Raw genomic sequence first — 57,671 nt, 5'->3', positions numbered from 1 at the left:
TATTGATAACTCACTAAGTTTACAAGCTAAAGGTTCACAGGGTGAATTGCTTAAAATGGTTGCCCAACAATTGTATAAAAACCAAAACCTACCAGATGAAATAAGTTGGTTTAGTAACAATAACAGTAGCATAAAATCAAAAAGTGAAGAGTTAAAAAGTACTATTTTAGAAATCGACTACAGTCCAAATACATTGTCTTATAGTGAAGCACTATTAAAAGCACAATCACTTTTTTCAAACAACCAAAACTCTCAAAAAAACCTGATTTGGATTTCTGATTTTCAGGGACAACAAAACTTCCCTGAAAATAATCCCGAAAACATAAATATTACAACAGTTCAGCTAACCCCTTCAAACACTAACAACCTTTCCGTTGACAGCGTGTATGTTTCTGCAATCAACTCGACAACTCTTGAACTTACAGTTTCTTTGTCAAATTTTGGAGAACCGGTCGAAAATGTACCGATTGCTCTTTTTGAAAATGAAGAACTAATTGCACGAACCTCAGTTGAGCTCAAAAAAAATCAGTCAGAAACGGCTACATTTGAAATAGAAGACATCAATTTTAACGGAAGAATTGACATTACAGACCAGTCGGTTTTATTTGACAACCAACTTTTTTTCAACATCAACAAAAAGAACAACATCAAAGTTCTTTCAATTAATCAGGAAAATGACGCTTTTTTAAATAAAATTTATACTTCAGACGAGTTTGACTTTCAATCTCAAAATATTAATTCACTTGATTTCAATGCCATTCAAGAGCAAAACACTATTATTTTAAATGGTTTGAGTGAATTGAATCCACCGCTGCAAAATGCCTTGCTTTCTTTCTCTGAAAATGGAGGTACATTAGTGATTATTCCAGCTTTAGAAATTGATAAATCTTCTTACAACCAATTTCTAAACTCCTTGAATATTGGTGCAATTAATACTGATATAACAAATAAAAAACAAATAACCACTATCCACTTTTCACATCCAATTTATCAAAATGTGTTTGAAAATAGTGTGACAAACTTTCAATATCCACAAGTCGAAAACAGCATTTCCATTTTGCAAAGACATACTCCGGTGCTTACTTTTGAAGATAACAATGATTTTTTAATGCAAAAGGTAAACACCTTCTTGTTTACGGCCTCATTACAATCTGAAAATTCAAATTTCACAAATTCACCATTAGTGGTTCCCACATTTTATCGCATTGCAAAACAAAGCTTGCCATTGCCTAATTTATATTATAGCATAGGTAAATTCAATGAATTTGCCGTTGCTGCCTCACTGCCTCAAGACCATATTCTCAATATTAAAAATAAAACAACCAATTTCATTCCCCTACAGCAAAACACGTCAAATAAAGTTTTAATTACCACTACAGACCAACCAGAAATAGCGGGTATTTATGGGGTTTTTGACAAAGACAGTTTATTGCAAAATGTTAGTTATAATTACTCCCGAGAAGAAAGTAAATTAAATTATATGAATGCCGAAAACTGGACAAACACAGCAACATCAAATTCAATTGAAGCCGCTTTTGAAAAATTAGCTGCCAGTGATAATATCAGTGAATATTGGAAATGGTTTGTTATTTTTGCTTTGTTCTTTTTTATTGTTGAATTGATTCTTCTAAAAGTTTTAAAATGAACATCCTTCTAAAATCAGTTACAATAGTAGATAAAACCAGTAAACATCACCTCAAAAAACGTGATGTTCTTATCACAAATGGAGTTTTTGAAAAAATTGCACCAAACATTAAAAACCCAGACTCCAGAAAAGAACTAAAAATAAAAGGATTGCACATCTCACAAGGATGGTTTGACAGCAGTGTGAGCTTTGGAGAGCCCGGTTTTGAAGAAAGAGAAACCATCGAAAACGGATTGAAAACTGCAGCAAAAAGTGGTTTTACTGCAGTGGCTGTAAACGCAAATACAAACCCGGTCACCGATAGTAAATCTGATATTTTATACATCACTTCAAAAGCAACCAATCATCCGGTTTCTTTATACCCTATTGGGGCACTTACACACCAGGGCAATGGCGAAGACCTGGCTGAACTTTATGATATGAAAAATGCCGGAGCCATTGCATTTTACGATTATCAAAATCCGGTCAAAAATCCTAATCTGCTTAAAATTGCCCTTCAATACACTCAAAGTTTTGATGGACTCGTCATCGCTTACTGTAACGAAAATCAATTGTCTAACAATGGCGTGGTAAATGAGGAAGTAAGCAGCACTAAATTAGGACTTAAAGGCATTCCGGCTTTAGCTGAAGAACTACATATCAATAGAAACCTGTTTTTGCTGGAATATGCAGGTGGTAAATTACACATCCCTACTGTTTCAACAAAAAAGAGTGTCGAGCTCATCAAAGCTGCAAAAGAAAAAGGACTCAACGTGAGTTGTAGTGTATCTATCAACAATCTCATGCTCAATGATAATGCATTGATTCACTTCAACACCAATTTAAAACTCAAACCACCACTGAGAACTGATATTGATAAATCTGCACTCATCAACGCACTCAAAGAAGGGATTATTGACGGAATAACTTCAGACCACAACCCTATTGACATTGAGCACAAAAAGGTAGAGTTTGATAATGCCCTTTTCGGTAGTATTGGACTAGAAAGTTGTTTTGGAGCTTTAAATACAATCTTTTCCATTGAGGATAGTATTCAGTTTTTAACTGGCTTAAAACCAATTTTTGGAATCGAAAACACACCGATTTCTGAAGGAGAAAAAGCAAACATCAGTCTTTTTAACCCTCAAGAAGATTGGGTTTTTCAAGAAAAGGATATTGTTTCAAGTTCAAAAAATTCAGCCCTGCTAGGACAATATCTTAAAGGAAAAGCAGTGGGTATTTACGCCAACAAGAAATTAATATTAAATTAGATTTAATATGGAAGCACTTTCATCTAAGGAAAAAAACTATGCCATTATAAATTATATCACGTTTATTGGCATGATTGTAGCTTATTTTTTCAATAAAGATTTACGCTCAGACTATGTCACTTATCATATCAAGGTTATGTTTGGATTGGTCGTTATGCTTTTTATTTCGCAAGTTTCTCATCAATACATTAATATAATATTGGGGGATATTATCTGGTTAATTTCTTTTGTTTTGTGGATAATTTCATTTGTATATGCTTTTCAAGGAAAACGTCCGGTAATTCCTTATTTAAGTGAAAACTTTCAAAAGTGGTTTACCTTTTTAGATTAATTCATTAATTTTAAATTCAAACAATTAAAAATTATGGAAAATACAACAGATACTGATGGAAAAACAATCGGAATAATAGCTTACATCACACTTATTGGTTGGGTAGTTGCAATTTTAATGAATTCTAATAAAAAAAATGACTACGCTTCTTTTCACATTCGGCAAATGTTGGGACTCATTTTACTTTCAATATTAGTTTCTGTTCTTTCAATGTATGTTAACTTAGGAGTGTTTGGAACGATTTTAAGTGTTTTGATTCTTGTTTTATGGATAATTGGCTTTGTTGGGGCTATTCAGGGTGAAAGAAAACTAGTCCCTATAATAGGAGAAAATTTTCAAGAATGGTTCAAAGGAATCAAGTAAAGTTTTTAAAGAATTAAATTATATACCGGAAAAAAATAGGCGGTATTTTTATTGAATTGTATGACTACACAAAACCTATCTCTATACCATCTTACAAGACCTTCAAAAAAATCTGATAAAAAAGCACCCTTGCTTATTATGTTGCACGGCTATGGCAGTGATGAGAATGATTTATTTTCTTTTGCCTCAGAATTGCCGGAGGAATTATTTATTATTTCTGCAAGGGCACCATTTAAGATGGAACCATTTGGAAACGCCTGGTATACCATACATTGGGATACTACTTCAGGAAAATTTAGTGATACAGAACAAGCTTCAAAATCTAGGGATCTTATTGCTAATTTTATTGACGAGGCAGTTGAAACGTATGATGTTGACCCCGCGAATGTAACCTTACTGGGCTTTAGTCAGGGCACTATTTTAAGTTATGCTGTGGCACTCAATTATCCTGAGAAGTTAAAAAACATCATTGCACTCAGCGGCTATATCAATGAAGATCTTTTACCTGAAAATATCATTGATAAAGACTTTACAAACCTTGATTTTTACTGTTCACACGGAAGTGCAGATCAGGTTATCCCTGTAGAATGGGCACGTAAAGTAAAACCTTTTTTAGATGCTCATAAAATATCAAATACTTACAGCGAATTCCCGGTGGGTCACGGTGTGGCACCACAAAACTTTTTTGAGTTTAAAAAATGGTTGAAAAATCGTTTATGAATAAATTTATTATGTATAGTTATCCTGGCGGATACATCAATGAAGCAATTGTTTTTAAGGTAAGGTCTTGATTTTCATCTAAATTATATTCTAGGATTAATTCACCCCAGTTTCTGCCATCGGTAAAATCGACAATAATCCATCGATGGTTTAAAAACCTCACTTTATTGATTTTCATAACCCCTTCAGTTCCAACATAAGGCACAAGCGGATTATCATCGCTTCCCTCATTCTGAGCATACAAATGCTGAGTTACCAACTCTTCCATAAAGCCGGCTTCCAGTCCGAAATTTTCAAAGTAGGTCATAGCGTTATCATTCCCTAAAAGAGTAAAATAATTTAAATCAAAATTTACATTTTTTATAGAATCCAGTTTGCTTTCCAAGGCTACTGATTTTTCAGTTAAATATTCTATTTTTGATTCCTGGTCTTCATAAATTCGTTTCTGATTCATGTACATATAAAGTAACATCAGGACAGAAAAGATAAATAAGTATAAAATAATCTTGTTTTTCATTTTCAATAGTTAAATTGTTATTTGAAGTCCGTCATAAGCGAGAAAAACATTTTTAGGCAAGGATTTCTGAACTTCTTCGTGAAAACCCATTAAATGGCTTATATGTGTTAAATAAGCTCGATCTGGAGCAATGGTTTTAATTAAGTCAAGTGCTTCTTCCAGGTTAAAATGAGAATAATGGGCTTCCTGCCTCAATGCATTTAATACTAAAACTTTTGTTCCTTTTATTTTTGCAAGCTCTTCTTTTGTAATTGTTTTAGCATCAGTAATATAAGTAAAGTCTTCAATACGAAATCCAAGAACAGGCATACGGTTATGCATTACCTCTATTGGAATCACAAGTTTATCAGAAATTTTAAAGGGTGTTGATTTATCAATTTCAATTTCCTTTAAAGTGGGTGCTCCTGGATATTTGTTTTCTGTGACAAAAATATAATCAAAGCGATTTTTTAAAGAATCAAACACTCGCTTGTGTGCAAATGCCCTAATATCTCCCTGTCTAAAAAAGTAGGGTCTAATATCATCCAAACCGGCTATGTGATCATTATGCTCGTGAGTGAATAAAATTCCATCAAGCTTTGTACACTTTGCTTCTAACATTTGAGCTCTAAAGTCAGGGCCGGTATCGATAACATAATTAAATTGACCCCACGATATCAATACCGATACTCGCAAGCGTTTATCTTTTGGGTCTTCACTTTTACATACTGGATGTTCACTTCCAATCACAGGAATTCCTTGGGATGTTCCGGTACCTAAAAAAGTTACGGTAAGTGGTTTTGACATAGCCACAAAATTAAATATATTTTTTTGTTTAACACTTGTATTTATAAGCTATTTACTACCTTTGTAGTATATAATTTTTCATTTTTTTAGCTATGCCGGAGACATTAAAAGGAGACAAAGAATTTGAACATATTCCCTCCATTAAAGATAAAACTTTAAGAATAAATCTTAACGAAAATATATATGGAACCTTTGCTGAAATAGGTGCCGGGCAGGAAACAGTTAGAAATTTCTTCAGAGCCGGCGGCGCTTCCGGAACTATAGCAAAAGCAATGTCTGCCTATGATAAAGACTTTAGTGATTCCATTTATGGCATTGAAGAAGATGGCCGTTATGTGACAGAACCTCGTTTAAAAAGGATGCTGAAACACGAAATGAAGCTAATGGAAGAACGCATTTCAAGAGAAAAACATCCCAATAAAATATTTTTTGCTTATGCCAATACAGTTGCAACTATCGATTTTGCAAAAAAATTTAAAGGCCATGGCTGGGTTGGTATTCGTTTTCAGGTAGACCCTAATGAAGACTATAATGAAATAATCCTTCATATTCGTTTTAAAGAAAATGATGCCAAACTGCAGCAACTCACATTGGGTGTATTAGGAGTGAATTTGATTTACGGCGCTTTCTATAAATATGATCAACCCAGAAAACTCTTACGTTACTTATATGATCATATCGATAAAGATCAAATCGAAATTGATATGATAAACTTTTCCGGGCCACAATTTGAAACCGTTGACAACCGATTGATGAGTTTACAACTTATTAAAAACGGGATGACCGAAGCGGTTATGTTTGGTCCAGATGGAAACAACATACTACCCGCAGCTATTTTATACAAAAAAAACATACTCACTTTAAGAGGAAGTTTTAGACCAGTAACTAAAGTAAACATCGATATGTTTGAACGTTCTTATGAAATGTTCATCAATGAAAATAAAGTAGAAAAAGATAATACCATTCCAATTTTTGAAATTACACTTTCAAACCTTAGAGCTGAAGGAGAAATAGATGAAGAAGATTTTATGGATCGTGCAAGATTACTCTGTAACCTTGGTCATACTGTGCTCATTTCAAACTTCCAGGAATATTATAAGNATAAGTTTTTTAAATACAATGGAAAAGTGGTTGACATTACAGATTATAACCCTAAAATATTACAAATCTTTTCAAGGGAAGTCTTGCAAAAAATCGCAAACAATGAAGAAGGTTGGGAATCTACCTTACCTAATGGTGTAGCAAATATTATTAAGGATAAACACCTATTTAGCTATCGCATTACAGAAAAAGCCTCAAATTAATGAGGCTTTTTTTAACTTTCTAAAATTTGAGCTGCGTGTTCTTTGGTTTTGACTTTATCAATTACCCGATCTACTTTGCCCTTTTCATTAATAATGAATGTCATTCTGTGAATGCCATCATATTCTTTCCCCATAAATTTTTTGGGGCCCCAAACACCAAAAGTATCAATGACACTTTTCTCTTCATCAGCCAATAAAGGAAAAGGAAAGTCATATTTTTCTTTGAAGTTCTTTTGCCGTTTTTCACTGTCTGCACTTACTCCTAAAAGTTCATACCCTTTGTTTTGCAATTCTTGATAATGATCTCTTAAATCACAAGCCTCTGCAGTACAGCCCGGAGTGCTGGCCTTGGGGTAGAAAAATACAACCAACTTTTTTCCTTTATAATCATTAAGTGAAATAGTATTTCCATCTTGATCAGTGGCTTTAAAATTGGGAACCACATCCCCTTTTTGTAGTGTCTTCATTTCATAGCAATTTTAATGTTAGTATTTGAAAAACCAATGCCTTTAAACTTGTTTGAACAAAGGTTTCTTTTAAATTTACATTCTTAAATATACATAAAATGAATAAGCAAGAAAAGGTAAATTTTGTTATTGAAACGTTAAATGAACTCTATACCGAAATCCCCATCCCGCTTGATCATAAAGACCCATATACCCTTTTGATTGCTGTTTTGCTTTCTGCTCAAAGTACAGACGTGAGAGTCAATCAAATAACACCCATACTTTTTGAAGTTGCTGACAACCCCTATGACATGATTAAACTCTCTGAAGAAGAAATCAGAGAAATTATTAAACCTGTTGGACTGTCTCCTATGAAAGCAAAAGGAATTTACCACCTCTCACATATTTTAATTGACAAACATAACGGTCGGGTTCCTGCTGACTTTGAATCACTCGAAGAATTGCCAGCTGTTGGGCATAAAACAGCGAGTGTGGTGATGGCCCAAGCATTTAACATTCCAGCATTTCCGGTGGATACTCACATTCACAGGTTGATGTATCGCTGGGGATTTTCAAATGGTAAAAATGTGGTTCAAACTGAAAAAGACGCCAAGCGTTTGTTTCCAAAAGATTTATGGAACAAACTGCACCTTCAGATAATATGGTATGGAAGGCAATATTCACCAGCTAGAGGCTGGGACCTAGAAAAAGACATCATCACTAGAACAATTGGAAGAAAATCAGTGATTAAAGAGTATTACAAAAAAAAGTCCCGTTAGCTACGGGACTTTTCCAAAGTTTAGTTTAGAAGTGCTTCAAACTTCCATTTATAACAATCTATAACACTTAAAGCCTGCGAATAATCAAGAAGAAACCTGATGGTTTCATCTTTTGGGGTTAAATTACTCACCATATCAGGTGAGGTTTTTGAGTAAGTTTTTTCCATAAAAAATCCATTTTGTTGTTAGTGTCTAAAATCTAACGAGCCAAAAAAGATTTTATTGTATCAATTTACCAAAACAATATTATGCTTATCAATTACTTTACGTAAATTAATCAGTGCATAACGCATTCTTCCCAGAGCGGTATTAATACTAACCCCTGTTTGCTCTGAAATTTCTTTAAAACTCATATCCTTATACAAACGCATTATCAGCACCTCTTTTTGGTCATCTGGAAGCTCCTGAATCAGTCGTCTTAAATCATCTTCAACCTGTCCTTTAATAATCTTTTTCTCTGCATTCAAATCATCATCACTCAATACAGAAAAAATATTGAAGTCGCCATTATTTTCAAATTTTGGCATTCGGTTGTTTTTTCGGAAATGATCGATGACTAAATTGTGAGAAATGCGCATTACCCAAGGTAAGAATTTACCTTCTTCATTGTATGCTCCTCTTTTTAGGGTTTTGATAACTTTGATGAATGTATCCTGAAAAATATCTTCAGTAACATCTCTATCAGTCACTTTAGAGTATATAAAACTATAAACACGTTGTTTATGTCTTTCAATAAGTTCTCCAAGGGCTTTTTCATTGCCATTTATATATGCGTTTACCAAAAACGCATCAGATGAAGTAGTTTTCATATCATTACAGTTTTAAAAAGGCGAAATTCCATAAGGAATCTCTGAAATGGTTATTTTAAAAAGTAATGGTATGCAATAGGCAATGGTTTATTTAGTTTGTTATCTTGACGTAAATATAACAACAATTATTTTTCTTATCCAAATTAAGTTAATTTTTTTAACATTTTATTTTTATCCGAACACCATATATTTATCTGATTTTGTGATATTTACAATAGATAATTATAAAGCATATTTCTTCTTTTAGATTTAAAAACAGGCTTTAAAAATGTATCTTTGTAAGCAAAAAACTGCAATTACCTTGAAGATAGAAGATGTAAATCCCAAACACAACATTATTATTAAAGGAGCAAAACTCCACAATCTTAAAAATATAGATGTTGTCATACCCAGAAATAAATTGGTTGTCATTACAGGACTCTCCGGTTCAGGTAAATCAAGCCTCGCCTTTGACACCCTTTATGCAGAAGGTCAACGGCGCTATGTAGAAAGCCTCTCTTCATATGCAAGGCAGTTTTTAGGCCGACTCAACAAACCTAAAGTCGATTCAATAAAAGGAATTGCCCCTGCCATTGCGATCGAGCAAAAGGTAAATACCACAAACCCACGCTCAACTGTGGGTACCTCTACTGAAATTTACGATTATTTGAAACTATTGTTTGCCCGAATTGGAAAAACCTACTCTCCAATATCTGGAAATCAGGTTAAAAAAGATACAGTAACTGATGTACTTAACTACATCAAATCCCTCGAGGAAGACCAAAAGTTACACTTGCTGGCGCCTGTAATTTTGGAAGAAGGCCGAACTCTTGAAAACAAAATTAAAGCTTTGGCACAACAAGGCTACGCAAGGATTAAAGTTGGAAAAGAAGTCATTCGGATTGATGATATTGATTTCAAAACCACAAAGAAAAAGGTTTTTATTGTTATTGACCGTATCATAACAAAGAATGAAGAAGACTTTTACAACAGGCTTGCAGATGCTGTTGAAATTGCCTTTTTTGAGGGTAAAGGCACCTTGTTCATAGAACATCTTGAAAATAATAATATCAAAGAATTTAACAACAGGTTTGAACTTGATGGAATGGCCTTTTTGGAACCCAACGCACACCTTTTTAGCTTCAACAACCCTTATGGCGCCTGCCCTGTTTGTGAAGGCTATGGTGATGTAATTGGTATCGATGAAGAATTGGTGATTCCAAATACCGCACTCTCTGTGTATGAAAATGCTGTGTATCCCTGGCGTGGAGAAAGTATGAGTTGGTACAGAGACCAGTTGGTCAATAATGCCTACAAATTTGATTTCCCCATCCATCGCCCCTGGTTTGAACTCACAGATGAAGAAAAACAGCTTGTGTGGGACGGAAACAAATATTTTGAAGGACTGCACTCATTTTTTAAATTTCTGGAAGAAAAAAGCTATAAAATTCAAAACAGAGTGATGCTTTCGCGTTACCGCGGCAAAACAAAATGCTCCAATTGCAAAGGCAAGCGTCTGAGACCGGAAGTATCCTATGTTAAAGTCAACGACAAATCCATCACTGATTTGGTGGAAATCTCTATCGAAAAGCTTCAGGAGTTTTTTAGTTTAATCCAACTGGATGAACATGATGCACAAGTGGCGAAACGGCTTTTAACAGAAATCAACAACCGCCTGCAGTTTTTAAATAACGTGGGACTTTCATACCTCACACTCAACAGAAAGTCCAACACTCTTTCAGGAGGTGAATCGCAGCGCATCAACCTTGCAACCTCTCTAGGCAGTAGTCTTGTAGGGTCTATGTACATACTTGATGAACCCAGCATTGGCTTACACCCTAAAGATACTGAACAACTCATTGGTGTGTTGAAATCACTTCGTGATCTGGGCAATACAGTGATCGTCGTAGAGCACGATGAAGACATCATGAAAGCCGCCGATGAAATCATTGACATTGGTCCTGAAGCCGGAACTTTTGGCGGTGAAGTGGTAGCAACCGGAAACTATAACAAGATTCTTAAAAGCAACTCCTTAACTGCAAAATACCTCAATCACACCTTAACGATTGAAATTCCAAAAAAACGAAGAACTTCTAAATACCAAATCAACATAAAAGGTGCCCGACATCACAACCTTAAAAACATTGATGTTAGTTTTCCTTTAGCATCTTTTGTAGCAGTAAGTGGTGTTTCAGGGAGTGGTAAAAGCACCCTCGTTAAAAAAATACTGTATCCGGCTTTGCAACGCCATTTAACAGGCGTGGGTGATAAACCCGGTCAATACAGCTCAATGGATGGTGATTTTGGAAGTCTAAAACATGTAGAGTTTATCGATCAAAACCCCATTGGCCGCTCCAGTCGCTCCAATCCGGTGACCTATATCAAAGCCTATGATGATATTCGAAGCCTTTTTTCCTCACAAAAATTATCCAAGATTCGCAACTTTCAACCAAAACACTTTTCCTTTAATGTGGATGGAGGTCGCTGTGAAGTATGTAAAGGAGAAGGCGAAGTGACAATCGAAATGCAGTTTATGGCCGATGTGCATTTAGAATGTGAAGCTTGCAATGGCAAACGATTTAAAAAAGAGGTGCTCGAAGTTCAGTTTAAGGGAAAAAATATTGACGACATTTTAACGATGACCATCGATGAGGCCATCAGTTTCTTTCAACTGCACGATGAAAAGAAAGTATATTCCAAATTAAAACCTTTACAGGACGTTGGTCTGGGCTATGTGCAATTAGGTCAAAGTTCCTCGACCCTCTCAGGTGGTGAAGCACAACGCATCAAGCTGGCCTCATTTCTAGTGAAAGGTGAAACCAAGGATAAGGTCCTTTTCATTTTTGACGAACCCACAACGGGACTCCATTTTCACGATATTAAAAAATTGCTCAAATCTTTTGATGCGCTCATTGAAAAAGGTCACTCAGTAATTGTAGTTGAGCACAATATCGATCTGATTAAGTGTGCAGATTATGTAATTGATTTAGGTCCCAATGGTGGAGAAAAAGGAGGCGAATTAATTACTTCAGGCACCCCTGAAGTTGTGGCTAAAAACACTCATTCATTTACAGGCGGCTACTTAAAAGAGAAGTTATAAATATAAAAACATCACAATAAGTACCCGTGATATCAAATAGATTAACCAAGATAATTAATAAAACCAAGAAGAATCAATTCAATCGATAACATTTTTTTTAACCCTACCGGATTAAATTTTCAATAAGATACTAAATCAATTAGAATTTTTCCGGTTGTTACCAGCTGTTTCTTGTGGTACGTTGTCAGAACGAAATAGATGGATAAAGCCATCACCCAAAAAGTCAATAAGATCACCTGCTATCAATGAATTATAGCCTGTTTGCTGTGCTGCAAGGTCTCCGGTACTTCCGTGCAAATAAACCCCAAAAACTGCTGCAGTTAAAACATCGTAGCCTTGCACAATCAATCCGGTAATTATCCCAGTAAGTACATCTCCACTGCCTGCTGTGGCCATTCCAGGGTTTCCTGTCGAATTGATGTAATATTGATCATGATATACCGTGATAGTGTAGGCTCCTTTTATAACCACAACTCCATCAATAGATTTTGAAAGTGATACTGTTTTTTTAAGCTTGTCAAAATCGTTTTTCCATTTCCCCACTAGTCGTTCCAACTCACCCGGGTGTGGCGTTAACACGCAGTTTTTGGGAAGTAATTTAAGTAGTTCTTTGTCTTGAGCTAAAAGGTTGAGGGCGTCAGCATCCAAAACTAATTGAGTTTTGTTTGTTTCTAAAAACTTTTTAAACCCCTTCATTGTTTTCACATCAGTCCCTAAACCTACTCCAATGGCAATGGCTTCATATTCGTTTGAAACAGAAAAATCAACTAAATGTTTACTTTCTTGCGCTGCAATCACCATCGCTTCAGGCACTGCAGTTTGTAGAATTGTATATCCACTTTCTGGAATATAGGTTGTTGTTTTACCTGCTCCTGCCCTTAAACACGCTTTAACAGCCAGAGTAACAGCTCCCATTTTACCATAGCTGCCACCAACAATAAGTGCGTGACCAAACGTGCCTTTATGCGAAAATTTATCACGGGGCTGATACATTTTCTGAACATCCGGTTTGGTAATAAGTTTGGCTTTTGTGGGTGTTTCTGCCAAATAGTTTCCGTCCAAACCAATGTTCAGTACTTGAATACTGTTTGAAAAACGGGCAGTTTCTGGCAAAAAAAACGGAAGTTTTGGCGCCTGAAAAGTCAAAGTTACTGAGGCTTCAATTACCGCCTCCAAATCTGGAGTCGCGCTATCAACAAACATTCCGCTGGGAACATCGATGGCTATGGTGAATGTCTTTGATTGATTGATATGAATGACCAATTGTTTTACCCATTGATCAAGGGGTCTGTTCAAGCCAATACCAAATATAGCGTCCACAACAAGAGCATTGGCAGGTATATCGGGGAAATCATCTACAGACTTTAACAGTTTTGGCCACTCTTTAGATGTATTTTTATAACGGTCATAATTGATTAAAAAACATTTTGAACGATTCTCGCTGTAATTGACCACAAAACTATGTACGTCATATTTTTTATTGAGCAACAATCGACCCAGCGCGAGTCCGTCACCCCCATTGTTACCAATTCCACAAAAGATATAAATGGGTACTTGCTGACCTTTCAACTGTGCATCTATCCACTCAAAAGCCTGACCGGCGGCTCGCTCCATTAAATCAATGGAGGTAATCCCTTCATTTTTCTCTGTGGCTTGATCAGCTTCTTTTAATTGTTTTGCTGAAAATAGTTTCATATATGATAGAACCAAATGTTGAATCTTAAAGGTACTAATTTTTAAGGGCCAAAAAAAAATCAGAGTATTTTTTACTCTGATCTTTCTTTTAACTTATAAAAATTAAGTTTTTATTCCTTCATCGCCTCATTCACTGCTGCAGAAAGCCGTTTATAGGTTCCGTTTTGTAATCGATCTCTAATCGCTGAAAAGGCATCAAGAGTTTCCTGGATATCTTCCATTGTATGAGAAGCAGTTGGTATCATGCGTAATAGTATTAATCCTTTTGGAATGACAGGATATACTACTATTGAACAGAATATTTTATAGTTTTCTCGTAAATCTTTCACAAGCGCCATTGCTTCAGGAATACTTCCTTGTAAATATACCGGAGTCACACAGCTTTGCGTGGTTCCGATGTCAAACCCTCTTTTTCGTAATCCTCCTTGCAATGCATTGACATTATCCCATAGTTTTTGTTTTAACTCGGGCATTGTACGTAACATATCCAGTCGTTTCAACGCTCCTTCAACCAACACCATTTGCAAAGATTTTGCAAACATTTGTGAACGTAGGTTGTATTTCAAATAGTTAATAATTTCTTCATCGGCAGCAATAAAGGCTCCTGTACTTGCCATCGACTTGGCAAACGTGGCAAAATAAACATCTATACCGTCCTGCACACCCTGCTCCTCACCTGCTCCGGCACCGGTTTTACCAAGTGTTCCAAAACCATGTGCATCATCAACAAAAAAACGAAAGTTATATTTTTCTTTTAAAGCTACTATTTCTCTCAGTTTACCTTGTTCACCACGCATCCCAAAAACCCCTTCAGAAATCAAAAGGATTCCTCCGCCTGTTTTCTCAGCAACTTTGGTTGCACGTTGCAGGTTTTTTTCGATGCTTTCCATATCGTTGTGCTTGTAAGTAAAGCGCTGTCCTAAATGAAGACGTACACCGTCAATAATACAAGCGTGGGCATCTACGTCATATACAATGACATCATCTTTTGAGACAAGGGCATCAATGGTTGACACCATGCCCTGATAACCAAAGTTCAAGAGGTAAGCGGCTTCTTTTTTAACAAAAGCAGCCAGTTCATTTTGTAGTTTTTCGTGTAAATCTGTATGGCCACTCATCATCCGGGCACCCATAGGATAGGCCGAACCCCACTTTGCAGCGGCTTCAGCATCTACTTTTCTAATTTCGGGGTGGTTAGCAAGACCGAGGTAATCATTGATACTCCAGGTAATGACTTCTTCACCTTTAAACTTCATTTTGTTTGAAATAGGCCCTTCTAGTTTTGGGAATACAAAATAGCCTTCTGCTTGTTCAGCCCATTTTCCTAAAGGCCCTTTGTCTTTGTAGATTTTATCGAATAAATCTCTCATATAGTGGTAGTGAATTTATAGCGCAAAAATAATTAAATTAATTGGCTTTACAATTTTTAGTCAAACCATTCATTGATTGGAAATAAAAAAACCATCACAATTTACGTGATGGTTTTCAATTAAAAAAATTGTTTTTAGCTTATTTGATATATTCAATTGTTTCCTTGGCCTCAATATTCTGACTGTCAAAAAACCCTTGTTCATTCATCCAGTCGTCACTGAACACTTTACTCATATAGCGTGAGCCGTGATCAGGAAAAATGATTACAACTTTACTGTTTTCATCAAACTCTCCGTCTTCAGCAAGTTGTTTAACACCCTGCATAGCCGCACCACTGGTGTAACCTACAAACAAACCTTCTGATCTGGCAAGTTCTCGGGCAGTATGGGCACTTGATTCGTCAGTAACCTTTACAAACTTATCAATTACATCAAAATCAGTAGCTGTTGGAATCAGGTTTTTCCCAAGACCTTCAATGCGGTATGGATAAATTTCTTCAGCATCAAACTCTCTGGTTTCGTGATATTTTTGAAGTACAGAGCCATAAGCATCAATACCAATAATTTTGATGTCAGCATTTTTGGTTTTTAAAAACCTTGCTGCTCCAGAAATGGTTCCTCCGGTACCGCTACAAGCAATCAGGTGTGTAATTTGTCCTCCGGTTTGTTCCCAGATTTCTGGACCGGTGGTTTTGAAATGCGCATCAATATTGAGTTCGTTAAAGTATTGATTGATATAAACCGAACCTTTAATCTCTTCGTGTAAACGTTTTGCTACCTGATAATAAGAACGGGAATCGTCTGCTGAAACATTTGCGGGACACACATACACTTTTGCTCCCATGGATTTTAACATGTCAATTTTGTCTTTGGAAGACTTTGAACTTACTGCCAAAATACACTCATAGCCCTTAATTACACTTACCATAGCTATACTGAAACCGGTATTACCACTGGTAGTCTCAATAATAGTATCTCCGGGCTTTAAAATACCTTTTCTTTCAGCTTCTTCAATAATATAAAGTGCAATTCTGTCTTTTGTGGAGTGTCCGGGATTGAAAGCTTCAACTTTTGCAAGAAACTCTCCCTTCAGAGGTTTTGTAATGTTGTTTAAACGAATCAACGGTGTATTGCCGATAAGCTCTAAAACACTACTGTAGGCTTTTATCTCTTGTTTCATCTATTAAAAATTATAAAGCCACTGATTATGCATAAAAAATGCATACAGACAATGGCTTTTTTTTATTAAATGCACATTTTGTGCTTTCATAAATCAGTGTTTGATTAAGAAACAAATGGGGCTAATAAATTTTAAAAAGAACCCCATTACTATTGCAAAACTCTGCAAATTTAAGTTTTTTTTTTGAATTACTCTGAAATTCCCTCCAGGTCCAATAAAAACGCATAGTCCATAGCGACTTCCTTAAGTGCTTCAAACCTGCCTGAAGCACCCCCATGTCCAGCATCCATATTGGTTTTAAACAAGAGAATATTACTGTCTGTTTTCATCTCTCTTAATTTGGCAACCCATTTTGCCGGCTCCCAGTATTGCACTTGTGAATCGTGAAGCCCTGTGGTCACCAATGTATTGGGATAAGCTTTCGCTTCCACATTGTCATACGGTGAATAGGATTTCATATATAAATATGATTCTTCTTCATTGGGGTTCCCCCATTCGTCATATTCCCCGGTGGTTAAAGGTATAGAATCGTCTAGCATAGTGGTTACAACGTCCACAAAAGGAACCGCAGCAACCACTCCATTATATAGTTCAGGAGCCATATTCATAACAGCACCCACGAGCAAACCTCCTGCTGATCCTCCCATAGCATATAAGTGCTCTGAGGAGGTATAGCCTTCTTCAATAAGATGTTTTGAAACATCAATAAAATCGGTGAATGTATTTTTCTTCTTTAATAGTTTTCCGTCTTCATACCATTGTCTTCCCAAATATTCTCCACCCCTTATATGTGCAATGGCAAAAATAAAACCTCTGTCAAGCAAACTCAATCGAGTGGTTGAAAAATAAGGGTCAATCGTTGAGCCATAAGAGCCATAGCCGTATTGCAATAATGGATTACTACCGTCTTTTTGGATTCCTTTTCTATAAACTATGGATACCGGTATCTTAGTACCATCGGCTGCAGTTGCCCAAATACGTTCAGACTCATAATTATCTTTATTAAACTCGCCTCCCAATACTTCCTGCTCTTTCATAATGGTTTCCTCTTTGGTTTCCATATTAAAATCAATTACTGCAGCGGGTTGCGTCAGTCCATTGTAGCCATACCGCAGGATATTTGTGTTAAACTCGAGGTTTTGAGTGGTATATGCAGTATAAGTTTCGTTGTCGAAAGGCAAATAATAAGCATCACTACCATCCCAGCGTTGAATGTGAATTTTGTTCAAGCCGTTATTTCGCTCACTTACTACCAAATAATCTTTAAAGATTTCAAAGTCTTCCAGCAATACATCTGATCTGTGAGGAATTACTTCTTCCCAGTTATCAGAACCTGTTGCCGAAACAGCCGTTTTCATCAATTTAAAGTTACTGGCATCGTCCTTATTGGTTAAAATATAAAAGTGATCCTCAAAATGAGCAATGTTGTATTCTACACCTCGATCCCGAGGGCTAAATATTTCAAATTCTGCAGTGGGGGTATTGGCATTTACCGTGCGATATTCGGTGGTGAGTGTGCTGGCTGAGCCAATCACTATAAAGCGATCTGATTTTGTTTTATATACAAAACTTCTGAAGGTTTCGTCTTCTTCGTGAAAGACAAGGACATCTTTTTCCGGATTGGACCCAAACGTATGTCTATAAATTTTATCAGAACGTAAGGTCTGTGGGTCTTTTCGGGTATAGAAAAGTGTTTCATTATCATTTGCCCAGGTGGAACCTCCTGTAGTGAGTTCTATTTTTTGTGGGTAAATCTCACCGGTTTCCAGATTTTTAATCTGAATGGTATAATTTCTTCTACTAACTGTGTCTATGGCAAAAGCTGCCAGTTTATTATCAGGACTTACATTGATGCCGGCCAAATGAAAATATGAATGACCTTTAGCCATTTCATTTCCGTCAAACATAATTTCTTCTTCGGCATCCAACGAACCTTTTTTACGTGTGAATATAGGATAGTCTTTTCCCGTTTCATAGCGTGTAATGTAATAATAACCATTGTAAAGATAAGGCACAGAGGAGTCATCTTCTTTAATCCTTGCCTTCATTTCTTCAAAAAGATCATTTTGAAAATCTTTGGTGTGCGCGGTCATTTTTTCGTAATAATCATTTTCGCGCTCCAGGTAATCGATTACTTCAGGGTTTTCTCTGTCATTCATCCAGTAGTAATCGTCAATTCTAACGTCTCCGTGGATTTCTAGATGCTTTTCAATTTTTTGAGCGGTTGGGGGAGTAGGATTCATTTGTTCGTCTTGCGGTTTTTCTTTTTTACACGAGGTGGCAAAAATAACACATAACAAACAAAGGGAAGAGTAAAATTTCATGAGTTTTTAGTTAGTTAGTAACAAGCGAATTTAATAATTTTGTGCTTTACTTTTTAAAAAAATATAAATTATGTTTGGAGACCTAATGGGAATGATGGGTAAATTGAAAGATACCCAAAAGAAAGTTGAAGAAACCAAAAAACGTTTAGACACGGTATTGGTAGACGAAAAAAGCAATGATGGTCTGCTTCAGGTGACCCTGACTGCCAATCGCAAAATAAAAAACATTCAAATAGACGAACGTCTTTTAAACGATAAAGAACAACTGGAAGACTACCTTGTGCTGACTCTCAACAAAGCAATTGCTAAAGCGACATCTGTTCACGAAGCCGAAATCGCTGCAGTAGCCAAAGATGGCATGCCCAATATTCCCGGAATGGAGGGAATGTTTAAATAGTCTGTATGTTAAAGTCACAACTTTCAAAATACAACATCATACTCGCTTCGGGTTCACCGCGGCGACAACAGTTTTTCAAAGAATTGGACATTCCATTTACAACTCAGGTTAAACCGGTTGAAGAAGTGTTTCCGGAGCATTTAAAAGAAAAAGAAATTGCTGAATATCTCGCAGTATTAAAAGCATCAGTTTTCAATGAGCTCAAAAAGAATGACATCCTGATAACCGGTGACACCATCGTTCTCAGAGAGGGAATTTGCCTTGGCAAACCTAAAGATGAAAATGAGGCCACTGATATGCTCCGTTCTCTTTCAGGCACACACCACGATGTGATTACTTCTGTTTGTTTTACAACATCCAAAACCCAACTTGTAATGAGTGACCTAACCAAAGTGTATTTTAAAAAACTTAGTGACGCAGAAATTAAATTTTATATTCAAAACTATCAACCATTTGATAAAGCCGGCGGCTATGGAATTCAGGAATGGATTGGAGCTGTTGGTGTCACAAAAATTGAAGGGTCATACAACACCGTGATGGGACTTCCCACACACCTTGTTTATAAAACGTTAATAGAATTTGCTACTCAGTGAAATAATAGTATTTTTAGCTAAATTTTTTTTGAGTTATGACAATTCGTTACAAGGCACTCATTGCAATTACGGCTATTATTATCTCTGCTTGCCAAAATACAAAAAACCCATCACCTGCTCAGGAAGAGCTTTCTACAAGAACTTTAACCGAAGAATTTAAAGCCTATTGGTACAACGGTCAAGCCGAAATAACCTCTTACAACCTCGAGCAGGAACGTTATGGTGAAATTAGAGAAGCCGAAGCAGTGCTGATTTTTGTTACCGAAGATTTTCTTCCTGAGATTCAGGTAAAAGCTGATCACTCGTCTGACACCAACCAAAGTGTATTGAAACTTAATAAAACAAAAAAGTTCTTCACAGGTATCTACCCCTATTCTATAATGACAAGTGTTTTCTATCCTTTACAGGAAAAAAATCACGCGTTGAAGGTTTCCACTTCTGTTCAGGAATGGTGTGGTCAGGTTTATGCACAACTCAACAATCGCAAGAGTTTTGAAATTAAATCACATTCCTATTTTGAAAGCGAAGCAGATCAGGTTTTTGACTTTCAAAAAACACATCTGGAAGACGAACTTTGGACACAATTGAGAGTCAACCCAGCAGAATTGCCATCCGGCGAAATTCAAATGATACCCTCGTTTGAGTTTATCAGATTAAGGCATCAAGAATTAAAACCCTATAAAGCTATTGCAACCACTGAAACCATCGATGCCTTGCATGTTTTTAGAGTTGAGTTTCCTGAATTAAACCGGTCGCTCAGTATTTGGTTTGAACCCGCCTTTCCATATAAAATTTTAAAATGGGAGGAGCAAATTGGTGAACTCAGAACTAAAGCCACCTATAAAAAGCAATTGAAAACCAACTATTGGTCAAAAAACAAAAACCAAGATAGTCATTTAAGAGACTCATTACAACTAAAAAACAGCCTATGACATTTGAACAACTGTTGCCCAATATCATATATTCGGCAATAAGTATTTTTATCATTATATTATTAAGGGGTTTGGTCATACGTTTGATAAAACGCTATGCTAAAATCCATGAAAAAATGCAACAACGCACCAAGTTGATTATTAAGCATTTTGACTTTGCTTTTGTGTTTATATTTATCTTTTGGAATATCCTGATTTGGGGGGTAAAGTTTAGTGATGTAGGACTGGTGTTTTCATCTATGTTTGCAGTTATTGGAGTAGCACTCTTTGCTCAATGGTCAATTCTTAGCAATGTAACAAGTGGAATTATTATGTTTTTCACTTTTTCTTATAAAATTGGCGATAAGATTAAGATTCACGATAAAGACTTTATTGCGGAAGCACTTTTTATTGAAGACATCAAAGCCTTTCACATTATTTTAAAAAGTGATTCTGGTGAGATACATTCTTATCCTAACAATCTAATATTACAAAAAGGTATTTCTATGGTTTCGACTTCTGATTCTGAAGAAATTACCCGTGATAAAGACGACAAAAACCTTACACAAACCCACGATTAAAAACGGCATTATGAGCAAATTTCTTTCTGTTTTCCTTTTATTCTTCATCAGTCTATCAACACTTCAAGCTCAACAGCCTAAAAAACCCACCGCATCAGAAATTTACGAATCAATCAAAAAATTAAACTTTCTAGGTTCAGTACTATATGTAGCAGCACATCCCGACGATGAAAATACACGGCTTATTTCACATTTAGCCAATGATGTAAAAGCCCGCACAGCCTATATTTCTATCACAAGAGGTGATGGTGGACAAAATTTGATTGGGAAGGAATTAGGTCCTTTACTAGGTGTAATCAGAACCAACGAACTTCAGGAAGCAAGAAAAATTGATGGAGGAGAACAATTTTTTACCAGAGCCATTGATTTTGGGTATTCAAAAAATCCAGATGAAACCTTTTCAATTTGGCAAAAAAATCAGGTGCTGAGTGATTTAGTATTCACAATCAGAAAGTTTAAACCCGATGTGATTATAAACCGGTTCAACCACCGCACACCGGGCACCACACACGGTCATCACACTGCATCAGCAATACTAAGCCTGGAAGCTTTTGAAATGGCCTCAAATATAAATTCATTCCCACAGCAATTAAACAAGCTTGAACCCTGGCAACCCACACGACTTTTTTTTAATACCTCTTGGTGGTTTTACGGAAGTCAGGAAAAATTTGAAAAAGCTGATAAATCAAATCTCATATCCTTAAACACCGGACAGTTTTTTCCATCACTTGGATTATCAAATGGAGAAATTGCAGCATTGAGCCGAAGCCAACATCAATCACAAGGCTTTGGAAACACAGGTTCACGAGGTGACCAGACAGAATATCTCGAAATAATTAAAGGCAACTTACCAAAAGACCCTGACAATCTTTTTGACGGAATTAACACCAATTGGACGCGCATAGAAGGCGGAAAAGAAATTGGTGAAATTCTTCACAAGGTAGAACGTGATTTTAACTTCAAAAAACCCGCTGCTAGCATTCCTCAGTTAATTGTTGCCTATAAATTACTCAAAAGCCGAACAGACTACTGGGGTATTCAGAAAACAAAAGAAATTAAAAATATTATAGCAGCTTGTAGCGGTCTCTTTTTAGAAGCCGTGACCGAAAGTCAATATACAGCTCCAAACTCCACAATTTCAATTAATGTGGAAGCTATCAACAGAGCACATGCTTCAATGAGCTTGAACAAAATTTCCTATGGTGACCACGCTCTATTGACAAACAATGAACCATTATTTAAAAACACACCATTTGAGAAAGAATATACAATTACAATCCCAAGTGATGCTGAATATTCCTCCCCTTATTGGCTAAAAGAAAAAAGTACTTTAGGTCTCTATGCCGTTTCAAATCTTGAAAAAATTGGCCTTCCTACTATCAATGAAAATCAACCACTCCAATTTAATCTAACCATTGAAGGGGAAGAATTCATAATTGAAAAACACTTGGTTTATAAATTTAATAGTCCCGTTACCGGTGAGGTGTACCAACCGTTTCAAATTTTACCTGAAATTACCGGAAAAATCAATCAAAAAGTATTCATATTTGAAGACAATGCGCCCAAAAACGTCACAGTCACAATAAAGGCCGGAAAAACTAAACTGTCAGGCACTGTTGCTCTGCAACATCCCGAAGGATGGCAGGTGAGTTCCCCTCAACCTTTTCAACTCGACCAAAAAGATCAGGAAAGAGAATTTACTTTTAAAGTTACTCCTCCCAAAAACCAGGATGAAAGCTCTATAAAATTAGCGATACAAGTAAATGACAACAACTACCATCTGGAAAAAATCACATTAGACTACAATCACATTCCCTATCAGCACATTTTGTTGCCGGCAGAAGCGAAAGTTGCCCGCATACCTATTGAAACCAAGGGTCAAAACATCGGTTATATAGCAGGAGCAGGTGATGAAATTCCTTCGGCTTTAAGCCAGATTGGCTATACCGTAAAGGACATTGATCTGGAAGCAATGACCCTCGAAAACCTCTTAGGATTTGATGCAATTGTAGTGGGAATCAGAGCTTACAACATTCACGAGTTGTTAAAGTTCAGACAAGAAACCTTATTTGAATATGTAAAAAAAGGAGGCAATTTAATTATGCAATACAATGTTTCCAGAGGCCTGGTGACTGACCAATTAGCCCCTTTTAAGCTTCAACTCGCGAGAGGTCGTGTCACTGATGAAAATGCACCTGTTCAATTCATCAACCCTATACATCCAGTTTTAAATACACCTAATAAATTATCAACTTCCGATTTTGAAGGTTGGGTTCAGGAGCGCGGTTTGTATTTTGCTGAAGATTGGTCCAAAGAGTTCACCCCTATTTTCAAAATGAGCGACCCAGGTGAAAAACCGTTGGAAGGGTCACTAATCATAGCCAAACACGGTAAAGGGAATATCATTTATTCCGGATTGAGTTTCTTTAGACAATTACCCGCCGGAGTATCAGGGGCCTACCGTTTGTTTGCAAATTTGTTATCTTTAGAAAATGAATAATTATCCTGAAAAATACATCTGGAAAAAATCATACACTTTAGTTTTGATTGCCAATGCCTTGTACATCTTTTTGTTTTATCTAATAATGACTAGCTTTAACTAATATGCAAGCAATTGACTGGATTGTTCTAATCGGTACTTTGGTGTTCATAGTAAGTTATGGCGTTTGGAAAACACGCGGTAGCAGAAATGTTCAGGATTTTCTAAAAGGTGGTAATACTTCAAACTGGTGGACCATCGGGCTTTCTGTGATGGCCACCCAGGCAAGCGCCATCACTTTCCTCTCCACTCCTGGACAGGCGTTTCATGACGGTATGGGCTTCGTTCAATTCTACTTTGGTTTGCCCATAGCTATGATCATTATTTGTATGGTCTTCATTCCGATCTATCATCGGTTAAATGTGTATACGGCTTATGAATTTCTCGAAAACCGATTCGATTTGAAAACGCGGTCATTAACCGCAATTTTATTTTTAACCCAACGAGGGCTTGCTGCAGGAATTACCATTTTTGCACCCGCTATCATTCTTTCTGCTGTTTTGGGTTGGAATTTAATATACCTGAATATCATCATTGGAGTATTGGTGATTATTTACACGGTTTCCGGTGGTACAAAAGCAGTTAGTATTACTCAAAAACAGCAAATGGCAGTAATTTTTGCAGGTATGTTTGCTGCATTTTTTATTATTCTAAGCTATTTGCCAGAAGACATCAACTTTACAAACGCCCTTCAAATTGCAGGTGCAGGTGGCAAAATGGAAATTATTGATTTTTCATTTAACATGGACAATCGATATACCTTTTGGAGTGGCATCATTGGCGGGACTTTTTTAGCCCTCTCTTATTTTGGGACAGACCAAAGTCAAGTACAACGTTACCTCGCCGGAAAATCGGTAAGGCAAAGTCAAATGGGACTCATTATGAACGGTATCCTAAAAGTTCCGATGCAGTTTTTTATACTGTTAGTGGGTGTAATGGTTTTTGTTTTTTATCAATTCAACCCCTCCCCGCTTAACTTCAATCCGGTGGCGACCGAAACAGTCTTAAACTCAGACTTCGCAGCTGAATACAAACAACTGGAAGAAGAGCAAAAAGCCAATTTTGAAGCGAAACAACAAGCAGTTTACAATTTCACAAATATTGAAAACAGTTCAGAAAAAGAGCTCTATCAACAGAATATTGTTCAATTAGATGCCGAAGAAAGGACTATTAGAAACAGAGCTAAAGAAATTATTTCAAAAGCAGACGGCTTAGTTGAAACCAACGATAAGGATTATGTGTTTATCCATTTTATTTTAAACAACCTTCCACGAGGCTTGATAGGCTTGTTGCTTGCGGTAATTTTAAGTGCGGCCATGTCATCAACCGCTTCTGAACTGAATGCGCTGGCCACCACCACAACAATGGATTTGTATAAAAGAAACAAAAAGGAGAACAAAAATGAAACTCATTTTTTGAATGCTTCAAAATGGTTTACGCTGCTATGGGGCGTAATTGCAATTGCAATTGCTTGTGTTGCCAATTTGTTTGATAACCTCATACAATTGGTCAATATCATAGGGTCTATTTTTTATGGGAATGTTTTAGGGATTTTTCTTTTAGCCTTTTTTATAAAATATGTCAAAGGAAATGCCGTCTTTATTGCCGCCCTCATCACTCAGGCCATAGTGATATGGGGTTGGTGGTTTGATTGGATGCCTTATCTTTGGTTGAACCTCTTTGGGTGTGTTTTAGTCATTTCAATCGCTCTAATTTTACAAACGACGGGCCTAAATAACAAAACAAACCCTCAAAAATAACAATTACTTTATACACTTTTTTTTAACAAATTCACGTTTACAATTTGTACTTTTGTTGCAATTCACCCAATCATCTATGGCAGTAAAGAAAGATAAAAAATCCACTTCTAAAAAACGCAGTCTTCCGGGTTTACAATTTAGTAAACAACAAAAAGTAGTTTTTGGAGTGTTTTTAATGATTTTAGGAACTGCCCTCACAATTGCCTTTATTTCATTTTTCTTCAACTGGCAGGCCGACCAGAGTACTATTACTGAATTTACCAATCGCGAAGAACAAGCCCAAAATTTACTCAATAAATTTGGAGCTTCGGTAAGTGACTTTTTTGTTTACCAGGGTTTTGGAATTGCGTCACTTATTTTTAGTGTCCTGATTATTATTAGTGGTCTGTACCTTTTTTTAAGTTTCTCCAAGACAGCATTAAAAAAACTATGGTTTTGGGGAATCCTAATGATGATTTGGTTCTCAGTGTTTTTTGGTTTTTTTGCCGGTAAAGCATCGATACTTGGAGGAGTAATCGGGTTTGAAATCAATAGTTACCTGCAAGATTATCTTGGCTTTACGGGTACCGTTTTACTAATGGTATTTTTATTTTTAACTTATCTCATTGTACGTTTAAAAGTCACCCCCGATAAAGTAATCACCTACTTTAAAAGCACAAAAAAAGAACTACAACAGGAATTTGATATTGCAAAAAAAGAAGCCGAAGAAACAATTTCCAGTCCAGAAGTTAATTTAGACAAAACATCCAATAATCAAAGAACAGACACCCCTTCTGAATCATTCGAAACCCCAAAGGAAAAAGAAAAAATAGTCATCAAATCTGAAAATGAAGATGATGTTGCACTTGAAGTGGAACAAAGTGATGAAGAAGAAGAGGTCGAAGTTTTGAGTAATAAGCTTGTGAAGGATTTTGGTGAATTTGACCCAAAGCTGGAATTGAGTAATTACAAGTTCCCAACGCTGGAACTTTTAAAAGAATACAATACAAACACAGGTATCACCATCGATCAGGAAGAACTTGAAAGCAATAAAAATACCATTGTTGAAACCCTGAAAAATTACAAAATTGAAATCGATCAAATCAAAGCGACCGTAGGACCCACAGTAACTTTGTATGAAATCATTCCGGAAGCAGGAATCAGGATTTCAAAAATTAAAAACCTGGAAGACGACATTGCACTTTCTCTCTCGGCTTTAGGTATCAGAATCATTGCGCCAATTCCAGGAAAAGGAACCATTGGAATTGAAGTTCCCAATAAAAATGCCAAGATGGTTTCAATGCGTTCTGTCATTGCTTCCCCTAAATTTCAAAATGCCGAAATGGAGCTTCCTCTCGCACTTGGAAAAACCATTTCAAATGAAACATTTGTGGTCGATCTTGCAAAAATGCCTCATTTACTGATGGCAGGAGCTACCGGTCAGGGTAAATCGGTGGGGCTCAATGCCATTCTAACTTCTCTCTTGTATAAAAAACATCCGGCAGAAGTGAAATTTGTCCTGGTTGACCCTAAGAAGGTAGAATTAACACTTTTCAATAAAATTGAACGCCATTACCTGGCAAAATTACCTGATACCGAAGAAGCGATCATTACTGACAACAGCAAAGTAATCAATACACTCAATTCGCTGTGTATTGAAATGGATCAACGCTATGATTTACTTAAAGACGCTATGGTGAGAAACATAGCTGAATACAATGTAAAATTTAAAGCACGTAAACTCAACCCAAATGACGGGCATAAGTTTCTGCCATATATCGTGCTTGTCGTAGATGAGTTTGCCGATTTAATTATGACTGCCGGAAAAGAGGTTGAAACACCCATTGCGCGATTGGCCCAATTGGCGCGTGCCATTGGTATTCATTTGATTATTGCAACACAACGACCTTCGGTGAATGTAATAACGGGTATAATAAAAGCAAACTTTCCGGCAAGAATTGCATTTAGAGTAACTTCAAAAATTGATTCCAGAACCATTTTGGACAGCTCTGGAGCTGACCAGCTCATTGGCCGGGGTGATATGCTCTTCACACAAGGCAATAATTTAATCCGCTTGCAATGTGCTTTTGTTGATACACCTGAAGTTGAACAAATTACCAGTTATATTGGCTCACAAAGGGCATACCCCAGTGCACATATTTTACCTGAATACTCAAGTGAAGAGGGTGGCACAAATCTTGATATAGGAATAGACGACCGCGACGCCTTATTTAGAGACGCAGCAGAGGTTATTGTAAACGCCCAGCAAGGTTCGGCTTCGCTTTTACAGCGAAAACTAAAACTGGGGTACAATCGTGCCGGAAGAATCATCGACCAATTGGAAGCTGCAGGCATTGTAGGCCCATTTGAAGGCAGTAAAGCCAGACAAGTGCTTGTGCCAACCATAGAAGCACTTAACCAAATGCTGGACAATGAAAGCGAATAAAAAAAAACAAGAAAGCTCTCAATCACAGAAGCTTTCAATAGTAAACACTGAAACAATAAAAAAAATGAAAAAGTTAGTTTTACTCTTAATCGTATTAAGCATTGCACACGTTAGTTTTGCCCAAAACGATCAAAAGGCAAAAAATTTACTCAACGAGGTTTCTCAAAAAATAAAAAGTTATGACAATATTCAAATTGAATTTAGATATAGCTTAAAAAACAACAAAGAAAACATCAATCAGGAAACACGAGGCGATGTAACCCTAAAAAAAGAACAATATGTTTTAAATCTAATGGGAACCACGATGTTGTTTGACGGTACCAACCTCCACACAATTGTCCCCGAAGATGAAGAAGTAACCATCTCAAAACCATCATCCGACGAAGATGACACCATCACCCCTTCAAAAATGCTTACGTTTTATGAAAAAGGATACACTTATAAGTGGGATATAATTCAAGACGTCAGTGGAAGAAAAATTCAATACATCCGGTTAAACCCAATCGCATCCAATACAGAAATTAAAGACATTCTATTGGGTATTGACTCACAAACAAAGCACATCTATAAACTCATACAAAGACAGGCTAATGGTACAGAAATTACAATTACTGTAAATTCGTTTAAAACCAATCAACCCCTACCCAATTCATTGTTTAAATTTGATTCTGTAAAATACAAAAACTACTACATCAATAAACTGGATTAACTGCATTGAAAATACTGGATAGATACATACTTGTTTCCTATTTAAAAACCTTCATCAGTGTTTTCTTTATACTCATGTTTATTTTTGTATTGCAAACAATCTGGCTTTATATTTCAGAATTGGCAGGGAAAGACCTGGACCTGGATATCATCTTCAGGTTTTTGCTCTACTTCTCTCCCAAACTCATTCCCCTGGTTTTACCGTTAACAATTTTAGTGTCTTCGATTATGGTTTTCGGAAATTTTGCCGAAAAGTATGAGTTCGCAGCAATGAAATCAACAGGCATCTCTCTGCAAAGAGCCATGAGGAGTTTGATGGTTTTTATATTTCTACTCAGTGGTACAGCTTTTTATTTTGCAAATAACGTGATTCCCTGGTCTGAATACAAATCATTGAACCTGAGACGAAACATCGCTCAGCTTAAACCTGCCGTAGCAATTGCAGAAGGCCAGTTTAGTGAAGTGGGTGATATTTCAATAAAAGTTGCAAAAAAAAGTGGTGATAACGGACAATTTCTGGAAGATATAATTATCCACAAAAAAAACCCAAATCGCGCCGGAAATTATACCGTAATTAAAGCAAATGAAGGTGAATTGACCAGTGAAGAAGGATCAAACACCCTTTCATTGATTTTAAAAGATGGAAATTATTATGATGAAATTATTTCCAGTAATCCTCAAAAGATAACTGACAAACCCTTTGCAAAAAGCTATTTTGATGCTTATACCATCAACATCGATTTAAGTGAAATCAATAACATTGACCTCGAGGAAGAACAAGAACTGTCCAATGAAAAAATGTATCGTATTAGTGAGTTAAAAATGGAGATTGATTCCCTTTCTGATAAATTCAATCAGGATATTAAAAAGTTTCCAGAGGATATTAAGGTAAGAAGTGGAATTACAACTATCACGAGTAACTTCAAACCCGAAACAAGTGATTTGAGACCGGTTGACAACATTATGGATGTTTATAACGATGTAGAGCAGAGACAAATATTGGAACTGGCAATATCCAACGTCAATGGTGCAGTTCAAACCATCAATGCCAAAAAAATTGATTTTCAAAACAAACAAAAAAGACTCAATAAATATGAAATTGCCTTACACGATAAATATGTAATCGCTTTTGGTTGCATCATTTTATTTTTTGTAGGAGCACCTTTGGGAGCCATCATTCGCAAAGGGGGAATGGGATTACCCATGGTTGTGGCAATCACTATCTTTTTGACCTATCACTTTCTGGGTATTTTTGCAAAAAATAGTGCCGAAAATGGCAAACTCCTTCCCTTTTTTGGTGCCTGGTTGTCTACTTTTATCATGTTGCCACTGGGAATTTGGTTAACATACAGAGCTACCACCGATCAAGGTATTTTTGATGTTAGTTCTATAACTGAACCCATCAATAGATTCTTTAAGAAACTTTTCAAAATTAAGAGACAAAAATAATTACTTTCAATACCTTTGCCCTTTGTTTATCAGCATTAAATACTAATCACGTGAAAACATCAGCAATCAAACTAAATTCCATTGAGGAAGCCATTGAAGATATCAAAAAAGGAAAGGTTATTATAGTTGTTGATGATCAGGACCGTGAAAATGAAGGCGATTTTCTTGCAGCTGCAGAAATGGTAACTCCAGAAATGATTAACTTTATGGCTACCCACGGCCGTGGACTCATCTGTGCGCCCATTACAGAATCGCGATGCAAAGAGCTTGATTTAAATATGATGGTGGGGGTCAATACAGACCCGCTTGAAACCGCTTTTACCATTTCAGTAGATTTAAAAGGCAACGGTGTTACTACCGGAATTTCAGCAGCAGACCGGGCCAAAACTGTTCAATCATTGATCGATGAAAACACCAAACCACGCGACTTAAACAGACCCGGACATATTTTTCCGCTTAAAGCGAAAGAAGGGGGCGTTTTAAGACGCACGGGGCATACCGAGGCCGCGATTGATTTTGCCCGACTTGCAGGACTTAAACCGGCAGGTGTAATCGTTGAAATAATGAACGAAGACGGAACTATGGCAAGACTGCCCCAACTTCATAAAATTGCTCAGAAATTTGACCTTAAACTCGTTTCTATCGAAGACTTGGTTGCATACCGAATGCAACATGACTCACTGATTGAAAAGAAAGAAGATTTTGAAATTTTGACAAACTTTGGAGCATTTCGCCTCAGAGCATATAAACAAACCACCAACGATCAAATTCACCTGGCATTAAGCAAAGGCTCCTGGAAACCAAATGAACCAGTGCTCGTTAGAGTCAACTCCACTTTGGTCAATTATGACATTTTAAGCACCCTTACCAACAACACAGATAAAAAGCTGGACGATATGTTCAACCTGCTTAACAACGAAGGGAAAGGAGCGATTGTTTTTATCAATCAACAAAGCCAGTCTTTAAATATTTTAAACCGCTTAAGCGAACTGAGAAAATTACAAACCAAAGACGTGGTTGCCAAAGCACCACAAATCAAAATGGATTCTAAAGATTTTGGTATTGGCGCTCAAATTCTACACGACCTGGGTATTCATAAAATCAAGCTGATGTCAAATACCAAACAAACCAAACGTGTTGGAATGATTGGTTACGGACTTGAGATTACTGAATACGTCAATTATTAAAGTACAGACTTTATCGCTTTTACCATTGCTTCTGCACGGGCTTTTACCTGCGCTTTGGTCCAGCTTAACTTGATTAACGAAGAAATAGTTCTTCCCATGATGGAATCGCTTTGAGAAAAATCGGTGGTATTAAAATCTTGCATTTGTTTACGGATTTCTTCCGGAAGCTTGCCTAAAGATTTCATGTTTCGCAAATGCTCCCATCCATTGATATAATGCCAATTGTTTTTATACCAGTAAAAACAAGCATCAACTCCGTGTTCGCTCAAAGCTTGATGTGCTTTTTCCGCTATGACTTGATTGGGTAAGAAAAAACTTATGAAAGAATAGTTTTCAACTCCACCTTCGGGAACACGTCTAAAGCTTATTTCTGCCACCTGGCTTAAAGCTTCTTTAATGATAGAATAGGTGTGTTTTTGTGTATCTATAAACGTTTCCAGTTTACGCAATTGTGCAACTCCTACAGCAGCATTTAATTCAGAAATTCTAAAATTATATCCCAGGTGAGGATGCGTTTCTGCTCCCCTGTCATTTCCGATATGATCGTGGCCGTGATCCTGAAATTGGTCAGCATGCTCAGCAAATTTTTTGTTGTTTGTGATCACTGCTCCTCCTTCCCCGCAGGTAATTGTTTTAACATAGTCAAATGAAAAACAACCCAAGTCTCCAAAAGAACCTAAGGGTTTCCCTTCATAACTCCCTCCTATTGCCTGGCAAGCATCTTCAAGGAGCACTAAGTTGTGTTGATCACAAAGTGCTTTTAAAGCCCTTAAATTTGCCATAGAACCACACATATGAACAGGCATGATACATTTTGTTTTTGATGAAATGGCTTTTTCAACAGCTTTAGGGTCAAGCGTGAGTGTATCATCTATATCAACCAAAACAGGCACTGCACCCAACATCATAATAGACTCAAAACTCGCTACAAAAGTAAATGTGGGCATAATCACCTCATCTCCTGCCCCAATTCCGGCGCTAGCTAGAGCAACTGTCAGTGCTGCTGTTCCACTGGAAACCAACTGGCAATGTTTTGATTTCATTTTAGCAGCAAAAGCAGTTTCAAATTCACGAGCTTTCCAATGTTCATTGCGCATCCCGTCAAATCCATATCGCATCAAGACACCGCTTTCAAGCACATCATTAACTTCAGTGCGTTCTTCATTTCCAAACAATTCAAATCCGGGCATAGTTTTGTTCTTTGATAATAGTTATTGGTTAATGGTTAATCGATATTTTTAATTATTGATAATGAATGACTGAGTCTGTGAGCTCTTTCCTCACTTTTTTCATATCTGCAAAAAAATCATCATCAGCGCGATATCCCACCGGCATGACTAAAACAGACCGCAAACCTTTTTCCTGTAACTTCAAATAGCTATCATACCCTTCGGGCTCAAAACCTTCGATGGGACACGAATCAATTTTTTCAAGGGCACACACTGTAAGCAGGTTGCCCATGGCCAGATAGGCTTGATTTTTTGCCCAAGCAAAAATTCTGTCTTTACCCTTTTGCTCAAAATCCTGTATCAAAATATCCCGAAAGGGCGCCAGAATGGTTTGTGAAGTCCCGCGAGTATTTTGGACCCGTTCGAAATAATTTGTTACATAATCAGCGTCAATTTCGGTAACCACACAAAATACCAGCAAATGGGACGCGTCTTGAACTTGTTTTTGATGCATTGAAAAAGGCAAGAGTTCTTTTTTAATTGTTGGGTTTTCAATTACCAAAAGCTTAATGGGTTGCAATCCATAGGAAGTCGCTGTTAAATTAAAAGCGTTTTTGAGGATTTCAACCTTTTCTTCTGATAGTTTCTTGTTGGCATCAAACTTTTTTGTAGCATAACGCCAATTCAAGTCATTAATAATTGAAGATGTCATTTTTTCCATATGTAACAAAAATAGTAATCACTTCATAGAAAAGAGATTAAAAAGTATAAAAATTAAAATAAAATCTTTTTAAAAATACTATCAAAAAAACTTTAGTAAACAAAAAAAGGATTTTATATTTGCACCCGCCTACGCAAACGACATAGGTCGTGTGCTTCGGTGGGCAAGCCCGCCGAAAGGCATTCGCAAAAAGACTTTGGAGGAATGGCAGAGCGGTCGAATGCGGCAGTCTTGAAAACTGTTGAGGGTCACACCTCCGGGGGTTCGAATCCCTCTTCCTCCGCTTAGAGCAAAGCTCAATATCTGATAAGATATTGAGCTTTTGTTTTTTAGGAATGTTGGAAACGCACTTTACAAAAATGGATAAAAAAACAAAAGCTCACATACGGCGTAAGCGGTATTTAGTTTTATTCTAAGGTGCGCGTGGATATGGGAAATTAAATCCCTCTTTTTCCGTTACCTCCAAATACATCACAACTTAGTTGTGGAGTGATTTTTAGGGACATCGAAGGTGATCCCTGTCTTAGGTTTAAAGAAAAAATGTGAGAATGAAATTCTTAATATGATAAAGGTCTAACGTTTGAGAACCTTAAAAGTCTGCTGACTTGAAACGCCTTGCAGCGAAATAAAATATATTCCGCTTGTCAAACCATCCAAACATACTTGATCATTTTCTAAAGCTACATCAACTCGCGTTCCTGTCACAGAAAAAATTGTTACCTGCTGATTCTGCTCAAAATTGTTGTGTATGGTTACACAATCACTGGTGATTGTTGGATAGATGAAAGTAATTTGCTCTTCTTGCGATACTGTGGATAAAACATCCCAGGTATCTTCAGCTTCAGGACCATTCCAAATTCTGGTAGCTAAAAAAGGATTGTCAATAAAAGGGTTTCTGTTACCCTGAGCGTCTGCAACGATGTTATTGCGAGTTTTCTCAAATTCAGAAACAGGGTCTTCAGTATTCCATTCCAGAAAAACATCAGGCATATCTCCAAAATCTGAATATGAAGTTGCACCAACACCAACAGCCGATGCTTCACACTGGCTGGGATACCTCACATACATATACATCATCATTCTAGCCACATCGCCTTTCCATTCATCACCGGGATAAAAATTACCATTGGATGTTATGGTGGCAGTACCTGAACCGTCCTCAAAGGGTTTATTTCCTCTGGAACTATTCATCTGGCTGTCAGCCGGGCGCAGGCTATGGGCATCAGCTCCGGCAAGCTCGGTTCCTAAATTTGGTGTTCCAAGAGACTTTGGATACACATGCTCCCGGTTCCAAAGACCAATACAACCCGAAGTATGACAAGACAAATCAACATCCCTACTTCTGTCTGTTTGGGGTATGTTATCATTATCATCATATCCATAAATCAATAAAACGGTTTCTTCGTCTTCAGGATTTAGGTCTGACTGCTTTAAAACATCCCATACTTCAGGGGTGTAGATTAAATCAACTGAATGAGTTTCATCAATGAGTTGAGTGAGTTGATTTTTTAAATCTTCTCCGGTTTCACTAAAGTCGATGGAATTATAGTATTCGGGAATTTGAGAAAAGACAATAAAAGGAAGTAATAAAAAACCAAAAGTAAGTTTGCGCATGTTGGGGATATTTGGGGACAAGCAAATGTAATAAAATAAAACAGAAACTCCTGATGAAGATCAGGAGTTTATAATTTAAGTATAAAATTTTGTACTAGTTAGTACCCCATTCTTTAAGTGAATCCTGATTCATTTTTACATAATCAGCATTACCGGCCTTTTGGGCCGCCGCTAAAGATTGTTGTGCTGCTGCAATAGCACCTTTTTTATCACCGGCTTTTGCATAAATAAGTGATTTTTGACGCAGTTGCCAGAACGGTGGATTCTCATTTCCGGCCATTGACTTGTCAATCCATTCTTTTGCTTTTGACATATCCTTGCCTTCATCATAATAATACACAGCAGCAGCATAATAATCTCCCGCCGATGGGCCTCCCATGGCGCGTTCTATACTTGCCATAACCTGCTGGTCTGTAGGTACTGTAAAATTCACAGGCACCATAACTTTATCCCAAAACATAAAAAGTGTCGCTCCGGCATTGGAAAGGTTTCCTATTTCAATAGTAAATGTTTCTCTCGCCATTGTGGTTGTGATGGGTGTTACAGAAAAGCGTGCAGCAACCTTACTGTCATCAAGTTCTCTCGGAGCTCCATTACCTTGATGCTCTGTGTATAAAATTATCTCCCATTTGTTTTGTCCTGGAATGGTAAAAATAGCATAGGTTCCTTTGTCAAGGTTTTCACCATTGATTGTAACGTCATTGCTAAAGGAAATTTTGGTACGTGCATTAGCGCCAGTGCGCCACAATTTGTTGTAAGGAACCAAATCACCAAAAATAGTTCTTCCTTTCATACTAGGTCTGGAATACTCAACTGTCACTTCAGTTAAGCCTACCGTTTGTTCCATTTTTGAAAACGGACTCGCTGCTGGAGTTTCAAGTTGAGCATAAGAAAGTAACCCGGCAAACAGCAGTGTAAATAATAATGTAATCTTTTTCATTTCGATTTGTTTTTTTTATTGTGTTAATAGTGGCATCCAAGATACTTAATAATCACTCTTTTCTGTGTTAAGAAAACCTTAAATAGAATTAAAGTTGTTTAACTTATATTTATAATTATTAAACACTTAAACTTAGTACTTTTGCTTTTATTCAAACGAACATGAAAATTTACACTTTACACAGTAAACAAAGTTTACCAATCACATTAGACACAGCCTGGGAGTTTTTATCCGGTCCGGCAAACCTGAAAACCATCACACCGGATTATATGGGCTTCAACATCCTTTCCGGCGCAGACCGGCCAATGTATCCCGGGCAAATCATTCAATACATCGTGACGCCCGTGATGGGTATCAAAACCAAATGGGTTACAGAAATTACACACGTCAAACACAAAGAGTATTTCGTGGATGAACAGCGCTTTGGACCCTATGCACTCTGGCATCACAAACACTTTATAAAGGAAATCCCCGGTGGGGTGGAAATGGAAGACATTGTGGATTATAAATTACCAATGGGAATATTAGGCCAAATAGTGCATCCCTTTTTGGTAAAACCCAAACTCAACGAAATATTTGAATACAGAAAAAACAAACTCATCGAACTCTTCGGTGAATACAAACCTTAAATAATGATAAAAAATATTCTTTTAATTGGAGGTTCCTATGGTATCGGGAAAACCCTCTCAGAAACACTGGCAAAAAACAATAAGGTCTTCGTCTCTTCCCGCAGCACTGACGGTTTTGATTCTGAAAAGATCAAACACATCACTTTTGATGCTACCCAAGATGATATTTCTGAAATAGAACTGCCTGACGAACTCCACGGATTTGTTTATTGCCCTGGGAGCATCAACCTGCGCCCCTTTAAAAATCTACGCAATGAAACCTTTGAAGAAGATTTTCAGCTTAACTTTATGGCGATGGTAAGGGCCTTAAAAGGGGTCCTCCCCCGGCTTTTAAAAACGGAAGATGCAAGCATTGTCCTGTTCAGTACTGTTGCCGTTAAAATGGGGATGCCTTTTCACACCAGCGTGAGTGCTTCCAAAGGAGCAATTGAAGGTTTTGCCAAAGCATTTGCGGCAGAATATGCCCCAAAAATAAGATGCAATGTGATTGCACCTTCTTTAACTGATACGCCACTGGCAGAACGGCTGTTGGGTGATGAACGTAAAAAAGAAAACGCGGCAGACAGGCACCCGCTCAAGCGTGTGGGCGAGTCAAAAGACATCGCCGCGATGGCCCACTTCCTGCTGAGTGAAGAAAGCAGCTGGATTACCGGTCAGGTATTCGGGGTTGATGGCGGAATGTCTACTTTAAAAATATAAAATGAGTGACCAAAAAGTAAATATATTCTGGTTTAGAAGGGATTTACGGCTGGACGACAATTTGGGTTTATATAAAGCCCTGAACGGAACTTTTCCCGTGCTGCCTGTTTTTATCTTTGACAGCGAAATCCTGGATCAGCTTCCCAAAGACGATGCTCGTGTAACGTTTATCTTTGAGACACTTCAAAAGTTGCGGGAAGACCTGCAGAATATCTGCGGAAGCAGTATCGCAACCTATCACGGAAAACCTTTGGAGGTATTTAAGCAAATCACCAAAGATTTTCCGGTTCAAAACGTCATCACCAATCACGATTATGAGCCATATGCTCTAAAACGAGACAAGGAAATAAAAGGTTTTCTTTCTGATAAGGACATCGGTTTTTACACCTTTAAAGATCAGGTAATTTTTGAGAAAGATGAGGTCGTAAAAGAAGATGGCACACCATATCTGGTCTATACACCCTATATGAAAAAGTGGAAAGAGCGGTTTAAAGAGCAATCGCTAAAGGTGTATGAAACAAAAGACCTCTTAAAGAATTGTATCGAGCATTCGCGTTTGCCCAACCTATCTCTGAGTGACCTGGGTTTTGAAAAGTCAACAATCAAAGTGCCGGACTATGACCTGAGCGCATCGATGATTAGAAATTATGAAAAAAACCGAAACTTCCCCGCTCAGGATGAAACTTCGCGCTTGAGTCCGCACCTGCGTTTTGGTACGTTGGGGATAAGACAGGTGGTTGAAAAGGCGATTGCTGAAAAAAATGAAACCTTTTGGAACGAACTCATCTGGCGGGAGTTTTTTATGCAGATCTTATATCACTTTCCCGAAACCCAAACCAAAGCCTTCAAGAAAAAATATGACCACATCGTGTGGCGCAACAACGAAGATGAATTTGAAAAATGGAAAACCGGCACCACCGGATTCCCTCTCGTAGATGCGGGGATGCGCCAACTCAATAAAACCGGGTGGATGCACAACCGCGTGCGGATGCTCGTGGGCAGTTTTCTGTGTAAACACCTTTTAATAGACTGGCGGTGGGGCGAGGCTTATTTCGCTGAAAAACTACTCGATTATGAAATGGCCTCCAATGTGGGCAACTGGCAATGGGTGGCCGGTTGTGGCGTAGATGCGGCACCCTATTTCAGGATTTTTAACCCGACGACCCAGATAGAAAAGTTTGACAAAGAAAAACCCTACATTAAAAAATGGATTTCTGAATATGGTACTGATACCTATCCCCATGAAATGGTAAACCACAAAATTGCCAGGGAACGCGCATTGAGCACGTATAAAAAGGCTTTGAGTTAAACATAACATTCAATTATTCTTTTTATAAGTTGCATTTTATCGAAAATAAGTGAATTACACCGATAATTTCAATATTTTATTATTTATTTGTTAATCCCTATGTGTTTTAACTATGTCCATAACCCCAAATTATGAACCGCAATGGAAACCTACGATAATGAATTCACCAATGGTGAAATTAAAGTAACTTACGACCCCAAGATTTGTATTCACGCCGAAAAGTGCGCTCAAGGATTGTCTGATGTCTTTCGCACCACTGTCATCCCTTGGATTGATCTGGACGGTGCCGAATCAGAGAAAATTGTCGCTCAAGTTAAAAAATGCCCCTCCGGTGCGCTTCAATGTTCTTATGTGAAGCAAAAAGTGGCTGTTTAAGAATAAAAAAACATTCTTAACACAATTATTCCTATACAATGTTGTTGTATTAGGAATACTATTTTTTAAATTAAATCCAAAATGTTTCAAAAAAATAAAAATACATTGTCAATTTTAATTTTTCTATTCATTGCATCCTTTGGTTTTTCTCAAACTGAGAATACGTTGGAAAACCAATTTGATGAGGTTTACAACAGTTCCAACAATTACCAGGAATTTAAAGTTGTGAAACGAATCGATTTAAACAGCCTTAAACAAAGTACTCTGGACAGTATCTCGGTTTATAAAGACGCTTTGGCACAGATGCAGAGCGAACTGGAGTCGCAACAAATCCAGCTGGGGCTGATCCAAGCGAGTCTAACGGAAACCAATGAAAAACTTGCCGGGGCAGAGCAACGGGAAAATGACATTTCGTTTTTGGGCATACAAACTTCAAAAGCTACCTACAACGGGATTGTCTGGAGCATCATCCTCCTCCTGGCTGTTATACTCTTCTTCTTTATTTATAAATTCAAGAACAGCAACGTGGTTACTCGTGAAACCAAAACCAAACTGGATGAGCTCGAAAAGGAATTTGACCTACATCGTCAACGTGCTTTGGAACGTGAGCAACAACTTAATAGAAAATTGATTGACGAAATTAATAAGAATAAATAATTTAACTTCAAAATTCAATATTTATAGTTACCACTCGCCATTAAGTAATATTTTTTATATATAAAGTAACATTTCAACCTTTTTTTAATACATTTATACTTCCCCGGGTCATTTTTAATTGTATTAAAAAGACGTATGAAAAAGTTGCTGACACTGGTTATTTTTTCCTTGGGTATTTCCACTGGCTTTTCGCAATCGCAAAAGTCTGATGAACTCACTACACTATTAAATTGGCTTGAAAACCACATAAATTCTCATAAAGACTCCACCGCCCTGGGTGTCAATGCACTGAAAGCAATCAAAATTGCCAAAACTTCAAATGACTCAACAAGTCTTGCCAGTTCTTATTTGTATCTGGCACATTATCACAGAGAGTATTCGAAATTAGATTCCTCACTGATATATACACTAAAAGCCAAAGATATCTATGGTGCTTTAAAAAATGAACCCAAACTTGCCCACACCCATCTCGCCCTTAAAACAATTTATTCCCTCCAGACCGAGTATGGTAAAGCCACTGAAGAGACTTATAAGGCTTTGGAAATTTTTGAAAAAATAGACCACCCAAAAGGAATCGCAATATGCTATTCACACTTATGTGATTTATTATATTATGAAAATCGCTATACAACAGGCATTGAGTTTTGTGATAAAGCCATTGAAATTCAAAAAACACTCAATGAAAAAGAAGACCTTGCCCTCTCCTATCGCTATAAGGCTAACAGTCAACTATTTTCAGGTGATGAACTGATTCACGCACTGAACAGTATCAATACTTCCATTGAACTTTATAATGAGCTGGGAGAAACCGGCATTCCCTTGATGGCATCCATCAACTGGCGGGGCAACATTTATAAATATATGGGTGAATATGAAAATGCCATTGCCAATTATCAATACAACTTTGATAAATCAAAAGAACTGGGGCTGCAGCGCTACCTCATTCCTTCTTTGGCAAATATTGGTCATGTGTATTTAATGCAAGGCAGGTATGAAGAAGCACTCCCATACAATCTTGAAGCGATAGATATTATTATAAAAACAGGCAGGGTGAGAAATCTTTGGGAAAATTATATGCACGTTTCTTCCATTTATGAAAATATGGGTGATTACAAAAATGCGCTGGAATACAACAAACTCTATGCAACGGCATACACAGAGCTTAAAGACCGCGCGATTCAAAGCCTGGAAGGAGAACTTCAGGCAAAATATGAAACCGGGCAGAAAAATGCCACCATCTATTATCAAAAGGAAAAAATTGCGCAACAAAGTAAAACCCAAACGCTTTATGTCATACTAGTGGGCTTGCTGGCCTTTATTCTTTTTGGGTTGTTCTATTACTACAAAAAGCGCCAAAAGCGAAACAGTGAATTACAGGCTTTAAACGAGCAACTGGATGTCAAAAACAAACAAAACGAATTGCTTCTCAAAGAAATTCATCACCGTGTAAAAAACAACCTGGAATTGGTAAAAAGTTTGATTGCGCTGCAATCGGCACAACTGGAAGACTCTGCCACCAAAGACGCCATGATGGCCAGTCAAAACCGTGTACAATCGATGGGTATTATTCACCAGAAATTGTATCAGGGAGAAAATTTAGGAAGTATCGAAATGAAGGATTATTTCTTAAATTTGGGTGAAGGCATCCTGGATACCTTCAATGCTGAAGATAAAGTTAAGATTGAATGTGCCATGGACAACCTGGAGCTGGATGTGGACACGGCTGTGCCCATTGGATTGATTGTGAATGAGCTACTCACTAATGCTTTAAAATATGCCTTCCCGGAAGACAAAAACGGAACGATACAAATAAGCTTGTCACAATCCACCCCGGAAACATTGACCTTAAAGGTTGCAGACAATGGGGTGGGCAAAGTGACCGGCTTGGCGCCCAAAGGAACCGGTTTTGGTTCGCAGTTAATTCAGTTATTGACACAACAACTCAATGGGGAAATGATTGAAAAAACAGAAAAAGGAACCACCGTAGAGTTTCATTTTAAAATCAAAGCAGCAGCCTGATGGAAACAATCAATAAAAGAAGTAATCAAAGCGGGAAGGCAATGAAACACTCCCTTATTAAGTTCTTAATAGGCTGTACTGCTTTACTACTGTATTTAGGCGGATTTTCACAAAGTAATACACTCAAAAGCAGTAGCCCAAAAGCGGCTCTTGAACTGAGCAAAACCTATACTGAAAAAGCTTCTTGGTTCACAAATATGCCTCAATACAACGCAGACAGTTCGCTTTTTTATGCAAATAAAGCGCTGGATATATTAGATATCAAAGAACCACTTCACAAAACACAAATTTTTAGTCTTCAACTAAAAAAAATGAAGAATAGTAATCGAGTTCTTTCACTGTCAAAACAAGATTCTTTAACCGAAATTGAATGGAATAAGGTAAAAGATTTTAACAAGGAAAAGGAGGACAACAGTATGCTCCATTTTGATTATTTAACCTATTGGTCAGACATAAAAATGGCAATTGGCGACCGACCGGCAGCGCTGGATCTGTTTACAAAAGCAATCTCTATATTGGAAACCAATAAACAACCTGAGACACAGGCAAAAATTGATCTGCACAAAGGCCTTTTTTATAGCAAATATGGCTTGCCTGAAGAAAAACAACTTTCTATTGAAAAATTACACAGCAGTCTTCAGTACTATGAAAAAGCCGGGCTGGACAAATATTCGACTGAGCTGTATATGATTTATGCCCAGCTTGTGTTTCAACATACTGGTAAAAACAGGGACTCCACCAATTTTTATTACGATCGTTTGAAAAAACTTCTTGAGGAATATAAAAAACCCATGGCTCATATATGGTATAACAATATGAGCAGCTATGACCTGACTCAGCAGGCACTTGCTGACGGCGAAGGGGTTTACGGTAAGAAATATGAGGAAGCCCGTCAAAATATTTTACAGGGTATGGATATCATAGAGACTTATGGTTTTCAAAACACCACCTTTTACCCCCATTTCTTTTCCCTGATCGCCGATGTTGACTATCACACCAAAAATTTTAACGCTGCACTTGTTAATTATAAAAAGGCCTATGAGCTTTACCAGGCAATGAATGATGAGTATTATTCAAATGCGCTCTTAAAATCTATGTCGGATACCTACAAAGAAATGGGCGATTATGAAAATGCCCTGGCATACCAGGACCAATATTACACCGAATTGCTGCAAGTAGAAAAAGAGAAAAATGAACGCAGTTTGCGCGAAAATGAATTACAACTAGGCCTGAATGCCCAAGAAAAATCTTTAAGTCAAAAACAAAATCAACAAACACTTCTATTAATTTTATTGGGCTTAAGCATACTAACTCTTGCTCTTTTCTATCGAAATTTTAGATTAAAGCAAACCAGTAATTTAAAATTGGCACTCGCCAATAAAGAACTCAATATTAAGAACAACCAAAATGAACTGCTCCTCAAAGAAATCCATCACCGGGTAAAAAACAATCTGGAATTGGTAAAAAGCTTGATTTCGCTGCAATCGGCCCAAATGGAAGACTCTGCGACCAAGGATGCGATGATGGCCAGTCAAAACAGGGTACAATCCATGGGCATCATTCATCAGAAACTGTATCAGGGGGAAAATCTGGGCAGTATCGAGATGAAGGATTATTTCCTAAATTTGGGAGAAGGCATTCTTGACACCTTCAACACTGAAGATAAAATAAAAATTGAATGCGCCATGGACAACCTGGAGTTGGATGTGGACACTGCGGTACCTATTGGACTAATTGTCAACGAACTGCTTACAAACGCCTTAAAGTATGCCTTTCCTGAAAACAGAAACGGAACCATTCAAATAAGCTTGTCAAAATCCACTCCGGAAACACTTACTTTAAAAGTTGCAGATAACGGGGTGGGTAAAATAAATGGTTTGTCACCTAAAGGAACCGGGTTTGGTTCCCAATTGATTCAGTTATTAACACAACAACTCAATGGCACGATGCTTGAAAAAGTAGAAAAGGGCACAACGGTTGAATTTCAATTTAAAATAAAAACAGCCGCGTAATGGAACACCCTGTTAAAATATTGATTGTAGAGGATGAAATGATTATTGCTGCCAATATTTCGTTGCAGCTTTCAGCTTTGGGTTATGAGGTCACGGGCATCATTCCCCGGGGTGAGGAAGCATTGGAGCATGTCAAGCAAAACAAACCCGATATCGTCTTAATGGACATTCAGTTAAAAGGAGAGCTGGACGGCATAGAAACAGTGAGGTTAATCCACCAGGAACGTGATATTCCGGTGATCTATTTAACAGCCAATGCAGATGATGATCATTTTTCGAAAGCGAAAGGCACCCATCCCTTTGCATTCATTTCAAAGCCCTTCAAAAAACTCGATTTACAACGTGCTATCGAGCTAACCATCACCCACATTCAGTCTGAAAAAATTGAAAACTCAATTTCTGAACTTCAATCAGGAGAGGCTTTTGTGTTGAGTGATGCTATTTTTGTTCGCCATCATGAAAAAATGGTGAAAGTAATAATAAAAGACATTCTCTATATTGAAGCAGAGCGCAATTACTGCCGCATTCATTCAAAGGATAAACAATATTTGTTAGCAACGACCCTTAAGGATATGGATGAAAAATTACCTAAAAAACACTTCATCAGGGTACACCGCTCCTTTATCGTTAATGTGTCTCAAATTCAGGAAATTGCAACGAGTCATATTGTGATAGGCAAAAAAGCCATCCCGGTGAGTAAAGCTTTAAAAGAAGAGCTACTCAACAGGTTACAAACCATTTAAGTATGTATTCGTTTGGATAATTAATCCCAAGCCTTTGGACAAAAAAACACCTCTTTCGTCCTAACCCCCTTTTTATCTTAATTGATTATCAATTATTTAGTAGTATTAATAACTCTTTATTAACCAACTAAATAACTTTTATTATGAAAACAATCAAAATGATGATTACCACAGTAATCATAGCAGTTTTTAGCATCAGTATGCTCTCTGCACAAAACAATGAGAGCATCCTTTTATCAGTAAGTGAAATTACAGTCAAACAAGGACACCACGCCCAGTTTATGGAGGGTGTTAAAAAATGGAAAGAATGCTACCTTGAAAACGACGGAAAAGAAGGCTGGAGCTTGTGGCGCAGAGTGCAAGGTGAAGGTACTGTCTATGTGATGACCGGAGTGATGGCAAACTGGGCAGAAATGGACAAAGAAGACCCTGCCAGTAAAGACTGTTATACAACAGTATTAAATTTTATCATGCCACACGTTGAAAAAGTAAATTACAACATCGCCCGTTCCATGCCAGATTTCAGTAGAACAATGCCCGAAGACACAAAACTGGTTTGGGTCACTTTTTTCAGAGTCAATGACGGTACTGTTTTTAGAGAAATAATTGGTGCTGTAAGCAATGCCATAAAAGCCAAAGAAGGTACTCAAAGGGGCATTTGGTATAACTATATGGGTGGCGCAACTGATGCAGCAGACTATATGGTTTCTACTCCTTACAGTGGGTTTGCTCAAATGGACATCACAAGAGACAGCCCATGGAAAATCTATGAAAATGCCGTAGGCAAGAAAAAAGCAGATGAGATGGGTGAAAAATGGGATGCAGCTGTCGATGATGCATGGTCATACATCTACACATTAAACACTGAATTAAGTAACTAAAAACCTCACATTATGAAAACAACTAACAAAATTTTTAAAGCATTGTTGATACTGGTTCTCAGTACATCATTTTTAAGTGCACAAAACCAGTTTTATAGAATCCATGTGGATCACGTGTATCCTTCAAGTTCAAAGGCTTATGAAAATATTTCAAAAAGTCTGGCTTCACACGCCAAGGAAAATCAGGAAGAAGAAGGATGGAATGTACTATGGACTAATGACAACAGAGTGATAAGCATTGCCCCCGTGAGCGGTTGGGAAGATTTAGGAAAAGAGTTTATGCCCAAAACACGTGCAAAACTGGGTGATGATAAATTTGCTGGAATTTTTGAAGAATTTGATAAACATTATGATCATCACAATGACTATATCATCACTCTTATCTCCAACCTTTCCTATATGCCCAACGGAATAAACACTATGCCGGAAGGGAAAAATTACAGAAATAATTTGGTGATGTACCATAGGGCCCGCGATCGCCAGAAAATAGCTGAAATAGCCGAAAAATTTAAGGACCTCTATACTAAAAAAGGCTCAAAACTCCATTATCGGGTTTATTTCAGTGGTTTTGGAAATGAAGAATCCTATGTAATGGTGGCAAGAGCAGCTGAAAGCGCATTGGAATTTGAAAAACAGGCAGAGGCAAACAGACAGCTTTTGGGTGAAGAGGGAATGAAACTTTGGAATGAACTATCTCAGTACATAACAAAACTAGAGCACACAGTGGGAAATATGCAGCCCGAATTGTCCTATTCACCGGCAAAAAAATAAACCCTCTGAGATTTTATAAGTATGTTGTCGAAATCAATAGTACTATATACAATGACCTTTATCCTTGCATGGATGGCAATACCTTCTGTGCAAGGGCAAAAGGCCGACAATCTAGAAGTTGTAAAACACCTCTATGATGCCTTGGAAAATAACAGTACTACTTCAAAGGATTTTGCAGCTATGACCCCAACACTAAATTGGGAGGAAGATAAAAGCGCTAAAGATGTGAATGAAAGGTACACCATTACACTTTCTGCAATCATAAAAAATGAGTGGCGGGGTATTTCATTCCAGAATCTGGTGTTCCGGGAAATAGAAGAAAGTAAGGTTATCGTCACCGGAATGGTCTCCGGCCGCCAACCCACAGAATGCGATGGCGTCACCACAAAATTTCAACACATCTGGACATTCAAAGATGGCGAAATAATCAACTTTAAGGAATAACTAATTAAAAACCAACATTATGAAACAACTAATTTTATTAGGACTTGCAATAGTCCTCTTTACAGCCTGTGATCAAAAAGAGACACGCTACACACAACAATCACCTGAAATTGATATTGTCAAAAAAGTGATTCAAGATTATAATGAAAAAAACTATGGCATGACTGATTTTGCAGATACAAGCAAAACCTATTTCAATACAAAAACCGATTTTCTTACGGTGGACAAACTAGTGGAATACCATCAAGGAAATGATGCTAATTACAGTTCCAGAAAATTTTTAGAGGAAGACCAGGAATATGAAATGGTTGTCACTGATGAAGGACACACTTGGGTAAATGCCTGGTTGGATTGGCAAGGTACATTAAAAGAAAGTGGTAAAGTCATCGATATGCCGATACATCTTACTTATCGCTTTGTTGATGGTAAAATTGTAACCACTTATGGTTATTGGGACCCCACAGAAATAGTTTTGGAACTTCAGGAAATGGAAAGAAAAGCTGCAGCTCAATCAGCCAAATCTGAAGATACAGAAGAATAAAAAATCAGGTAGATTTTCTGCATATAGAATTCCGGCAGTAGCCAACAATTGGTTTTTCATGTTTAATGGTTATTGGACAATTAGCAAAACTACTGCCGGCTACCTGTTTTTTTAAATTAAGAAACCTCTTTATCTTATATTTTTCAATTAAAAGGGTCGGAAGAAACATTAAAAAAACCAAAATCACCGGGCATCCCGGGCAATCGAATGAAAAAAGTAGGAATCATAGGTGGATCAGGCTTTATTGGAAGCTACATAACCAAGCAATTTTTAAAAAACGGTTTTGAGGTCAAAGTCTCCACGACTGATATTACACGAGAAGACAAATATGAGCATTTGATGGCGCTTAACAATACTGAGAATCTTTACATCAGTGAACTCAATGTAGAAAACAAAGACGCCTTAAAAGATTTTGTAAAGGACTGTGACCTTGTCATACACTCCGGCACCCCTTTTCAACTCAATGTTGAAAACCCTCAAAAAGAGTTGTTTGACCCCACAATCAAAGGCACAGAAAATTTTCTCGAAGTTATGAATGAAACCCCCGGTATTGAAAAAGTAGTTTTTATCGCCTCTGTAGCAGCCTGGAATACAGATTTTCCAATGCCTGCCGGTGAAAAAAAGGATACTGATACTTTTGACGAAAATGACAAACGGTTCTTCAGCGAGCAAAGCCATCCTTATGCGCAAGCGAAATATATAGCCCATCAGGTAGTGGAAAAATTTATTGAGAACAATCCGCAACCACATTTTGAAATCACAACCGTATCCCCTGTAATGGTGATGGGAAAATCATTATCAAAGCGGGAAGATTCAACCTCTACCGGTGTGCAGTTTCTCATTAAAAATAAAATTGCTCCTGATGCTTTTTTCCAAACCCTCTATGACAATGATGTGGCCTTCACGGTGGTGGACGTTGCCGATGTGGCTAATGCCACGTTCAAAGCAGCCACAACACCCGGTTTGCACGGAAAGGATTATCTATTGACCAGTGAGACCTACAAAGTATCAGATATTCATGAGATGCTTAACCATCACGAACCTAAAAACAATCCACAAATTGTATATAAAAACGATTTGGCAAAAAACGATTTAGGCGCACAATTCAGACCTGTAAAAGAAACTTTAAACAATTATTAATTATGGAACCATCAAACCAAAAACCCAAATACTTTAACCTCCGTCCCGAAATTGAAAAAGCATACGGCTATTCACACGCCGTAAAGATTGGAAACGATATAAAAATATCCGGTGCTGTGAGTATGGACGATGAAGGCAATCCCATCGCGGTGGGTGATATGGAACAGCAAATGAAAAACTGCTATTCCGATTTGGAAAAAATACTGAACCACTTCAACTGCACCTTTGATGATGTGGTTAAAGAAGATGTCTTTACTACCAATATGCCTAAGTTTTTGGAAGTTTCCGGTTACAGAACTGAAATCTATAAAAACCACTTTCCTACCGGCACCTGGCTGTGTGTCAAAGAACTCGCACTCCCCGAGTTTTTAGTTGAGATAGAGATGGAAGTGCATAAAAATAAACAATCCTAAAAACTCTAAAAAATTATGAATTTAGGATTAAAAGGAAAAAATGCACTCATTACAGGAGCTAGTAAAGGAATAGGGAAAAGCATTGCCATGAAACTTGCAGAAGAAGGCGCTAATGTGGCTATTTGTGCACGTGGCAAGGACTCACTTCAAGCTACTGAAAAAGAACTCATTAAAAAAGGTATAAACGTTTTTGCTCAGACTTGTGATATTGGCAACACAAAACAATTTGATGCTTTTTTGGATGCAGTAAAGGATACGTTTGGACAGGTTGATATTTTAGTCAATAATGTCTCAGCGTTAAGCCTCGGTGATGAATACAGTGACTGGGAAACTTGTATCAACATTGATTTACTGGGCAGCGTGAGAGCAACAAGAAAGGTCATTCCCTGGATGATAGAATCCGGCAGTGGCAATATCTTGTTTATTTCATCCGGATCGGGTCTTGAAGCCGGCTCCCCTCCTGCCTATGCGGCAGCAAAAGCCGCTATTATCAGTTATTCTAAAACAATGGCTATTCAACTTGCGCCGAAAAACATCAGAGTAAATACAATTGCACCCGGATCAATAGAGTTTCCGGGAGGTCTTTGGGAATTGACAAAAACCGAAAATCCACCTTTATACGACTGGGCACTCAATTCCATTCCATCCGGAAGACTGGGAACTCCGGAGGAAGTAGGAAACGTAGCTGCCTTTTTGGTTTCGCCTTGTGCAAGCTGGGTTACAGGAACGTGTCTGTGTGTTGACGGAGGACAACACAAAGCAAATTTATAAAGAACCTTTTTCTAATATTCTTTTGGTAGAACGAAAATGAACGCATACTTCACGAATTTCTGATTGTAATAGAACTGGAAGTAATTAAAACATAAAAAATATAAACGAAACAAATAAAACCAAGTATTAAAAAATTAAATAAATCATGAAAGTATCAGCATTTGCAACCCAAGGCCCTAATCAAGAACTGGAAGCGTTCTCTTACGAAATGGGGCCTATTGGCCCTGAACAAGTCGATGTTAAAATCATCAATTGTGGGATTTGCCATTCAGACCTGAGTATGATGAACAATGATTGGGGTATGACCACCTACCCCATTGTTCCCGGGCACGAAATTATCGGCGAAGTGGTCGCCACCGGCACTGCAGTTAAAAATGTAAAAGTGGGTGATCAAGTGGGTGTGGGCTGGTTCTCATCTTCCTGTATGTCCTGTCACGAGTGTATGGACGGCTCCCATCATCTGTGCTCCTCAGCAGAATTTACTATAGGCGGCCGCCATGGCGGCTTTGCAGATTATGTGCGTAGTCATTGGTCTTGGGCCATTCCATTACCGGAAGGAATCAACCTGGCTAAAGCAGGCCCGCTGCTTTGTGGTGGAATTACTGTTTTCAACCCCATTATATTGGCAGGCGTAAAAGCGACAGACAAAGTAGGAGTCATCGGTATTGGAGGCTTGGGACATATGGCACTCAAGTTCCTTAACAAATGGGGATGTGAGGTCGTTGCATTTAGCTCTAATCCAAGCAAGAAAGAATCTATTTTAGCCATGGGAGCAACCAAAGTGGTTGATTCAACAAACCCCGAAGAATTGGAGAAAATCGCCGGCACTTTAAATTTTATCCTGAATACTACCAATGTCACCCTGGACTGGAATGCTTATTTGGTCGCTCTCGCTCCAAAAGGAAAATTTCATAATGTGGGAGCCGTATTGGAACCCCTGGCTATTCCGGCATTTACATTACTTATGGGAGAAAAATCAGTTACAGGAAGTCCGCTCGGAAGTCCCGCGCTTACCAAAACCATGCTGGAATTCTGCGTTCGCCATGACATCTACCCGATTACTGAAGAATTTCCCATGGAAAAGGTGAATGAAGCAATTGAACATTTAAAATCTGGGAAAGCTCGCTTTCGAATCGTATTGAAAAACTAAAGGTTTGGTTAATGGTTAATGGTTAATGGTTAAAAAAAATATTTAATAACAACTTTAAAAAATAAATTATGAAAACAATTAAAAAACAACTCGTTCCACTTCTAGTAATTCTAGTAACATTTACCGCTTTTGGTCAGGAAAATATGGTCAATCAAAATACTGCTATTATTGACGGCCTCTACAAAGCCTTTTCAGCCGGCGATATTCCCGCAGTCTTAGGCGCCATGGATGCAAACATTGTCTGGAATGAAGCCGAAGGCAATGCCTATGCAGACGGCAACCCATACATCGGTCCGGATGCCGTTTTAAATGGCGTTTTTGCACGTGTGGGTGCCGAATGGGAGAATTTTAAACTTAATAATATTGAACTGCATGAAATGAGCAATGACAAAGTACTGGCTACACTTCGCTATACCGGAAAATACAAAAAAACCGGTAAATCCATAGATGCGCAAGTGGCACATCTTTGGACACTTAAAGATGGGAAAATAACTGCTTTTCAACAATTTGTGGATACCAAGCAACTTGCGGATGCCGAAGTGAACTAATAATGAATAAAATCATGTCAAAATGAAAGGATCAATAGTTTGTTTTATAATAGCTTTCATATGTATGAATAGCCTATTTGCCCAAAAAACGGATCCCGACACAACAACAAAAGAGCTGGAATATGCTTTCTCCGAAATGTGGGCAAACACAACATTTTCAAATGACTATGACTATTTTAAAACAGATGTTTCTGATAATTATTTAACCATTGATACAGATGGTAGCAGGCAGGCGCAGGAGGAATTATTTGTAGACATTGACCAACTTAAACTATTGGAAAAGGCCACTTTCGAATTCTTTGATCAAAAAATAAGAATCCATGGCGAGTTCGGCATTATCAACGGAAGATCTAAAGCCTATTTTGACGGAGAATATGTTGCCGAATTTTTATACACAGCCCTATTTTTAAAAGAAAATGGCTTCTGGAAATATGCAGGTTGGCAAGGAACTTATTCAAAAAATTCACCAATACCAAAACTTTCAATGCTGAAGAATTGATTAAAAAATTTAGAACTATATGACTTTAAAAACCAACCGCATTCAGTCTGTAGATTTTTTAAAAGGCCTCGTCATTGTCTTAATGGCTTTAGACCACGTGCGGGCCTATTTTCATTATGACTACTTTTATTTTGACCCTACTGATATTGACCAAACAAACTTCTGGATCTTTTTTACGCGCTTTATTACCCATTTTTGTGCACCGGTATTTGTGTTGCTGGCCGGTACTTCTGCCTTTTTCGTGGAACAAAAAATCGGTAAAAATGCAGTTAGCAAATGGCTTTTAAAACGCGGTTTGTGGTTAATTTTTGTGGAGATTGTCATCATATCCTTTGGCTGGCGGTTCCAGTTCAATTTTAATGCTATTGTCTTTCAGGTCATCTGGCTCTTAGGTGCATCGATGCTGTTTCTGGCGTTGTTTATTCATGTCCCAAAAAAGATAATGATACCGCTATGTCTGCTCGTGATTTTTGGACACAATGCATTTGATGGATTCACAGGTGGGCAATTGGGTGATTTTTGGAACCTGCTACACATAAGAGGACCGATTCCACTCACTGAAAGTAGTAACATCATAAATGCGTATCCACTCATTCCCTGGATTTTTGTCATGCCGCTGGGCTATTATTTAGGCAACTTATATAAACCCGGATTTGAGGCCGCTAAACGACACCGGGTTTTAATATACACCGGTATTACTGCCACTCTCATATTTTTTGTCTTGCGCTTTGCAAATGTCTATGGCGATTTGGTACCCTGGACCTCATATGATGATTTTGTAAAAACAGTACTCTCTTTTTTCAATGTAACCAAATACCCGCCTTCGCTCTTGTTTTTGTTAATCACACTGGGGACATCCCTGATTGTCCTTTCACTGGCAGAGAGATTTAAAGGAAAAATGTTTGAAGTGATGGTACTATTCGGTAAAGTACCCATGTTCTTTTACATCATCCATATATACTGGATCCACCTGTTGGCTGTACTGGCGGTATATCTAAGTGGCTATGACCCAAAACTAATGATCATTGATGTATGGATTGGCTTTGTTACCGAATTGCAAGGGTACGGTTTTTCTCTGGGTGTGGTTTACCTGATCTGGCTGTTTGTGGTGGTAAGTTTATACCCTGTTTGTAAATGGTATTGGAAATTTAAAAAGAATAACCAGAAATTCTGGTGGCTGAGTTTTTTGTAAACAAAAATTATATAATTTTATCATAACCAACTAATTAACCAACCAATGAAACTAAAACAAACCCTAATCCTCACGGTGGTCTTAAGTTTGATAAGCATTACCGTCTGGGAACTTTACTGGCGCTCTCAGGGGTATTTTCCCGATTTGGACGATGACAAATACCTTTGGGCGAAAACACGTGCTAAAGTAGAAAAAGCAACAGAAAATGATGTGGTTCTTATCGGGTCATCCCGTGTGCTTTTTGATATTCAAGTGCATGAATGGGAGGCCTTAACAGGAACCAAACCCATTCAACTTGCCAATGCAGGATCCACACCCCTGCCTACTTTTCATGACATTGTTGAAAACACCAATTTTAAAGGAACCGTAATTGTTGGGGTCACTCCACCTTTATTTTTTTCTACCACCTATGAGCAAGCCCCGCCTTGGTTTAGGGCATCGTCCAGGTCTGAGTTTTATAAAAACCGAACCTATGCACAACGCCTCAATTTTGTGTTATCGATTCCTATCCAAAATTCATTGGCATTCATTTCAAATGATGATGAGGCTTGGTATGACGACATCAATTTAAAAGCATTGTTAAATACCATCGAATTACCCCACCGTACTACGAATCCAAAAGAACCCCCTTTTAGAAGGTTTCAGGATATTGATTTGTATAGAAATGTGCGTATGAAAGAACGCATGGTCACCGATACTGCATTTGCCAATTCTATCATGGCTGTTTGGAAATCGATGCTTACTTCTGAACCTAAACCACCACCACCCGACAAAGAAGGAACTATAGAATTTTTCTTAAAAAACCTGGAAAAATTTGAAGCCCGTGGCGGTAAAGTCATTTTACTGCGTTCACCCTCTGATGGTTTTTTTGATGAATTGGAAAGCATGATAACACCCCGGGCTGAGTTTTGGGACGAACTGGTTGCCAAAGCGAATGCACCAGCCATTCATTATCAGGATTATGATAAACTCAAAAACTTTAAAACCATTGAATGGTCGCACTTATCTGCCACCGATGCCGATAACTTTACCAGAAATCTGGTTGAAGTACTTTTGGAAGAAAACCTCATCACTAATCTAAAAACCAACTAATCATGTTATTCAACTCACTAAGTTTCTTTGTGTTTTTGGTTGTAGTGTTAGTGCTTTACTATACCAAAATCTTTAATTGGACAGGTAAAAAAAGAATGTTATTACTGGCCAGTTATGTTTTTTACGGATTCTGGAATCCGCCTTTGGTAATTTTACTCTGGATTTCAACGATGGTAGACTGGACCGCCGGCAATAAATTGGCGGTTGAGCAAAACCTGCGTAAACGAAAATTGTGGTTGTTGCTCAGTTTAGTAGTCAACCTTGGTTTTTTAGCGTTTTTTAAATACCGCGATTTCTTATTGGATAATTTTACAGCTGTTGCAGACACCTATGGCTATGGCTATCAAACCCAACCCCTGGACATTCTTTTACCTATGGGTATTTCGTTTTATACGTTTCAAACCATGTCTTATACTATAGACATGTATAATCAAAAAACTGAACGAGCTAAAACTTTTTTAGACTTTGCACTTTATGTTACCTTCTTCCCCCAGTTGGTTGCCGGTCCAATTGTAAGGGCTAAAGAGTTAATTTCCCAGTTTTATGAAGAAAAGAAAGCGACTGCCAAACAATTTATCTGGGGTCTTTTTTTATTGACTCTGGGACTTTTTCAAAAAGTAGTTTTGGCAGACACCCTGTTGGCTGACACTTCTGATGCCGTATTTGGAGCCACAGAAGCCTTGAACTTCTGGGATGCCTGGGCGGGAACGCTGGCGTTCTCTGGGCAGATTTTCTTTGACTTTGCAGGCTACTCTACTTGCGCCATTGGTATTGCGATGATGCTGGGCATGATCCTGCCGCATAACTTTTTATACCCTTATGGTGCCATTGGGTTTTCAGACTTCTGGAAACGCTGGCACATTTCACTCTCTACCTGGCTGCGCGATTATTTATACATCCCACTGGGCGGAAACCGGTTTGGGGTAACCAGAATGTATGCTGCTCTGATGATTACCATGCTGCTGGGAGGCCTTTGGCACGGCGCCGCCTGGACCTTTGTGGTTTGGGGCGCTTTACATGGTATCTATCTGGTCATCGAAAAAGCCTTGAAACACAAAGTACCCGTAAAAATTACCTTTTGGAACGGAATCTTTTTTGCGTTTTTTACCTTCACCTGTATCAATTTTACCTGGGTTTTCTTTCGTGCAAACGAATTTAGTACCGCAAAAAACATGATTGAATCCATGTTGTTTTTAAATCCTGACGGTTTATTACTATTGGAATATTTTGACTTGCTTAAGGTATTTATTCTGACTGCCCTATTATTTTTCACCCATTGGTATATGCGACGACATACTGTAAAAATGGTCGCTGAAAATCTACCGGTCTGGTTGTTTGCAACAGGATGGGCAATGATGGTATTCCTGCTTTTGATTGCACAGGGAAGTGGTGAGCAATTTATATACTTTCAGTTTTAAGATATAAGCATCAAAAAATCACTTAAAAAATATATCACTATATTTCAATAAAATAACATTTTCACCCTATGAAAAACAATCACAAAAACTGGACAAAAGAAGAACTGAAAATCTACATCATGCTTTTATGTGCCAAAGCAGATGGAGAAGAAACACCTGAAGAAATCGAACTGATACAGTCAAAAACCTCTCAGGAAACATTTGACAAAATCTATGATGAATTTAAAGGAGACAAAAAGAAAAAAAGTTTAAAGAAAATAGAACGAGCGATCGGCTTCCACCATTTTGGTGCCATAGAGCTGATTACCTTTAGAAAAGAAATATTTGAAGTCTATTTAGCTGATACTATATTGTGTAAAAAAGAACGCTATCTAGATCAAATTCTGGACAATATTATTTATTGATCTTCATATTGATTGATTTCAAATAAATATAATCCAACCAAAAAAATCATATGAAAATCAATAAACAGGAAAACCTGCTCCGCACCATAGGAGTTTTTGGGCTGTCATCAAACATTATCAATGTCATTATCGGTTCGGGAATTTTTGTGTTACCGGCCATTGTGGCCTCTGCTATGGGGGCTTCAGGGGTTTTTGCCTATTTGGTTTGCGGCATTTTGATTGCCTTGATTATGCTCTGTTTTGCCGAAGCGGGAAGTAAAATAACCACCACAGGGGGACTTTATACCTATATTGAAACGGCTTTTGGCAACTATGCCGGTTTTTTATCCGGAAACTTATACCTCGCCGCAGTTTTATTGGCCGATGCCGCAGTTTCAAACGCGCTTGTCAATATTTTAGCTGCAGCTTTTCCGGTCTTTGAGTCTGAAGTTGTGAGGGTGTTATTTCTTTTTGTTGTTTTCTTTGGATTGGCTTTTATTAATATTTTAGGCGTCAAGCAAGGGGTTGGCCTGATCAAATTTTTAGTCATTGCCAAAATCCTCCCGCTGCTATTACTCATTGTTTTAGGGTTACCCAAAGTTTCCATGGCCAATATATCCATTGAAACATTACCCGGTTTTGAACAGCTGGGAGCGACTTCCCTCATACTGTTTTTTGCTTTCATTGGCGGTGAAACAGGCCTGAATGTAAGCGGCGAAGTAAAGAAACCCAATAAAAACATTCCGAAATCCATTTTTATAGGAATCACCGCTGTATTGATCATCTATATCCTCATACAACTGGTTGCTCAGGGCGTACTGGGTGATGCATTGGCAGACCAAAAAGCACCACTGGCAGAAACAGCCAAAGCTATTTTTGGCAATACCGGATTTATAATTTTAACTGCGGGTGCGGCGGTCTCCATGTTTGGCTACCTGAGTGGCGCCATACTGAACATGCCCCGCATTTTATATGCCTTGTCCAGAGACCGGGTGATTCCGGTGAAGGCGTTTGGCTCTGTTCATTCCAAATTTAAAACACCCCATTTGGCTATCCTTACCTACGCTGCAGTAGGTTTTATCATTGCAGCTTTAGGAAGTTTTGAAACGCTGGCTGTAATCGCCACCGGCGGAATTTTATTACAATACCTGGGTGTTTCACTGGCGGTCATCAAACTGCGGTTTACAAAAAAATCAAAACCCGGCGAATTTAAAATTCCGGGGGGCTTTACTGTTCCGATTTTATCCTCAGGGATTATCATCTTCTTTCTGTCAAAAATGACCGCTGCTGAAGCTATAGGTACACTGGTAGTTACTGCTCTGTTAACGGTTGTTTATTTCATTAATAAAAAAGTGAACAAACATAAAAGAGATGATTAATTTCTTTCGAAAAATCCGCAAAAAACTGATTGAAGAAGATAATGTACGAAAATATCTGCTTTACGCCATAGGCGAAATCATTTTAGTGGTTATCGGGATTTTGATCGCATTGCAGGTCAATAACTTCAAAGAAAGCAAAGCCCAAAGATCACAAGAAGCTGTTTATCTTAAGTTTATTCTTGATGATTTATTGCTGCAAAAACAAGAAAATAGTACGCAACTCAATGCAATTACATCCCATATATCTTTTGAAGATAAACTTATTGAATACATCAGCAACCGGTTTGAAGTAGATTTCAATCAAAGAGAAGATGTGAAGTTTTTACTTAGTACGCTTCCTGTTGGAAGAACCTATGGTGCGTATGAAGCTACATTCTTAGATCTTACCTCATCTGGAAATATCGCTCTAATCTCGAATCAGGCACTTAAAAATCAAATCCTTCAACATTATCAGATTCAAAAAAGAGATCGTGATGTAATTAATAACAATACCTTAAATACTTATAAGGAAATGTGGATTGAGCTTATTGACAGAAATCTAATTGTGATTAGCCCCAGTTTAAATGAATTTGTTCAAAATTACAGTGTGCTGGAATTCAATTCTTCGTTGGAATTTCTGGATGACACCTTGTTTGAAAATCTATCCAAAGAAGAAAATTTAATACTCATACAGAATGTGCTGGCTTATAAAGTAACAACAACAAAAATCGCAGTCAAGTTTATAGATAATAGCGATGCCAGAATGAATAGGTTAATTCAGGATATAAAAACTGAACTTAAGACGCTTTAAAATGATTAAATTTTTTAGAAACATTCGTAAAAACCTTCTTAATGAAGGCAAAACTACCAAGTATTTTAAATATGCCATTGGTGAAATCATCCTAGTCGTGATTGGTATTTTAATCGCGCTACAAATTAATAATTGGAATGAGCGAGAAAACAGTATTTCTCAAGCGGAGAAACATTTAAAAACAATAAAGCTAAATCTGCAAGATGATATTCTACAGGCTGAAA

56 protein-coding genes and 1 tRNA gene (1 of these 57 running past the window's edge) are annotated in these 57,671 nt (G+C 37.6%); 44 read left to right on the top strand and 13 right to left on the bottom strand.

Translation table 11 applies throughout. The annotated features are described in order from the left end of the window. The 5 genes in view from IEV69_RS11130 to IEV69_RS11110 are tightly spaced (at most 60 nt apart) and all read left to right on the top strand, a layout consistent with a single transcriptional unit that may run on beyond the window. Positions 1 to 1,645, top strand: the 3' portion of a protein-coding gene (locus IEV69_RS11130; protein WP_188442466.1) for a BatA domain-containing protein. 278 nt of this gene lie to the left of the window's left edge; only the last 1,645 of its 1,923 coding nucleotides appear in the window; its start codon lies off the left edge, out of view; the stop codon is at positions 1,643 to 1,645. After that, positions 1,642 to 2,895 carry a dihydroorotase gene (locus tag IEV69_RS11125; protein WP_188442464.1) on the top strand — a complete coding sequence of 418 codons (1,254 nt, stop codon included), beginning with the start codon at positions 1,642 to 1,644 and terminating at the stop codon, positions 2,893 to 2,895. The genes IEV69_RS11130 and IEV69_RS11125 overlap by 4 nt, the downstream gene beginning before the upstream one ends. Before the next feature lie 7 nt (positions 2,896 to 2,902). Beyond that, positions 2,903 to 3,226, top strand: a complete 324-nt coding sequence (locus IEV69_RS11120; RefSeq protein WP_188442463.1) for a hypothetical protein — start codon at positions 2,903 to 2,905, stop codon at positions 3,224 to 3,226. 33 nt (positions 3,227 to 3,259) lie between these two features. Further along, the gene (locus tag IEV69_RS11115) at positions 3,260 to 3,589 is read left to right on the top strand and encodes a DUF4870 domain-containing protein (protein WP_188442462.1); all 330 of its coding nucleotides are present in this window, start codon (positions 3,260 to 3,262) and stop codon (positions 3,587 to 3,589) included. A 60-nt stretch (positions 3,590 to 3,649) separates the two neighbouring features. Beyond that, entirely contained in the window at positions 3,650 to 4,309 is a 660-nt protein-coding gene (locus tag IEV69_RS11110) for an alpha/beta hydrolase (RefSeq protein ID WP_188442461.1), read from the top strand. Positions 4,310 to 4,328: 19 nt separating this feature from the next. On the opposite strand, the gene IEV69_RS11105 is transcribed toward IEV69_RS11110, so the two are convergent. Both IEV69_RS11105 and IEV69_RS11100 read right to left on the bottom strand, forming a co-directional pair. Then, positions 4,329 to 4,826, bottom strand: a complete 498-nt coding sequence (locus IEV69_RS11105; RefSeq protein WP_188442460.1) for a hypothetical protein — start codon at positions 4,824 to 4,826, stop codon at positions 4,329 to 4,331. 9 nt (positions 4,827 to 4,835) lie between these two features. Next, positions 4,836 to 5,612 carry an MBL fold metallo-hydrolase gene (locus IEV69_RS11100; RefSeq protein WP_188442459.1) on the bottom strand — a complete coding sequence of 259 codons (777 nt, stop codon included), beginning with the start codon at positions 5,610 to 5,612 and terminating at the stop codon, positions 4,836 to 4,838. Positions 5,613 to 5,704: 92 nt separating this feature from the next. Between IEV69_RS11100 and IEV69_RS11095 the strand changes: the two genes are divergently transcribed. Then, positions 5,705 to 6,916, top strand: coding sequence for a TonB-dependent receptor (locus IEV69_RS11095; protein WP_188442457.1), 1,212 nt, complete (start codon positions 5,705 to 5,707; stop codon positions 6,914 to 6,916). A gap of 11 nt (positions 6,917 to 6,927) precedes the next feature. Here IEV69_RS11095 and bcp read toward each other — a convergent pair whose 3' ends face one another. Further along, complete coding sequence (gene bcp / locus IEV69_RS11090) at positions 6,928 to 7,383, bottom strand: thioredoxin-dependent thiol peroxidase (protein ID WP_188442455.1); 456 nt, start codon at positions 7,381 to 7,383, stop codon at positions 6,928 to 6,930. 98 nt (positions 7,384 to 7,481) lie between these two features. On the opposite strand from bcp, the gene IEV69_RS11085 reads away from it, so the two are divergent. Further along, a complete protein-coding gene (locus IEV69_RS11085; protein ID WP_188442454.1) occupies positions 7,482 to 8,141 on the top strand; it encodes an endonuclease III domain-containing protein in 660 nt (219 codons plus the stop codon). A 20-nt stretch (positions 8,142 to 8,161) separates the two neighbouring features. Here the strand turns inward: IEV69_RS11085 and IEV69_RS11080 are convergent, their stop codons facing one another. Both IEV69_RS11080 and IEV69_RS11075 read right to left on the bottom strand, forming a co-directional pair. After that, a complete protein-coding gene (locus IEV69_RS11080) occupies positions 8,162 to 8,308 on the bottom strand; it encodes a hypothetical protein (protein ID WP_188442452.1) in 147 nt (48 codons plus the stop codon). A gap of 60 nt (positions 8,309 to 8,368) precedes the next feature. Continuing rightward, positions 8,369 to 8,950, bottom strand: coding sequence for an RNA polymerase sigma factor (locus tag IEV69_RS11075; RefSeq protein ID WP_188442450.1), 582 nt, complete (start codon positions 8,948 to 8,950; stop codon positions 8,369 to 8,371). 301 nt (positions 8,951 to 9,251) lie between these two features. On the opposite strand from IEV69_RS11075, the gene uvrA reads away from it, so the two are divergent. Then, positions 9,252 to 12,029, top strand: coding sequence for an excinuclease ABC subunit UvrA (uvrA, locus tag IEV69_RS11070; RefSeq protein WP_373283671.1), 2,778 nt, complete (start codon positions 9,252 to 9,254; stop codon positions 12,027 to 12,029). A 135-nt stretch (positions 12,030 to 12,164) separates the two neighbouring features. Here uvrA and IEV69_RS11065 read toward each other — a convergent pair whose 3' ends face one another. From IEV69_RS11065 to IEV69_RS11050, 4 genes are all read right to left on the bottom strand, one after another. Next, the gene (locus IEV69_RS11065) at positions 12,165 to 13,724 is read right to left on the bottom strand and encodes an NAD(P)H-hydrate dehydratase (RefSeq protein WP_188442446.1); all 1,560 of its coding nucleotides are present in this window, start codon (positions 13,722 to 13,724) and stop codon (positions 12,165 to 12,167) included. Between the two features lie 110 nt (positions 13,725 to 13,834). Next, a complete protein-coding gene (gene capB / locus IEV69_RS11060; RefSeq protein WP_188442445.1) occupies positions 13,835 to 15,094 on the bottom strand; it encodes a cysteate-C-fatty acyltransferase in 1,260 nt (419 codons plus the stop codon). A 139-nt stretch (positions 15,095 to 15,233) separates the two neighbouring features. Then, positions 15,234 to 16,274 carry a cysteate synthase gene (gene capA, locus IEV69_RS11055; protein WP_188442443.1) on the bottom strand — a complete coding sequence of 347 codons (1,041 nt, stop codon included), beginning with the start codon at positions 16,272 to 16,274 and terminating at the stop codon, positions 15,234 to 15,236. A 188-nt stretch (positions 16,275 to 16,462) separates the two neighbouring features. After that, a complete protein-coding gene (locus IEV69_RS11050) occupies positions 16,463 to 18,598 on the bottom strand; it encodes a S9 family peptidase (protein WP_188442440.1) in 2,136 nt (711 codons plus the stop codon). 70 nt (positions 18,599 to 18,668) lie between these two features. Here IEV69_RS11050 and IEV69_RS11045 point away from each other — a divergent pair, with 70 nt between their 5' ends. The 10 genes from IEV69_RS11045 to ribB all read left to right on the top strand — a co-directional run bounded on the left by IEV69_RS11045 (position 18,669) and on the right by ribB (position 31,148). Continuing rightward, positions 18,669 to 18,995, top strand: a complete 327-nt coding sequence (locus IEV69_RS11045) for a YbaB/EbfC family nucleoid-associated protein (protein WP_188442438.1) — start codon at positions 18,669 to 18,671, stop codon at positions 18,993 to 18,995. 5 nt (positions 18,996 to 19,000) lie between these two features. Continuing rightward, positions 19,001 to 19,588: a Maf family nucleotide pyrophosphatase gene (locus tag IEV69_RS11040; protein WP_188442436.1), complete on the top strand. Its 588-nt coding sequence runs from the start codon at positions 19,001 to 19,003 to the stop codon at positions 19,586 to 19,588. Positions 19,589 to 19,623: 35 nt separating this feature from the next. Beyond that, positions 19,624 to 20,520: a septum formation inhibitor Maf gene (locus tag IEV69_RS11035; protein WP_188442434.1), complete on the top strand. Its 897-nt coding sequence runs from the start codon at positions 19,624 to 19,626 to the stop codon at positions 20,518 to 20,520. Then, entirely contained in the window at positions 20,517 to 21,080 is a 564-nt protein-coding gene (locus tag IEV69_RS11030) for a mechanosensitive ion channel family protein (RefSeq protein WP_188442432.1), read from the top strand. The genes IEV69_RS11035 and IEV69_RS11030 overlap by 4 nt, the downstream gene beginning before the upstream one ends. A gap of 10 nt (positions 21,081 to 21,090) precedes the next feature. After that, positions 21,091 to 23,580: a PIG-L family deacetylase gene (locus IEV69_RS11025; RefSeq protein WP_188442430.1), complete on the top strand. Its 2,490-nt coding sequence runs from the start codon at positions 21,091 to 21,093 to the stop codon at positions 23,578 to 23,580. A gap of 104 nt (positions 23,581 to 23,684) precedes the next feature. Continuing rightward, entirely contained in the window at positions 23,685 to 25,379 is a 1,695-nt protein-coding gene (locus IEV69_RS11020) for a sodium:solute symporter family protein (RefSeq protein WP_188442428.1), read from the top strand. A 76-nt stretch (positions 25,380 to 25,455) separates the two neighbouring features. Beyond that, positions 25,456 to 27,804, top strand: a complete 2,349-nt coding sequence (locus IEV69_RS11015; RefSeq protein ID WP_188442426.1) for a DNA translocase FtsK — start codon at positions 25,456 to 25,458, stop codon at positions 27,802 to 27,804. A 64-nt stretch (positions 27,805 to 27,868) separates the two neighbouring features. Beyond that, the gene (lolA1, locus tag IEV69_RS11010) at positions 27,869 to 28,513 is read left to right on the top strand and encodes an outer membrane lipoprotein periplasmic chaperone LolA1 (protein WP_188442424.1); all 645 of its coding nucleotides are present in this window, start codon (positions 27,869 to 27,871) and stop codon (positions 28,511 to 28,513) included. Positions 28,514 to 28,518: 5 nt separating this feature from the next. Further along, positions 28,519 to 29,961 carry an LptF/LptG family permease gene (locus IEV69_RS11005; RefSeq protein ID WP_188442422.1) on the top strand — a complete coding sequence of 481 codons (1,443 nt, stop codon included), beginning with the start codon at positions 28,519 to 28,521 and terminating at the stop codon, positions 29,959 to 29,961. 50 nt (positions 29,962 to 30,011) lie between these two features. Beyond that, positions 30,012 to 31,148, top strand: a complete 1,137-nt coding sequence (gene ribB / locus IEV69_RS11000; protein ID WP_188442420.1) for a 3,4-dihydroxy-2-butanone-4-phosphate synthase — start codon at positions 30,012 to 30,014, stop codon at positions 31,146 to 31,148. Here ribB and IEV69_RS10995 read toward each other — a convergent pair. Beyond that, entirely contained in the window at positions 31,145 to 32,338 is a 1,194-nt protein-coding gene (locus IEV69_RS10995) for a DegT/DnrJ/EryC1/StrS family aminotransferase (protein WP_188442413.1), read from the bottom strand. The genes ribB and IEV69_RS10995 overlap by 4 nt on opposite strands. A 52-nt stretch (positions 32,339 to 32,390) precedes the next feature. Continuing rightward, entirely contained in the window at positions 32,391 to 33,029 is a 639-nt protein-coding gene (locus tag IEV69_RS10990) for an NAD(P)H-dependent oxidoreductase (protein ID WP_188442411.1), read from the bottom strand. Between the two features lie 207 nt (positions 33,030 to 33,236). On the opposite strand from IEV69_RS10990, the gene IEV69_RS10985 reads away from it, so the two are divergent. Beyond that, a tRNA-Ser gene (locus IEV69_RS10985) sits at positions 33,237 to 33,321 on the top strand. A gap of 290 nt (positions 33,322 to 33,611) precedes the next feature. Here IEV69_RS10985 and IEV69_RS10980 read toward each other — a convergent pair. Together IEV69_RS10980 and IEV69_RS10975 are read right to left on the bottom strand one after the other, a co-directional pair. Continuing rightward, the gene (locus IEV69_RS10980) at positions 33,612 to 34,652 is read right to left on the bottom strand and encodes an endonuclease (RefSeq protein WP_188442409.1); all 1,041 of its coding nucleotides are present in this window, start codon (positions 34,650 to 34,652) and stop codon (positions 33,612 to 33,614) included. A gap of 94 nt (positions 34,653 to 34,746) precedes the next feature. Beyond that, positions 34,747 to 35,592 (bottom strand): DUF2911 domain-containing protein, encoded by an 846-nt coding sequence (locus IEV69_RS10975; RefSeq protein ID WP_188442407.1) that lies wholly within the window; start codon positions 35,590 to 35,592, stop codon positions 34,747 to 34,749. 161 nt (positions 35,593 to 35,753) lie between these two features. Here IEV69_RS10975 and IEV69_RS10970 point away from each other — a divergent pair, with 161 nt between their 5' ends. The 25 genes from IEV69_RS10970 to IEV69_RS10850 form a co-directional block, all read left to right on the top strand. Continuing rightward, complete coding sequence (locus IEV69_RS10970; protein WP_188442405.1) at positions 35,754 to 36,221, top strand: SRPBCC family protein; 468 nt, start codon at positions 35,754 to 35,756, stop codon at positions 36,219 to 36,221. Between the two features lie 3 nt (positions 36,222 to 36,224). Next, entirely contained in the window at positions 36,225 to 36,920 is a 696-nt protein-coding gene (locus tag IEV69_RS10965) for an SDR family NAD(P)-dependent oxidoreductase (protein ID WP_188442403.1), read from the top strand. Position 36,921: 1 nt separating this feature from the next. Then, a complete protein-coding gene (locus IEV69_RS10960; protein ID WP_188442400.1) occupies positions 36,922 to 38,229 on the top strand; it encodes a cryptochrome/photolyase family protein in 1,308 nt (435 codons plus the stop codon). Between the two features lie 141 nt (positions 38,230 to 38,370). Further along, positions 38,371 to 38,604, top strand: a complete 234-nt coding sequence (locus IEV69_RS10955) for a (4Fe-4S)-binding protein (RefSeq protein ID WP_188442398.1) — start codon at positions 38,371 to 38,373, stop codon at positions 38,602 to 38,604. A gap of 81 nt (positions 38,605 to 38,685) precedes the next feature. After that, entirely contained in the window at positions 38,686 to 39,261 is a 576-nt protein-coding gene (locus IEV69_RS10950) for a hypothetical protein (RefSeq protein WP_188442396.1), read from the top strand. Positions 39,262 to 39,396: 135 nt separating this feature from the next. Then, on the top strand, positions 39,397 to 41,280 hold the full coding sequence (locus IEV69_RS10945; RefSeq protein WP_188442394.1) for a tetratricopeptide repeat-containing sensor histidine kinase: 1,884 nt from the start codon (positions 39,397 to 39,399) through the stop codon (positions 41,278 to 41,280). 41 nt (positions 41,281 to 41,321) lie between these two features. Further along, positions 41,322 to 43,292, top strand: coding sequence for a histidine kinase dimerization/phosphoacceptor domain -containing protein (locus IEV69_RS10940; RefSeq protein WP_229741437.1), 1,971 nt, complete (start codon positions 41,322 to 41,324; stop codon positions 43,290 to 43,292). Continuing rightward, positions 43,292 to 44,035 carry a LytR/AlgR family response regulator transcription factor gene (locus tag IEV69_RS10935; RefSeq protein WP_188442392.1) on the top strand — a complete coding sequence of 248 codons (744 nt, stop codon included), beginning with the start codon at positions 43,292 to 43,294 and terminating at the stop codon, positions 44,033 to 44,035. The genes IEV69_RS10940 and IEV69_RS10935 overlap by 1 nt, the downstream gene beginning before the upstream one ends. A 143-nt stretch (positions 44,036 to 44,178) precedes the next feature. Next, a complete protein-coding gene (locus IEV69_RS10930) occupies positions 44,179 to 44,916 on the top strand; it encodes a hypothetical protein (RefSeq protein ID WP_188442390.1) in 738 nt (245 codons plus the stop codon). Positions 44,917 to 44,928: 12 nt separating this feature from the next. After that, positions 44,929 to 45,687, top strand: a complete 759-nt coding sequence (locus IEV69_RS10925) for a hypothetical protein (protein WP_188442388.1) — start codon at positions 44,929 to 44,931, stop codon at positions 45,685 to 45,687. 51 nt (positions 45,688 to 45,738) lie between these two features. Next, positions 45,739 to 46,131: a hypothetical protein gene (locus tag IEV69_RS10920; RefSeq protein ID WP_188442386.1), complete on the top strand. Its 393-nt coding sequence runs from the start codon at positions 45,739 to 45,741 to the stop codon at positions 46,129 to 46,131. A 19-nt stretch (positions 46,132 to 46,150) separates the two neighbouring features. Then, entirely contained in the window at positions 46,151 to 46,672 is a 522-nt protein-coding gene (locus IEV69_RS10915; protein ID WP_188442384.1) for a nuclear transport factor 2 family protein, read from the top strand. A gap of 207 nt (positions 46,673 to 46,879) precedes the next feature. Further along, the gene (locus tag IEV69_RS10910; protein ID WP_188442382.1) at positions 46,880 to 47,812 is read left to right on the top strand and encodes an NAD-dependent epimerase/dehydratase family protein; all 933 of its coding nucleotides are present in this window, start codon (positions 46,880 to 46,882) and stop codon (positions 47,810 to 47,812) included. 2 nt (positions 47,813 to 47,814) lie between these two features. Next, the gene (locus IEV69_RS10905; protein WP_188442380.1) at positions 47,815 to 48,225 is read left to right on the top strand and encodes a RidA family protein; all 411 of its coding nucleotides are present in this window, start codon (positions 47,815 to 47,817) and stop codon (positions 48,223 to 48,225) included. Between the two features lie 15 nt (positions 48,226 to 48,240). Continuing rightward, positions 48,241 to 48,996, top strand: a complete 756-nt coding sequence (locus IEV69_RS10900; RefSeq protein WP_188442378.1) for an SDR family NAD(P)-dependent oxidoreductase — start codon at positions 48,241 to 48,243, stop codon at positions 48,994 to 48,996. Positions 48,997 to 49,141: 145 nt separating this feature from the next. Continuing rightward, positions 49,142 to 50,146 (top strand): NADPH-dependent aldehyde reductase Ahr, encoded by a 1,005-nt coding sequence (gene ahr / locus IEV69_RS10895; protein WP_188442376.1) that lies wholly within the window; start codon positions 49,142 to 49,144, stop codon positions 50,144 to 50,146. 68 nt (positions 50,147 to 50,214) lie between these two features. Then, on the top strand, positions 50,215 to 50,694 hold the full coding sequence (locus tag IEV69_RS10890) for a nuclear transport factor 2 family protein (protein WP_188442374.1): 480 nt from the start codon (positions 50,215 to 50,217) through the stop codon (positions 50,692 to 50,694). Positions 50,695 to 50,758: 64 nt separating this feature from the next. Continuing rightward, positions 50,759 to 51,193 carry a nuclear transport factor 2 family protein gene (locus IEV69_RS10885; RefSeq protein ID WP_188442372.1) on the top strand — a complete coding sequence of 145 codons (435 nt, stop codon included), beginning with the start codon at positions 50,759 to 50,761 and terminating at the stop codon, positions 51,191 to 51,193. 19 nt (positions 51,194 to 51,212) lie between these two features. Further along, entirely contained in the window at positions 51,213 to 52,385 is a 1,173-nt protein-coding gene (locus IEV69_RS10880; protein ID WP_188442370.1) for an acetyltransferase domain-containing protein, read from the top strand. A gap of 45 nt (positions 52,386 to 52,430) precedes the next feature. Next, entirely contained in the window at positions 52,431 to 53,477 is a 1,047-nt protein-coding gene (locus IEV69_RS10875) for a hypothetical protein (RefSeq protein ID WP_188442368.1), read from the top strand. A 2-nt stretch (positions 53,478 to 53,479) separates the two neighbouring features. Continuing rightward, entirely contained in the window at positions 53,480 to 54,895 is a 1,416-nt protein-coding gene (locus tag IEV69_RS10870; RefSeq protein WP_188442366.1) for an MBOAT family O-acyltransferase, read from the top strand. 68 nt (positions 54,896 to 54,963) lie between these two features. Continuing rightward, on the top strand, positions 54,964 to 55,299 hold the full coding sequence (locus tag IEV69_RS10865) for a hypothetical protein (RefSeq protein ID WP_188442364.1): 336 nt from the start codon (positions 54,964 to 54,966) through the stop codon (positions 55,297 to 55,299). 50 nt (positions 55,300 to 55,349) lie between these two features. Continuing rightward, complete coding sequence (locus tag IEV69_RS10860) at positions 55,350 to 56,657, top strand: APC family permease (RefSeq protein ID WP_229741436.1); 1,308 nt, start codon at positions 55,350 to 55,352, stop codon at positions 56,655 to 56,657. Further along, positions 56,650 to 57,447, top strand: a complete 798-nt coding sequence (locus IEV69_RS10855) for a hypothetical protein (protein ID WP_188442362.1) — start codon at positions 56,650 to 56,652, stop codon at positions 57,445 to 57,447. Before IEV69_RS10860 ends, IEV69_RS10855 begins: the two co-directional genes overlap by 8 nt. A gap of 1 nt (position 57,448) precedes the next feature. Then, a partial coding sequence (locus IEV69_RS10850) for a DUF6090 family protein (RefSeq protein ID WP_229741435.1) occupies positions 57,449 to 57,671 on the top strand: 223 nt, incomplete at its 3' end.

This window comes from Planktosalinus lacus (genome assembly GCF_014640155.1).
GTDB classification, from domain to species: domain Bacteria; phylum Bacteroidota; class Bacteroidia; order Flavobacteriales; family Flavobacteriaceae; genus Planktosalinus; species Planktosalinus lacus.
Note: the sequence above shows the minus strand (reverse complement) of the source record. Positions and strands in the feature narration are given on the sequence as shown.

Excerpts from the sequence above, each read along its gene's own strand:
- IEV69_RS11025 (WP_188442430.1), top strand. The coding sequence starts at position 21,091 with ATGAGCAAATTTCTTTCTGTTTTCCTTTTATTCTTCATCAGTCTATCA.
- IEV69_RS10855 (WP_188442362.1), top strand. The coding sequence starts at position 56,650 with ATGATTAATTTCTTTCGAAAAATCCGCAAAAAACTGATTGAAGAAGAT.
- IEV69_RS10940 (WP_229741437.1), top strand. The coding sequence starts at position 41,322 with ATGAAACACTCCCTTATTAAGTTCTTAATAGGCTGTACTGCTTTACTA.
- IEV69_RS11115 (WP_188442462.1), top strand. The coding sequence starts at position 3,260 with ATGGAAAATACAACAGATACTGATGGAAAAACAATCGGAATAATAGCT.
- IEV69_RS10915 (WP_188442384.1), top strand. The coding sequence starts at position 46,151 with ATGAAACAACTAATTTTATTAGGACTTGCAATAGTCCTCTTTACAGCC.
- IEV69_RS10980 (WP_188442409.1), bottom strand. The coding sequence starts at position 34,652 with ATGCGCAAACTTACTTTTGGTTTTTTATTACTTCCTTTTATTGTCTTT.
- IEV69_RS11020 (WP_188442428.1), top strand. The coding sequence starts at position 23,685 with ATGCAAGCAATTGACTGGATTGTTCTAATCGGTACTTTGGTGTTCATA.
- IEV69_RS11040 (WP_188442436.1), top strand. The coding sequence starts at position 19,001 with ATGTTAAAGTCACAACTTTCAAAATACAACATCATACTCGCTTCGGGT.
- IEV69_RS11080 (WP_188442452.1), bottom strand. The coding sequence starts at position 8,308 with ATGGAAAAAACTTACTCAAAAACCTCACCTGATATGGTGAGTAATTTA.
- IEV69_RS10935 (WP_188442392.1), top strand. The coding sequence starts at position 43,292 with ATGGAACACCCTGTTAAAATATTGATTGTAGAGGATGAAATGATTATT.
- IEV69_RS10920 (WP_188442386.1), top strand. The coding sequence starts at position 45,739 with ATGACCTTTATCCTTGCATGGATGGCAATACCTTCTGTGCAAGGGCAA.
- IEV69_RS11105 (WP_188442460.1), bottom strand. The coding sequence starts at position 4,826 with ATGAAAAACAAGATTATTTTATACTTATTTATCTTTTCTGTCCTGATG.
- IEV69_RS10945 (WP_188442394.1), top strand. The coding sequence starts at position 39,397 with ATGAAAAAGTTGCTGACACTGGTTATTTTTTCCTTGGGTATTTCCACT.
- IEV69_RS10995 (WP_188442413.1), bottom strand. The coding sequence starts at position 32,338 with ATGCCCGGATTTGAATTGTTTGGAAATGAAGAACGCACTGAAGTTAAT.
- IEV69_RS10970 (WP_188442405.1), top strand. The coding sequence starts at position 35,754 with ATGAAAATTTACACTTTACACAGTAAACAAAGTTTACCAATCACATTA.
- IEV69_RS10890 (WP_188442374.1), top strand. The coding sequence starts at position 50,215 with ATGAAAACAATTAAAAAACAACTCGTTCCACTTCTAGTAATTCTAGTA.
- IEV69_RS10975 (WP_188442407.1), bottom strand. The coding sequence starts at position 35,592 with ATGAAAAAGATTACATTATTATTTACACTGCTGTTTGCCGGGTTACTT.
- IEV69_RS11110 (WP_188442461.1), top strand. The coding sequence starts at position 3,650 with ATGACTACACAAAACCTATCTCTATACCATCTTACAAGACCTTCAAAA.
- IEV69_RS10950 (WP_188442396.1), top strand. The coding sequence starts at position 38,686 with ATGTTTCAAAAAAATAAAAATACATTGTCAATTTTAATTTTTCTATTC.
- IEV69_RS10865 (WP_188442364.1), top strand. The coding sequence starts at position 54,964 with ATGAAAAACAATCACAAAAACTGGACAAAAGAAGAACTGAAAATCTAC.
- IEV69_RS10925 (WP_188442388.1), top strand. The coding sequence starts at position 44,929 with ATGAAAACAACTAACAAAATTTTTAAAGCATTGTTGATACTGGTTCTC.
- IEV69_RS10885 (WP_188442372.1), top strand. The coding sequence starts at position 50,759 with ATGAATAGCCTATTTGCCCAAAAAACGGATCCCGACACAACAACAAAA.
- IEV69_RS11015 (WP_188442426.1), top strand. The coding sequence starts at position 25,456 with ATGGCAGTAAAGAAAGATAAAAAATCCACTTCTAAAAAACGCAGTCTT.
- IEV69_RS11030 (WP_188442432.1), top strand. The coding sequence starts at position 20,517 with ATGACATTTGAACAACTGTTGCCCAATATCATATATTCGGCAATAAGT.
- capB (WP_188442445.1), bottom strand. The coding sequence starts at position 15,094 with ATGAGAGATTTATTCGATAAAATCTACAAAGACAAAGGGCCTTTAGGA.
- IEV69_RS11100 (WP_188442459.1), bottom strand. The coding sequence starts at position 5,612 with ATGTCAAAACCACTTACCGTAACTTTTTTAGGTACCGGAACATCCCAA.
- IEV69_RS10910 (WP_188442382.1), top strand. The coding sequence starts at position 46,880 with ATGAAAAAAGTAGGAATCATAGGTGGATCAGGCTTTATTGGAAGCTAC.
- IEV69_RS10870 (WP_188442366.1), top strand. The coding sequence starts at position 53,480 with ATGTTATTCAACTCACTAAGTTTCTTTGTGTTTTTGGTTGTAGTGTTA.
- IEV69_RS10930 (WP_188442390.1), top strand. The coding sequence starts at position 44,179 with ATGAAAACAATCAAAATGATGATTACCACAGTAATCATAGCAGTTTTT.
- bcp (WP_188442455.1), bottom strand. The coding sequence starts at position 7,383 with ATGAAGACACTACAAAAAGGGGATGTGGTTCCCAATTTTAAAGCCACT.
- IEV69_RS11050 (WP_188442440.1), bottom strand. The coding sequence starts at position 18,598 with ATGAAATTTTACTCTTCCCTTTGTTTGTTATGTGTTATTTTTGCCACC.
- IEV69_RS10960 (WP_188442400.1), top strand. The coding sequence starts at position 36,922 with ATGAGTGACCAAAAAGTAAATATATTCTGGTTTAGAAGGGATTTACGG.
- IEV69_RS11120 (WP_188442463.1), top strand. The coding sequence starts at position 2,903 with ATGGAAGCACTTTCATCTAAGGAAAAAAACTATGCCATTATAAATTAT.
- IEV69_RS10955 (WP_188442398.1), top strand. The coding sequence starts at position 38,371 with ATGGAAACCTACGATAATGAATTCACCAATGGTGAAATTAAAGTAACT.
- IEV69_RS10875 (WP_188442368.1), top strand. The coding sequence starts at position 52,431 with ATGAAACTAAAACAAACCCTAATCCTCACGGTGGTCTTAAGTTTGATA.
- IEV69_RS11085 (WP_188442454.1), top strand. The coding sequence starts at position 7,482 with ATGAATAAGCAAGAAAAGGTAAATTTTGTTATTGAAACGTTAAATGAA.
- IEV69_RS10905 (WP_188442380.1), top strand. The coding sequence starts at position 47,815 with ATGGAACCATCAAACCAAAAACCCAAATACTTTAACCTCCGTCCCGAA.
- IEV69_RS10965 (WP_188442403.1), top strand. The coding sequence starts at position 36,225 with ATGATAAAAAATATTCTTTTAATTGGAGGTTCCTATGGTATCGGGAAA.
- lolA1 (WP_188442424.1), top strand. The coding sequence starts at position 27,869 with ATGAAAAAGTTAGTTTTACTCTTAATCGTATTAAGCATTGCACACGTT.
- IEV69_RS11125 (WP_188442464.1), top strand. The coding sequence starts at position 1,642 with ATGAACATCCTTCTAAAATCAGTTACAATAGTAGATAAAACCAGTAAA.
- IEV69_RS11035 (WP_188442434.1), top strand. The coding sequence starts at position 19,624 with ATGACAATTCGTTACAAGGCACTCATTGCAATTACGGCTATTATTATC.
- IEV69_RS11075 (WP_188442450.1), bottom strand. The coding sequence starts at position 8,950 with ATGAAAACTACTTCATCTGATGCGTTTTTGGTAAACGCATATATAAAT.
- IEV69_RS10860 (WP_229741436.1), top strand. The coding sequence starts at position 55,350 with ATGAAAATCAATAAACAGGAAAACCTGCTCCGCACCATAGGAGTTTTT.
- capA (WP_188442443.1), bottom strand. The coding sequence starts at position 16,274 with ATGAAACAAGAGATAAAAGCCTACAGTAGTGTTTTAGAGCTTATCGGC.
- IEV69_RS11065 (WP_188442446.1), bottom strand. The coding sequence starts at position 13,724 with ATGAAACTATTTTCAGCAAAACAATTAAAAGAAGCTGATCAAGCCACA.
- IEV69_RS10900 (WP_188442378.1), top strand. The coding sequence starts at position 48,241 with ATGAATTTAGGATTAAAAGGAAAAAATGCACTCATTACAGGAGCTAGT.
- ahr (WP_188442376.1), top strand. The coding sequence starts at position 49,142 with ATGAAAGTATCAGCATTTGCAACCCAAGGCCCTAATCAAGAACTGGAA.
- IEV69_RS11045 (WP_188442438.1), top strand. The coding sequence starts at position 18,669 with ATGTTTGGAGACCTAATGGGAATGATGGGTAAATTGAAAGATACCCAA.
- IEV69_RS10880 (WP_188442370.1), top strand. The coding sequence starts at position 51,213 with ATGACTTTAAAAACCAACCGCATTCAGTCTGTAGATTTTTTAAAAGGC.
- IEV69_RS10990 (WP_188442411.1), bottom strand. The coding sequence starts at position 33,029 with ATGACATCTTCAATTATTAATGACTTGAATTGGCGTTATGCTACAAAA.